This is a genomic window from Aeromicrobium sp. MLTX1, assembly GCF_046452335.1.
GTDB lineage: Bacteria > Actinomycetota > Actinomycetes > Propionibacteriales > Nocardioidaceae > Aeromicrobium.
This window is the reverse complement of the sequence record NZ_JBKFDN010000002.1, coordinates 675,283-731,428: the sequence shown is the minus strand read 5'-3', so window position 1 is coordinate 731,428 and position 56,146 is coordinate 675,283. Positions and strand designations below refer to the sequence as shown.

The following is a 56,146-nucleotide window of genomic DNA, read 5'->3' as shown; positions in this document are numbered from 1 at the left end:
ACAACCCGCCGCACCTGAAGGCCTACAACCGCTACAGCGAGGTCGTCGACGAGGTCATTGTGACGATGTCGTGGCCCAGCGGTGACGCTGTCGCCCCCGTCGTTTTCGCCGTCGATGAGAATGGCGCCCGGATCATCCGCGAGGAAGATGTTGAGGAGGCCGCCGAGGTGCTCTTGTCGAAGTCGCTCACGCACGCCTCACGCTCCCTGCCCATGGGCCGCCGTCTGGCGGCCGTCGCAGCGGCCGCCACGCTCGCCTCCGCCGGTGAGGGTTCGGCCGCCGCGATGAGTGCTGGCGGCGAGTCTGGAGACGGACGCAGCAGCCTCGAGCGTCTGCGCGCCGCCATCACCTCCGACCGCGGCGGCGACGCAGCCCCTCCGCCGGTCGGCTTCGGCAGGTGATCGCTCGTGGCTGATCCAGTCGACCACGAGCCTGCCGACGGTCAGCACCCCGCGGAGTCGCTCGCCTCCTTCGCTCCGGCCCCCACCCTCGGGCCGGAACTGGCTGCTCTGCAGTTGGCCGAGCTCGCTGCGATCTCTGCCGGGGGCCTCGAGATCATTACGGAGTCGACCGAGGCGGGGGCACCGTTCGTGTTCTCGTTGTCCACCGACGGGATCGCGCCTGGCCCTGGAGTGCGGCTTCGTCCCCGCGAGCGGTTCCGTGTCTACGTCGGCGACAGGTTCCCGTTCACACCTCCCAGGGTCTACGCGGATCACCGCCGCTGGGCGGGGAGCCCGCACGTCCAGTGGGGCACTTTTTTGTGCCTGTATGCCGCGGAATCGGTCGAGTGGAACTCAGCGGACGGAATGCGTGGCTTCCTCGAACGGCTCCTTGCCTGGTTGGAGAACGCCGCTGCAGGCACGCTCGATCCCGACGATCGCCCACTGCACCCTCCCTCGACTGCTACTACCCCGACCGCGGGTCGCCTCGTGGTGCGACCCGACCTCGGCGACCGCGTGCCCTGGGACAAGGAGACGCCGGGGCCGGCGGAGATGCCCAGTGCCCACCAGGCGCCGCACGAGGTCGCCTACGGATGGTGCGTCCATGACGGCACCCGTTTTGAGGTGCTCGAGTGGCTCACGCTCCTTGAGACCTACGACAAGGTCCTCCAGGACGGCCTTCGCCCGCTCGACGAGCGCGGAAGGCGGTTCATGGTCATCCCCGTGGTCATGATCGACACTCGCCTCGGGTGGGAGTACCCCAAGCACGCCGCCGACCTGGCGGACAAACTAGCGCAAGCGGGCTACGCGACTCAGGACCTGCTCGATGTCGTCGTCTTCGCAAGTCGGATGAATCGACTGATGAGGATGATCGAACGCGACGCCGCCCTCGCCGAGAGCGGCCAAGGCACCGGCGACAACGACGGCGGCGATCCCGGTACGGGCGACACTGGCGACACCGAGTTCGACGTCGACAGTGACCCCCTGATCGTCGGTCTGGCGACGCCCAGCAGACGCGTCGAGTCCGAGCGCCTCGCCCACATCGTCGCCTGGAAGTTCACCGGCTTGGGAGTCGATGCCGTTGGCTTCTTGCGTCAGATCGGCCGGCTCCAGGAGCCTCCTCGGGAGCTGGTCGAGAAGGTCCATGCGTTCGCCCAGGACTGGATCGACAAGGCGAAGGTTGCCTGGATTCGTGTGCACGAGATGAGGCCCGAGGTCACGCGCCGACGTGATGAGGGATCGCCGGGCCAATGGCTCGCACGCAAGAACGTCGTGCTCCTCGGCGCCGGTGCCATCGGTGCCGTGGTGGCCGAGCAATGCGTCCGATTGGGATGCGAGAACCTCGTCATCGTCGACGACGGTGTCGTCACGCCAGGGATCCTGGTCCGACAGCCCTACTACGACCGAGACGTGGGGCAGGCCAAGGCCAAAGCCTTGGCGTTGCGGCTCAACACGATCGTTCACGACGACGTGGTCACCGCCGTAACGGAGGACTGCCGGGACCTGTTCATCGACGGCCACAGTAGCGGAGCGAACCCGTTCTGGGTCTCGATGGACTCCTGCGACCTGGTGATCGATGCGACTGCTGATGCCGGCACGCGCGCCGTCCTCGAGCGACTACGCGTCTCGCAACGCGCGAGTTGGCCACCGGTGATCACAATGCTCGTGGGACACCAAGCAACTCGTGGACTGGCCATCGTCGCCGGGGCGGGCGCCTCGTCGAGCAGCCACGAGCTCCTGCGGCGTGTGGCGATCAGAGGGCGGGATGTGGCGCGCTCGTCGTGGGGCGACATCGTTGACGACTTCTTTCCCGATCCGCCGCGAACCGAGATGTTCTTCCCCGAGCCGGGTTGCTCAGAGCCGACCTTCACGGGCTCGGCCAGCGACGTGACCGCACTTGCGTCGACCATGTTCGGGTACGCCATCGCGGCGCTCGACGAGATTGACCAGGCGGCACGTACTGGTCGCTACAGCGGTGATGGGACTTCCCCAGAAGCCAGCCGGCTGCCACGCATGCGCGCCGCCGGCTTCCGGGTTGCTCGTCCGGGGTCGTCAGTAGCTAGTCGCGCAGCCGTCGAGGAGATGAGTTGGCACGACGATCTGGTCCAGCTGGACCCCACGAGCGGCTTGGAAGTCAGGATCAGCGCTGAGGCGCTTCTCGAGATGAGGAGCGAGGTGCGCCGAGGTGCGCGCACTCGCGGCCCCGGCGTCGAGACCGGCGGGCTGATGCTCGGCTTCTTTGACGAGGCGTCCCGCACCGTCATCGTCGACGTCGCCACCGGGCCGGCGCCCGACAGTCTGTTATCCGAGGGCTACTTCTTCCACGGCGTGGACGGCACGCAGGACTACATGGACCGCGTTTCGCAGCGCAGCGGCAAACTGACCCGGTTCGTCGGCATCTGGCACTGCCACCCCTATGGCCGCGCCTGGCCGAGCCCCACCGACGAGGCAGGCATCACCGTCCTGACCTCTTTCACGACGGGCGGGCGTCGAGCGCTGATGGTCATTCTCGGCGGTGCGGCACAGCAGTGGGAGTCATGGCGAGATGGACCCGACGGGAACCCGGTGCCCGGCAGCCCCGACCCGCTTCCTCGCGTGTTCGCCCGAGTAGTCGAGAGACCCGCGGGCAGTCCGAACCACGGCGCAGAGCCGTCCGTCACGCCCGGAGCCCAACCCGGCGGCGCGATGGGCGCAGACCCCTACGCTGTGCTGACGGCTTACCAGCGAATGCTTCAAATGCCACCGGTTGGCGTCTACTACGCGGGCGGCTACTCCGAGGGTTCCTTCAAGGTGGATCGAGTCGATCCCTGCGACAGCATGAACGGCGATGAGGTGCATGACGTTGAACGATGACGCTCGGTGTTCCTCGACTGGTCCCGACAAGCCACGAATCGGACTGGCGCTGTCCGGGGGCGGGTTCCGCGCCACCGCCTTCGGGCTCGGCAGCATGCGCGCCTTGCACGACCGTGGGCTACTCAACGAGATCAGCGTCGTGTCTGGAATCAGCGGCGGCAGCCTCCTGGCGGCCATGTGGGCATACGGCCCGGCCACCTTCGAGGAGTTCGACGCCTCGGTCACGGACCTGCTGCGCTCCGGCCTCCAGATGGAACTGGCCCGCCGTGTCTTCGCTCCCAGTTCTGGGGCGAAGAAGATCGGGTCGTTGGTGCGTCGACGTCTCACGAATAAGGGTCGTGCGCACGGCCAGCTCCGCAGCCGTACCGACGCCTTGGCCGAAGCCTTCGCCTCTCGGCCCTTCGGGCAGCGTCTTCTCGACCAGGTCACACACCCTGACCTGGCGACGGTGATCTCGGCGACAGACCTGACCACCACCAACGCCGTACGGTTCGGCAGCCGCGTGAGCAGTTGCTCGCGGTACGGCGACATCGTCAACCCGATCCGCGTGGCAGAGGCGGTCGCAGCCTCGGCGTCCTTCCCGATCCTGCTGCCGGCCCTGGACCGCGTCTACGACTTCCGCAAGCGGGACGGGTCCGTGGCTCCCGAGCGACTGGCGCTCACCGACGGCGGCGTCTACGACAACCTCGGCCTGTCAGTACTCCTGCCCGGCCGAGTCGCCCGCTTCACCTCGCACGTCTACGACCTGGACTACGTGATCGCCATCGACGCCGGTCGTGGCCGGACAAGCAAGGTCACGGGCAACACGTCTCCGTTCCGTCTGGCGCGCAGTTTCGACATCACCTATGCCAAGACCCAGGACGGCGGTCGCGCGCGGCTGCATGCCTCCGCGCAGCACGGTCAACTGCGGGGTTTCGTGCACACCTACCTGGCGACGCAGGACCGCAACCTGCCGCGGCCCGTTGCGGACCTGGTCGGCGGAGACGAGGTCGTGGACTATCCGACCAACTTCGCAGCCATGGGCGCCGATGACGTGCGCCGCCTCACGACTCGAGGAGAGCAGCTAACGCGCTGCCTAGTGGGCTACTACTGCCCAGAACTGGGTTAGCAGAAGCGCAGGCCTGTTCGAGCCGCGCCGAGTAGGCCAGCCCGGCATCGTAGGTGCGGCTCCGTCTCCATCGTGGCGATGACTGGCTTCCATGACTCGACTCGTCCGTCCTGCATTGCCGGGACGCAGTCGACGGTGACCACGTCCCAGTTCTTGAATGGGTCGTCGTGTTGCAGGAGCCGCAAGTTGATCGAGCAGAACCGAATCCAGGAAGCTCGGCCGAGCACGTCGAACTCGATGCAGCGACACACGCGTTTTCGCCATGCCGCTCGGATGGGTTTGGTGCCGTCTTGATGGTGATAACCACCTTGTTGCCGTATCGCTGCTTTGCCTGCGGCTTTCGGCGCGCGCTCGGGAACATGGTCACCGAACGGGTCTTCATCATCGAGCGTCATGGTTCCACCAGGCCAAGCGCGTCCATGATGCACGCTGGCGCCGACCAGAGCGCGAGACGACTTTCCCGACCGCTATCTGGCCCCTTGCCTCATCGAAGACCCGGCGGCCTGTCTTCGGTTCCGGCACGCTGCTTCATCAGCGGGCGCTTCATTGTGGGCGGAATGGGTCACCTTTCATGGTGGTCGCGTGTTAGACCGCAGCTACGGGTCCATCTCCGGCGGGGTTGCGCTGGCGGAGTGCAGCATCAAGTTGAGTCCGGCTGTGCTGTGACGCGGCGTCTAGATGACCATCAGCCCGACCCCGGGCGCGGAAATGCTCGCGAGCAAACGCCACGAGACCGGCTGCGGTAGTCGAACTGACAGGCGTGTATTCAGCTGCCTGGACCTTGACGAGCGCGGTGGACCGACTGTCCATCTGCGGCAGCGGCACGCGTTCGAAGAAGAGTCGTTCGCGTGCCCCTGCTTCGATGATTCGGCCGATGCGGTCGTCGACGTGTCTCGAGAGCACCAGGAGGCGTCGTAGCTGCTGGTCGTCGTGGAGGTCCTCGCGGGCCAAAGCCTTGGCTCGGCTAGCGGCAAGGAACGCATGAGGCACGGCGGATGTGCCATGACCTGCCTGCCCGTAGAGGTCTCTTGTCCAGCGCTGCAGGCAGGCGTATCTCTGCTCGCGGTCACGGAACGCCTCGTAGAAGGGCGTGTCCTTCGTTGTCAGGCCACTGAGCGTCTTCGAGACGATCAGCTGGGACGCGACGATCCGGCGGAGGGCGCGAGCGTCCGGGATCGAGTTCAGAGTGGCAACCAGGTTGTGGTGCGCGTGCAGGATGCCGGCGAGGCCGGAAGGTGCTGGCTCCTCGATCAGCTGGATCCTGGGTCGCCAGCCCAGGCGGTCGACGCTGTGGTCGGTGCCGCGGGACCCCGCGAGTTCGATGCAGCGCTGAGCGGCGTCGTCAACGCGGAGTGCATGACCGAGCCGGTGCCAGCCGGGGATGTTGCCGTAGCGCTGGTCAAGGATGACCAGAGCGCGGGTGACAGTTGCCGCGTCCTTGAGGACGGCCCGCACTTGGTCACCACTCAGAGAGCCGAAGTTGATGGTGGCGCCGAAGTCGTGTTCGCCAAGGCTCGCGGCGCGCGCGGCCGCCTGCCACGCATTGAGGATCGGATAGCGCTGAGGACAATTCAGCTCGTCGATGCTCGGTCGGCGCATCGATCGGTGCGCCCATTCCTCCAAGCGGATGTGCAGTTCGGTCGCGGCTGACCTGTCCCTTCGGTCCGTGAGCGGGACGTGAGGGCGCGGGTCGACAGCGCGTACGGCTTCGAGTGCCCACACTAGGACGGCGTGGCGGTAGCGGCCGAGCTGGAGCCCGAAGAGGCGGCGTTCGGCCGACGTCGTGGTCACCGGCAGGGTCGGAATCCCCGGCCCGCCGATCCGGTGCTGGATGCGGTGTTGGCGCAGCAGGATGGCGAGTTGCTCGCGGATGAGGCGAGCGTTTTCCCCGTACATCAGCCGCCGCCCCTCTGGCGCGCGGCGTCGAGCATGGACAGCACGAGTTCGAGTTCGAGCGCGTCGACGCCGAAGTCGGAGAGTTGGTCTATTGCGGTTTCGGCGATCCCGAGCAGCACGTCGCTGGGGTCGTCGAGCAGTGGCGTGATGCCGGGTGTGATGCCGTTGTGGGTCCAGTCCAGTTGCAGTAGTGCGCGTTCATATTCGACAGCGGCGTCACTGGTGGTGGCGCGGTCGGCGAGGGCGGCGATCGCGGACCGGGCTTGTGCCAGGGCGATGGCGTGAGCGAGGAGCATGTGCATGAACCTTTCGAGGGCTGGTGAGACCACGGTGTGCGTGACGGGCCGGTCGTGGCGGTGTCGGCGTCTGTATCTGTGGAGAACTGGGCCGGCGATGACTGCGCGGTGTCAGGTGCCGGCGCGGATCCGGGCTTGGACGCGGCGTCGCGCGTCGACGTCGTCGAGGACGAATTGGACGAAGTCGGCGTCGCGGTCCTCGATCACCGTCTCGAGGGTGGTGACGGTTGCCGGTTCGCCGGGCCACGCGGTTTGGCGGGTGGGGCGGTCCCGGTCGAGCTTGGTGCCGCAGGTCGAGATCCATTCGCGCAGCCGGTATCTCGCGTCGGCGAAGTCGCGGTGCCACGCGAGCGGTCCGGAGGGTGATCCGTCAGGGTCGTAGGAGTTCAGCCAGTGCTGGTGCAGGGCTGACAGTTCCCAGACGAGTTCGTCATGCCGGTGCCAGAACGGCGGGATGACCGTAGGCGGAAGGCCGTAGGTGGTGCGGAGCCAGTTGACCCAGGCGTTGAGGTCGAGCCATTCGGATTCGGCCTCGTCTGCGGTGAGCAGGTTCCAGTTCAGTGGCCTCAGCAGGTCGTCAGGGAACGCTGTCATCGGTTCGAGCGGCGGTTGGTCGAGCTCGTCGTCGGTGAACAGGGGCTCCTGATGTGCGGTGCTCATGATGGCTGGATTCAGAGGCCCACGGCGGTGGACGTATCGGTGACGCTCATCTGGTCGGCCGGGGGATCGGGCTGGTGGGTGGGGGAGCGGTCGACGCTGTAGCGGGTGCGGGCGCAGTCGTGGCCGATGCGACGGGCGACGAACTGCTCGACGGTTCGCTGGTCGGTGTCTCGTTCGTACCGGTGGACGTAGCCGGAGGCGACGAACTGGTCGCCGACGTGAAAGCGCGAGTAGGCGCGCTCGGCGGTCTTGTTGAACATCACCAGGTCCGCGAATGCGGGGTCGAGTCTGGTGAAGGTCCCGTCGGTCTCCTTGCGGAACTGCTCGATGCCGACGCGGGCGTGGAACCGGGCTGCGCCGGTGCTGGTGAAGCTCAGCTCGGGAGCGGTGGCGATGAACCCGTGCATGCTCATCTGGGTGGGAATGGTCACGGCGTCCTCCTGGTCGTCCTGGGTCGCTCTCGCATTTCAGGTGCGCGCCTCGACCCACGCCTGTATGCGAACGAACGTTCGATTTCGACGTATCCTGACTTCCATGGGCGCGAATCCGGGACGGCGCGACGCGTGGCCGCCATACCGGTCCGTGCGGTTCGTGTTGATCAAGCGCCAGCGATGGCAGGTGCCGGCTCGCGGGCTGGTGACGGGCTGGCGTCGTGCTCGCCGTGGCGGGTGGGAGGCCAAGGTGATCTAAGTGGTCGATGACCCTGAACGGGTCCAGACCTCGCTCGCACTTCACGTCGACTGGATCCATGCGGACCGGCTGGTTCCGGTGTGGATCGATCCCAACGCCTCGCCCGTTCGCGCAACGCATGTCGCCGTCGCAAGCCAGGACTACTGACGACCCCTCAGCGGCGGCGCAGCGTTGCTTCGATGCTCGCGCGTTGCTGGGTGAGTCGATCCGCGTCGGGCCGGCGGGTCCACGGCCGGAGCTCGGTGACCAGTGGGGGCGCGCTACGCAGGAGCAGGAGCGCGGTGCCGAACGGCAGTGTTCTGATGGTCTCCGGTGGTAGGACCGGCACACGCCGGATGGACCGCTGCATGGACCGCGAACCGTAGTCGCCGACCGAGATGGTGTCCGAGTTCTCGTCGCGTTCGCCGATCAGCGAGGAGAGGTCGCGCAGGTCAGCAGCCGAGGAACTGCCGCCGAGGATGACCTTGACGATCGACGCGTCCCAGATCGCGCCCGCGGCGTGGTCGCCCCACTTGTCCCGTGCTTGAGACAGGGACTGCAGCACCGGGATGGTGGTGATGCCGGTGCCGCCGCCTTCGGCCATCAGCACTGGCAGCGAGGGCAGGGGCGACAGGTTGCCGATCTCGTCCAAGGCCAGCAGGAGCGGAGGGTCGAGCCGCGCGCCGGGGGACGCAGCGGCGAGATGTCGAGCGGTCTCGACGAGGTCCTCGATGAACGCCGCCACGAGGGACCAGGACGCGCCGGCGCCGGCGCCGGTGGCCAACAGGTACAGGGTTCCGTCGTGGGTGAGGAAGTCGGTGGGATCGAAGTGCTCACCCGGGCCTGGTGTGACCGCGTCCAAGACGCGAGGATCGGCCAGACAGGACAGTGCGAGGGACACGCCCATCCAGATCGAGTCCCGGGTGCGCGGATCGGCGTGGATCATTGATTCGAGCGAGTCGGCCCATCCGGCTGCGGCGTCCGGGTGGCTGGCGAGGATAGCGACCGCGTCGGACGCCGACGACGGTGACAGCGTCCAGGTGAACAGTTCCCGTGGGGTGCGGTCGTCGAGTGCGGCGGCGTGCAGCAACGCCTGGAGAGCGGTGCGGGTCTTGCCCTCCCAGAAGCCGCCGGACTCCACGCCGCCGGTCGCGAGCCCGGTCGCCGAGGCGAGCCCGGCGGCGCGGATCATCGCGGTCAGCGGGTCCTCGCACCCACGAACCGGAGACCAACGCAGCCCCGCCGGGAGACCTTCGGCGAGGCGTTGTGGATCGAAGATCGCGACCGGTCCCCGTTCCTGACGTGTCATGAGGGTCGCCGCGACGTTGTCGGGCCGGGTGGCGGTCGTGATGACTGCCCCGGGAGCATCCAAGATCGTGTTGATCACCACGTGGAGTCCTTTGCCTGATCGCGGTGGGCCGAGGACCAGGATCGAGTCCTCCACTGAGGCCCACACGTCGTGCCCGCGGGATCGGCCGAGTCGGTAGCCGACGGAGGCGGCCGCTGGCTTGCTCAGGGAAGGGCGCAGAGTGTGGGCTCGTGCCAGTAGGGCCCGGCGGGAGGCGGCCGTGTTGACGTCGCTTGTGGTGGCGACCCCCTCGAGGCGCCGCAGATCGTGCCGTGACCGGTGGCGCCAGGCGTTGACGCGGGTCCACGTCAGCAGTGCGCAGACGGTCACCATGGCGACCATCGCGGCGACCACGGACCAGTACGCCCACGGGGAGAGTCGCTCCGAGCCGAGGACGGTTGCGGGGTGGCGCGGATCGGTCAGCACGCCAGCGGCGCCCGCCCATCCCACCGTGGGGGACTCGGCACCGGTGAGCCACGCGGCCACGCCGCCCGCCAGACGCAGTACGGCACAGATCAGGCCGAGGACGGCGACGGTCATCAGGCCGAGGTTCACGAGCGTGTCGTCGATGCCGCGACCTCGTGTATTCACGCGGCACCCTCGGAGCTGGCCGCCGTCTCGGGTACCACGACGATCTTGTCGCCGTAGGTCGCCACGAGTGACGGGGGAAGGGTCAGTCTCACGGTGCCGGAGTCGTCGGCGGCCTGATGCGCGACGACGACCGCGACAGCCACGGGTTGGTGCGGCGCGAACCCCACCCGGGTGAGCACGCCGGCGGGTGACGTCGGCGCGGGTCGCTTCGCGGCGGCGGCCGACGGATCTGTCGGTGGCGTGATGATGTCGGTGAACACGGTCCCGTCGTGCTCGCGTACGTCGACGCGCACTGCGGAGCCGAGGTCGGCGGCGATGCCGGTGACGACGCGCTGGAGGTCGGCTCGCTGGAGGTTCTCGCCTGCGCGGTGTGGCCCGGCGTCGACCTGGACGCTCAGTCCGCCGTGCTCATCGACGATGACGTTGATCTGGGGCAGGACCACCGGCATATCCAAGTTGTGCCGCGCGGCGCGGCGGTAGGGCGGGGACACGTGGATGCTCATGGTCCGGCCACCTCCACGGCCCGACGGCAGGCGGTCTCGGGGCTGCGCGTCGGCGGAGGCGGCACGGGTGTCCGCCGGTCGAGGCCAGGCGGGGTTCCGTCTGTTATCTGCGAAGTGGGCAGTGCATCGAGGATGGTGATGGCGGCGGTGCGGACCCGTTCGGCGGTGGACTGAAGCACCTCGACCGCGGACTTACCGTCGACGCTGGACGCCCACGAGGCCACGTACGGGACGGTGTAGCTCCGTGTGTCCAGCTCGTGTGCCGCGCCGACCATGAGCGCGACCGATTCAGCCTCCACCTCAGCGACGCCGCGATGCAGCAGGGCGTCCGCGTTGTCGGGTCCGTGCAGCATCACGTGGGAGAGCTCGTGCGCCAGCGTCTTGACCTGGGCGGCATCGTCCATGTCCATCCGCACCGACACCTCCCGGGTGGCGTAGTCCGTCAGCCCGTTCGCACCGCCGATCGCCGCAGCGGTCGACACGAGTCGCAGGCCGAACCCGCGTGCGGTGATCTGGTCGGCGAGACCGTCCCACAGCCCTTCGGGCGCGAGCCCGGTGAGCAGCGTCGCGCGAGGCTGCTCGGGCAGCGGCTCGCCGCTGGTCTGCGACACGTCCCACACGTGCGCCGGCCGTAGCCCGACCATCCGGGACCGAACGGTCTCCCCAGCCAGGGGTCGTTCACCGCGACCGAGACGACGCCACGAGCTGCTGTCGCTCGGTACGGACGACGCGAATCGGGCGGTCACCGGAGCGAGAATCGCATACCCGGACTGGCCCTTGTCGACATGTCGGCCCAGCGAGAGCCATTGCTTGAAACCCGCCACGTAGGTCGGGAAGGGTTCGGGCACCCGCCCCTCGGCATACGCGGCCTGATGCTGCGCGCAGATCAACAGCGTGTTGTTGAATGAGCGGGCACGGAACCGGGCCGCGAACTCCAGCGCGCGTCGCCAGTCATCGCCGGTCACCAGCGCACCGACTGCCTCGGTGAGCTGCTCCTGCAGCGCCTCGAGCTTCGCCTCACGCGCCGCCGCATCGTTCCCCTGCGTCCTCATCGGTCACCATCGCCTCGGGTCGAGTCCTCGCTCCTCAGGTGCTCAGGCTGCTGCGCGTTCATCCGGCCTGCGGTGTCGAACAGCGCGAGCTCGGCCGGATGCAGTTGGTGCTGCACGACGAACGAGCGGTGCTTGATCCGCCACAGCCCTTGCCCGGTCCCCAGGGTCGGCAGCAGCGCCTGCTCGGTGCCGGTCAATCCCAGCGCGGCCGCAGCGGACCCCAGCTGGTCGGACTCCTGGCGGTAGACGATGCGGGTCTCCGCGTTCGCCAACAGACTCGACGCCAGGGCGCGCATCGCCGAGCCCTGGTCACCCACGTTGTCCAGGTCCGACAGCTTGTGGAAGATCAGCATGTTCGCGATTCCGTAGTGCCGCGCGAGACGCCAGTGAGCATCCATCCGCCGCAGCAGCGCGGGGTGCGCCATCAGCCGCCACGCCTCGTCGTAGATGACCCAGCGTTGTCCGCCCTCCGGGTCGAGCAGGGCCGACTCCATCCACGCCGACGCGCAGGTCATCAGCACCGAGATCAGGGTTGCGTTCTCCGACACCCGCGACAGGTCGAGCGACACCATCGGCAGCGTGGGATCGAATCGGACCGTGGATGGCCCATCGAACAACCCGGCCAGGTCCCCGGCGACCAGCCTCCGCAGGGCGTGACCGGCCAAGCGACCGTCCTCGGTTAACCGTCCGGCCGGATCGTTTCGTGCGGTCGGGGACAGCAGCCGGTCGACGACCATCGGCAGCACCGGCACGTCCGATGATCGGACGGTGTCCTCTAGGGCGACGTCGAGGGCGGTGTGCTCCAGCGGCGTGAGACGACGCTCGAGCACGGTCTCCGCGAGCGCTCCGAGCAGGTCACGGCGCCGCGCCGCGAGTTGGGCTTTCCACTGGGCGTCGTCGACGCCTGCGGGACGGTGCCCTTCGTCGAGGGGGTTGAGTCGGGTCGTCATGCCGTGTCCGAGCGCGATCGCTCTGCCGCCGACCGCTTCGGCGACGGCGGTGTGCTCGCCCTTGGGGTCGCCGGGCACGTAGACGCGGCGGCCGAATGGGATGGATCGGGTGTAGAGGCTCTTGGCCAGCGATGACTTTCCGGCGCCGACGATGCCCGCGATCACCACGTTCGGGGCGGTGATTATGCCGCGCGAATACAGGACCCACGGGTCGTAGACGAAGGAGCTGCCGCTGTAGAGGTCCTGGCCGACGAATACGCCCTCGCTGCCCGTCCCGCCTTCAGCCAGGAACGGGTACGCGCCAGCCAAGGTCGCTGACGTGTCCTGGTGACGCGGTAGCCGCAGGCGCCCCGGTGTTCGCAGCGATTCTGGACCGGGCTCACCGGACCGGGGGAGGAATTCGGCTGCGTCCTGTTCGGCCCGCAGGTCTCTCGCGTCGGCACGTGCCCGGGCCTTGCTTGCGGCGTTCGCCCCTGAGAGGAGGCTCTTGGCGGCGGCGCGTCGCGCTTGGCGCTTCTTGCGCCGTTCGTGTCGAGGCGAGACGAGCACGGTGCTGTGGAGGCGTTCGTCCTTGCGTCCGTTCATAGCCCGAGACCTGTCGGGGCCGATTGGGAGCGATGATCTAATCGGGTGAGCTGTGGCTTGTTCGGCGCGTCCTGGCTGGCGGCTTCGTGGGCGTGCTGGAGCAGGTTCGATACCTGATGGAGGATCTCGCCGGCGCGGTGCAGCTCCCACGACATGGGATATTCCGAGGACCCCACATCGGAACATCGGAGCCGTCGGTGGTTCCGGTGCTGTCGTCCTCGGTCGTGAGAGCTGGCGATCTGATGCAGGGACTCACTGAGTGACTGCGTGGCTGAGCTCAGCGACGTGAGGACCGCGCCGATCTCGTGGCGGTCGTCCATTCGCTCGGTTGCTTGGAGCAGGTCGAGGAGTGCGCGCTGGGCTGCCTCGGCGTGAGCGGCTGGTTCGTCGATCATGTGGAACCTCCGGGAGTTGGATCGATGACGAGGTGAGCACCGGCGGCGGTCAGACCTGCCGGCACAGTGGGAGGGCGGCGCTGGCGAACGCTCGCGCTTGTTGCCCCCACAGGCGGCGTGTCTCGCAGGAGGCTTGGATCGCGGCCTGCTCGACGTCGGCGACAGCGGGTTCGAGCTGGTCTGGCTCGGGTGCGCTGACGACGATCAGCCCGGTGAGGCGCAGGACTCCGTGGCCGGCGGTGAGGTCGGCTTCCTGTTGGAGGACGTCTTGGTATTCGGCGTGCTGTTGAGCGTCTTCGATCTGCCCGATCCGCTGACGCTGCGCGGCATCGGAGATGTACTCGGTCTTCTTCCGGCGGATGTCGCGTGCGGCCTGATCGGTACGCATCGGCGTGTAGAGCAGGGTGAAGGTCCGTCGGATGCCCGAGGACAACAGGACCGGCGCGAGGAATCCGGGATAGACCAGAGAGCGGGGCCATTCACTGATCCACAGCACGCAGTGGTGCGCCGAATCGCTGCATAGGCGGGACCAGTCCTCGCTCACCGCGACCGGCCCGGCGGTGGCGAGGTCACGGCCAAGTTCGCCGTGTCGTTCCAGCGCGGCGGCAACGCCGGGGTCGTAGGCCGAGCGCAGGATGACGGCGAGGTCGCCGGGATCGAGCCAGTCCGTCGGAGCAAGGTCGGCGGACCGCAGGGCCGAGGTCAGGGTGGACATCTCCTGTCGGAGCACGGCAGCCGCGCCACGGTTGCCTCCGCCGGCGGCACGGATGGCGCGGGCGGACCTCTTCAGGTCGATGGAGAGGGAGACGGTGCTCGCGTGGCGTTCGCCTGCCGGTCCGGCCCGGTCGATGAGCTCTTCGTAGATCGTTGAGGTCCACGAGCCGTCGCGTCGGCCGTGTTGGGTCCACCAGTCGCTCAGCCCACGTCCGGAGTCTGGCAACGTGCGTTCGCTCACCTGGAGCGCCGCGATGCGTCCGGACCGGCAGGCCGTGGCGAGGACGCGTCCCCAGCTGGCGACGCGCCGATGTTGCTCGGCCGGATCCAGCAGGAGGAATGCGGGATGCGCCACCGCCACGACAGCGGTGAGTGTGCCCGCGTGCGGGTCGTGGACCATCACCGCGCCGCTGTCGAGGTCGACCCACTGCCTTAGTCGTGCTGCGTCACCGGGCAACGACAAGGTGCCTGCAGGCCGTGGTCGCACGACCCGGCGGCGGAACACCAGCTGCCCGCCCACCATGCGCCACACCCAGGCGGAGGCGATCGGCGCCCATTCGATGACCGCGCGGCCGCCAACTCCAACGAACGCGATGAACGCGCACCCCAGGACCACGGGGGCCGCGATCGCCAATGCTGCCGATCCGCCGGAGTAGAGCCCGATCACCAGGACGACCGCACCGACGCCCACAGTGACGAGCTGGCTCAGAGACAGACCGAGCAGGACGCCGCGACGGCTGAGGCGTGAGAATTTCACCGCATGCAGGCCTGGGGTCTCGGTGCTCGTGACGGGGGTAGTCACGGGGTCACCGTGTTCCCGGGGAGTCGATGAGGGGATCCGCGACGCGCGGCACAGGGGGTCCCGCCTGCGGGGGAGCCGCCCCATCGGCCTGCCGAGACGCTGAACTGCCCGCGGCAGTGCCGACTGTGGAGCCAGCCTTGGCCGCCTGCACTCCGGCGACAGCCGCGGCGCCGACGCCGCCAGCGGCGGCCGCCGAACCACCCGCCGCTCCCGGAGCTGAAGGTCTGGGGATGGGAGCAGGCACCCCGTGCTTCGAGCCGGAGTTCGCTCCACCGAGGACGGCCGGAGGGGCCTGCCCGAGACGACGGTTCATCGGGATGGGGATAGGGCGGTTGAGCGCGGACTTGGCTTCTTGTTCGGCGGACATCGCGTGGTGCATGTCGAATCCCATGAACCCGATGGCCTTGTAGGTTAGGTACGGCGCGAACCCGGCCACGAGCATCAGCACGACGCCGGAGATCGGCTCGCTCACCGACCTGAGGTCGCTGTCGATGGGCGCCGAGACCTGCGCTGTCGCGAGCAGGAAGATCACCACCAGTACGACCTTGGACAAGATGAGCGCGAGCACGAACGCAGCCCATTTGGACACCCAGCCGCGGGTCTGGTCCCAGCTCGCTCCAGCGAGCGCGACGGGCGCAAACACGATCGCGATCAGCAGCAGTGCCTTGCGGATCAGCAGGCTGAGCCAGATGATGACCGCTGCGCCGAGCGCCAAGCCGGCGACGAGGATCGTGATGATCGCGCCGGCACCGGGCGCTGCGACCTGCAGCGACCCGATCCCTGTGGCAAGTAAGGCGATCCGTTCGCCCATCGCATCCATGTTGGTGCCCGCGGCGTGGACGATGCCGATGCTGATCCGGTCGGTCACCTCCAGCGCGGTGGCGATCAGGGCGAGCGCGACGAAGGACCCCAGGATCGACTTCGCGAGTCCGAGCGCGGCCCGAGACAGTGCCGCGGGTTCGCGCCTGATCATCCCGCCGATGACCTGCAGCATGAAGAACCCGAGCATCACGAACACCGCGACCCCGAACAAGATGTTGTAGACCCGGGTGAACTGACCGGACGTGACGTCGACCATCGTGGTGGAGTCGAAGACCGACCAGACGGACTCGAACATCCAGGCGGCCGCGTTGCCCATGCTCACGGCGAGCCAGTCGAACGGGGCGGCCACCAAGTTCGCGGCACCCTCGCCCGCGGTCGAGCAGACCGCTGCGATCACCGGGACGTCACACACGTCGGCCATGGCTGGTCAGACTGCCTGGCCGACGTTCCAGAAGAAGTTCACCAGCGCGACCGATGCCCCGGTGACGATCGCCGCGCCCAGCCCGACCAGCACCCCGAGCTTGCCGCGGCCGGCCATGTGCGGGTTGGAGGAGTTGGCGCCGAGCGCCCACACGATCGCGGAGATGACGACCGCGAGCACCGCCAGGATCAGCCCGACGGTCATCGAAGCACCGACGATGGAACTGAGCTGGCGGATCCCCGGGAGCCCGTTGGAGTTCGGGTCGATGTCGACGTTCGCCGGCAGACGGGTCGCAAGTCGGGTCGGGTTGAGGGTGAGCACGGCGGCCTCCTGGCGGTGTTCGGTCCTACCCGACAGGTGTCGAGTTGTCGACGGATCGCGTCCGACCTCGGCTCGCTGGGCGACAGTGGTTATCGAAAGCGTTGGTTCCGGGACCTAGGGTCGGGACTTGAGTACTCGAAGGAGACCGATGTCTGACGCAGAGCGAGTTCTGTTCGCGCCATTGCAATCGAATGCCCACACACTCTTGGCAGGTCGACCCGTTGTGGCACTGACGGCGCGGCTGAAGCAGGCGTCGATCACGTTCGACCGTGTCCTGCTCGAAGGTGGGGCCAAGATGATCACCGCCGGACCCGAGCTTTCTGCAGTCAGCGACATCCCCTCAGACGGACTGGGATTCCAGACGCCCTCGCAGAGGCGGATCGCCGTTGGGCAGTCATTTTCTCTGACTATGGGTCCATCTGGTCAAGGAGCCGAGTCCCCGGTGACATTCGGATCGAAGACATCCATTCGGTGGCAGCCGACTCTTGAGCCGCTTAGACCGCAGCTGGGTGGTGTGGATTGGGTGGAGTTCGTTTACACCGACATGAGCTCCGAAGCGAAGAACACCGCAAGGAAATGGGCACGGTTGGACAGAGCGAACGGTGCGCTTAAGCGCAGGTTTCCGGATGAACTCGTGCGTGGCGTCGTGATCAAGCACGCTACGTCCGACCTCGCTCTGGCGGCGCATGCGGGCGTGGCAGTGATGCAGGACTCGCTCCATCAGGAGGTCGCCAGGCAGAGGATGGCTGCGGAGTCCGGATGGCGTCCCGTCGGCTTCGCAGTGCCAATGATCGTTCCGCAAGTGTCGGCATGGAGTTGGGCCGAGATCGCGGAGCTTCGAAAGACCAAGCACATGAAGAACTTTCAGCGCGTCCTTGCCGAGTTCGAGGCGTGTGCCCTCGATGAGGCACGCAACGGCGACGTGGAGGCGGCAGTGCACCGCGCGAAAGACCGTTATCTGGCGGCGGCGGTGGGAGAGATCGAAGGCTTGGGTACCTTGCCGAAGATGGCAGTCGTGGAATTCGGAGTCGGAACCGTATTGGGGGCGGTGACGTCGGGAGTCAGCGGTCCTATGGGAATCGTGGCCGGCGCAGCACTCGGGACCGTGGTAGCGACCGTTCATGGTGGTCTCCAGGCGACACGAGCTCGGCGGCTCAAGGGTTGGGTCTCGGTGTATAACGAACTGCTAGTTTGACCTGCGTCCGCATTCGACGAGGCATCTCGAAGCAGACGCGCACGACGACGGTCAGAGCGTGGCTCCGAGATCGAGGAGCCAGTTCGCCCACGCGAGCGCGCCACCGGTGAGCACGGCTCCCGCGAGTGCGACGACGATCCCGGTCTTGGCCTTGCTGGCGGCGTGCCAGCTGCCTTGCACTGATGCGAGTGCCCACGTCGCCGCGCAGACGACGACCATCATCACGGCGGTCAGCAGTCCGTAGGCCAGCAGTGCCCCGACGAGGTGGCGAAGCGTCGAGGACGAGCCGACGGCCCCGAAGTCCGGATTCGTGAGCACTGCGGCGAGGGAGAGTTGGTGGGTCACGTCATGCAGGTGCGTGCGCCGGTCAGGAGACGGTGACGTGCACGTGGTCGTAGTGCCCGCCCGTGACTGATCTGGGGTCGAACATGCCGCCGCCGTCATACGGCCGCCATCCCTCTGCGGCGCGACGGACGGACCAGATTCGGCCCTGCCAGATGAGGTACTCGACCCCGAGCCGCTCAGCGTTCGCCTGGAGCCAGTTGGTCGTTCTCCAGCCCGAATCGAGGGCCTGGCCGGTGGCGCGGGTGCCGATGGCGTTGCCGAAGGTGCCGTCGCAAGCCCGGCCGGCCGTGTGGTCGTTGGCGCTTGGGTTGCCAGGTCGCCAACAAGCCCACGACGATCCGGGGAAACGTTGCTTGACCTGCTGGAGAACGTGAGCGGTGCGGGCGGTGATGCGGCCGGAGGTCGTGGGGTCGTCGACGAGTTGACCCGGGCTTGCCCCCTCAAAGCTCGCGGCGTCGTCCGCCTGTGTGGCGCAGCGCGTTCCGGTCCCGGGTGCGTTAGTTGTGAGTTCGGAGGCGCCCCCGGCGGCGAGCCACGGTTCGGGGTCGATGGGTGCGGCGTCGGACCCGCCGGGGCGGACTTCGAAGTGCAGATGGGCGCCGGTGGAGTAGCCGGCAACGCCGACGTCGGCGATGTGGTCCCCGGCCCTCACCCGGTCACCCGCCCTTACATGAATGCCGTCGGCGTACATGTGCGCGTATCCGGTCGTGATGCGTCGACCTACGACGGTGTGCTCGATCAGGATCAGGTTCCCGTAACCGGCCGAAGCGCCGGCGAAGGTCACGCGGCCGTCCGCTGCCGCAAGGATCGCCGTCCCCGCCGGGGCGGCGTAGTCCGCGCCGGTGTGCAGCTTTCGGATGCCGGTGATCGGGTGGCGACGCATCCCGAACCCGCTGGTGCGGAGCCAGGAACCGCGGGGGAGCGGGAACACCACGCGGCTCGACTCCGGTTCGGTTCCTGCGACGGAGTTCGCGGCGGTGAGCGCTGCGATAATGCGGGTCGCGACGGGTTGCCAGTTCGCGTAGCGGTCCGGGTATCTCGAGATCTCGACCGCTTGAGCTGCGGCACCCGTGGACATCGTCCTCCAACCGGGGATGTCGAGGAGCCCGCGCGGTGCTCCGCGATTCGGTCCGGTCGGGCCGCCGAAAAAGGCGCGCGCCTGGTAGGTCGGGTCCATCAGCTCGGGCACTCGTCCCCAGCCCGTGCTGGGGCGCATCTGGAATAGGCCGAGGCTGTCGTGGTCACTGCCGTCGCCGTCGTGGGGGAACGACATCGAGCTGGGGTGAGCCCGCGAGTTCGCGAGCATCCGCAGACCTGTCTCCGTCAGCGCGGCCATCAGGGCGACGGTGATCCCGTCGCGGCCAACCTCGTCCAGGCGGCTCCCAACCCGCGCGATGGTCGCCGCGTGGGCGAGTTGCTGGCGGTCCAGACGGACGGGTGACCCGTCGGCCGTTCTGGCGTCGACATGATCCGGAACCGGGCCAACGCTCAGACCTGACTCGTTTGTCGAACAGAATGCCTGTGCAGCCGGGTTCACCAGCAGCCCCACGCTCAGCAGGACAGCTGCTGGTCCGAACAGGACCGAGACCAGAGCACCAGCGAGCAGGACTCGCATCCGTGCGTCCTACTGGAGCGGGTCGTCGAGTCGCGACAACCGCAGCAGGTGGCAGGTGGGATAGGTCGGGGCGCAGACGACGAAGACCGTGAACGCGACGTCGTGCTCGGACGTGACCAGCCGACGTTCCCACATGCCGCTGCGACGTCGGGTGCCCTCGACGGTGAACGCAGCTGTCCCGGGTGCGAGCTCACCGTCAGCTTGGACGATCGCGGTGGCCCAGAGCTTCGGGGTGATGACCGTCGTGACGTCGAGACGCTGGCGAGTCTCGTAGCGACGCAGGTCCGCCCATGCGTGATGGGTCGGGAGATAGCCGGTCAGGTCTGAGACGAGCCCGGGGGAGGACTCACCGGTCGGATCGGCGACCTTCAAGAACGGCTCGATGAGCTCCTCGGGACCTGACGCGGTCCGAGTGTCCCACGCGAAGATCGCGACGGCGACCTCACGCGCGAACTGCGTCGGGTCGGTAATGCGCGCGACGCTGCCTGTGGGCGAGCCAATCTGGACGTCTCTGGCCGCGGCTGAGACAGCGGGAGGCGAAGAGGCTTTGGGTTGAGCGGCCGGCTCGGACGGTCGCGAACTGACGGCGACCACGACGGCGCCGAGCAGCAACACGACGGACGCGCCAGTCACCGCCAGGACGAGCATCCGGGGTCGATGACTGGTGAGGAATGGACGAAGCATGGTGGAACCTTCGGTCGAGGTGGCACCACTCAGGTGGCCACTCCCGGCCGAAGCGCCTCGACCTCGCGAGCGAACGCAGTCGACTCGTCCAGGACGTTGCGGAACAGTTGCCAGTCGTCATCCTTAATCTCCCGGGCGAGCTGCTCGGCGTCGTACCGACCCGACCATCCCAACATCTCGGCCCACAACAGAGTGAAGGACCGCGGGCTCCGCCTGATCGACGCGAGACTCGCCGCGCGCCTGGCTTTGTTCTGGCGGGCACGTCGCCGGTCCTCTTCCTTCTTCCGTGCCAAAGCTGCGGCGGCCATCTCATCGAAATCGTCGGCGGGTGTGGGTCGTTTCTCCGCCGCTGTCACCACCGCGCGCACCCGCTGGTAGCTCGGATCGACCGCGCCGCCGTTGCGGACCTGTTGGAGTTCGTTCTCGGCGACCTTGCGCACGTCCGCCGGGCGGCTCCGATCGGCCGCTACCCGCTCCATCTGCAGGATTTGCTCCAGCTGGTTGTAGGACGCCCGGTGCGTCACCAACTCCGCGGCTTGCCGCCGCACGTCTCCGTGGCCGCGCTCCGGTGCCGCCGATTCGGCGGCACCGGGCTGACCTGCGCAAACGTCATCTTCGCGACCGAATCGGGAGAGCTGCTGGCGACGAGCGGCGTCCTCACTCAGCAGCGTCTTGACCTCGTCGTAGAGTGCGGCGGCTTCCAGCGCGGTGAGCGGCTTGTGCGTGGTGTTCTCATCGCGCTCGGCCAGCAGGCGAGCCAGGTCATCGGACAGCCCAGGCCGTACCCAGACCCGAAGGGTGCGCCAACCCAGTTGCTTGACTGCCTCCAAGCGGCGATATCCGCAGATCAGCAGACCGTCGGGGGTGATCGTGATCGGTTGCAGCAGGCCCACCCGTCCGATCGACGCCACCAACGCGGATAGGTCGCCGGTGGTCTGACGGTGCCTGACGCCGACCCGGATCGAGTCCGTCCGGCGCTCGAGCTCGATGTGGCCTGCGATCTCAGACATGAGCGTCTCCCGCAGCCGCCGGCGACGATTCCCAGATGATTGCCGTGACCTCGTCGTCGCAGCACAGCTCGGCGAGTTCCTCACCCAAGCAGAGCCGGAGCAGGATGCCGCGTCCCAGGCGGGTGCCCGCGAAGTCTCCGCGCGGATCACCCAGCACCACCCGCAGCAAGCGGATCCACGACCGTTGGTCCAGGTCCAGCTGGCTGCGACCTCTGACGTCGCGTCGGAGGTACTCATAGGCGCGCTGGCGGTCACCGCAGCTACTCAGCTGGGAGCACACGTACTCCAGGACCATCCGGGCCGCGGCCGGCGTCCAGCCGTTCTCGGCGAACAGTTCGACCGCTCGATCCAAGGCGATGAAGGAGTTGGTCGACTCCTCGGCGCGATCGTCGCTGGTGTGGGCAAAGGTCTCGGGGTCATGGACACGGAACGCGGGATGGAAGTCGGCTAGGGCTCGCTCGCGGTCGCTGAACCGCTCTGCGTCATGGCAGTCCGCCAACTCGGGTCGCCGAGCCGTTTGGTTTGAACACAAGAGTCCTTGCGCTCGTGCCTCGTAGATCAATGTCAATTGAACGGCGCGGGTGATGACTGCCCACGTGTCGTCCGCGACTCGAGCCGATCGTGTGCGCATGACGTCGAACGCAGCGGCCGCTGCGTCAGCAGGCTCCAACCCGTACTTGCGGGCGAGTGCGCCGTACTTGGTCGTCAGGAAGTCGACCAGCTCAGTTGCCTCGGCTTCGTCCTGCCACGCGCGTGGCCCGGAGTAGGCGAGCCGCAGCAACAGGAACCGCAGTCCCTCGGTGGACTCGAGATTTGTTCGGGCAGTCATAGCGACCGGCCTTCCGTCTGAACATCCAGGCCGGCCGGAGCGGCTGGTGCGGCCGATGGCCGCGGGCGCGTCATCGTGGAGACTCGCGACGTGATTCTGCTGGGTGCGTGGCGCGCCCGGCGTGCCAGTTCGTTCTGCAGATCGATGCCTCGCCCGACGGCGCGCGACCCCAGCACGGCGTGCAGTTCGCTGACGCGCACCCAGGCGATAGTCCGGCGCGGTCTGTTCATCGAGGGCGATTGGCCAAGCGAGCGCGGCTTCGTCAGATCCCCAGAAATGGCGTCCTCCGAAGGGCCAACCAGGGCCGGCGAGATGCCGTTCTCGCGAGTGGAACGGTCGACGCGACGTTGGTACCGCTGTTGCGTGTTCATCGTCCGACTGCTTCGACGGGGATCGATCGGTTCGCGCTTGGGGCCGCTGCTTGGGCTGCGACCCGGTAGGCCGATCGGATGGTGGTGATCGACTCCCGTTCGGACAAGCCCGCCTCGCAGCCGGCACGGCTCAGCAGGGTCGCCGTGGTGGTGAAGTCGCGACCTTGCTCGACCATCCGGCACGCCGCCCAGAACAGGCCAGCATTTCGTCCACCCTGAGTCCGGCTCGCCACCCACGCCGCGAGTCGTTCCGGTCGAGCGTCGAGAGCTGGTGCGTCGATCGGTCTGGCCATCGGCTTCGGGGGATCCAGGAATGCCCGCAACGCTCGCGCGTCCATGGGAGCGGGTTCGTGATGGGTGGCGACCGCGATGGACCGGTACACGCCACCGCATCCGTCGGAGTCCGCGACCGCCGACGGCGGCACGATGATGTAACCGCCGTCGCCACGAAAGTCGATGTGCTGGCTGGGCACCTGCCACGACCGTTGCTCGCGACCCTGCTCGCTCGGGAAGTAGACGTGAACCCCGCCCGACGGCGTCCTCACCAGCCACGACCAGCCGTCGACCAGACCCTCGGCTCGAGCACCCTTGAAGGCGTCGAACCCGGAACCTGCCGGGTGAACATCGATGTCCACGACGTCGATGCCCGATCGGGCCCCGGTCGGTACGCCGATGTTGGCGTCAGGCCACCGGGTCCACCACGGGCCGACTTGCGCAATGTCGGCGGTCGCGTCGTGGAACCCATGCGCCGTCAGCGGAGTCTTCCCGCCCGGCACGCAGGGAAACACGGGAATGTGCCGGCTCAACAACAGACTCAACGCATCCACCTGGGACGAGGCGAGCGCGAGTGCCTCGTGTAGTTCAGCTCCCCAGCGATCCGCCGGCGCTTGTCGCTCCTGGACTCTCCTCATGCCCTGAATGTGCACCCAGCACCGGCGATTCCCGGTCCGAACGCCCCGGAACGTCCCCGGACTGTTGGGGGCGTTCGCGTTGCGTTTTCGCAGATCAGAGGGCGTTCGCAAATTTGTTCAGAAAGTTCAGGCCCCTCGCCAGGCGAACACCCCCGAACACCCCCTGTTCAGAAACCGATGCGAGCCAGACTCCTATGTGGGACATTCATGAGCGGACCGGGGCCGGTCAGCGACGGCGGATGGCGCGACGCGTCGCGACGCCGCGGGGGCACCCCGGTGGAGGAACGCGGGACAGTCCCCATGCCGGGCCGGTGGGGACCGGAGCATCAGGCCGAGCCGTCACGACGTGCGTCGTAGACCTTCTGCATTCGGATCTCTGTATACGGCACGGTCAGGTTCGGGGCGGGTCGGGTCTGAGTAACCACGACTTGGGAGCCGGTTTCCTGCGCGGCTCGACCGATGAGGTCCAGAGCCCGCTCGACCTCTGCGGGCGGGATGCCCTGTTGGTACGGGTTATCAAGGAGTAGGACGCCGGGGGCGCAGGTCTGCTGATCCGGTAGACCCGCGAGGCGTACGAGCGCGTAACTGTAAGCGAGGAAGAACAGCACTTTGGTCTCGGCGCCGAGCTTCGAGTCCCAGCGGCCTGTACCGACAAAGAACGCCACGTCTTCGGAAGAGACCGTGACCGACAGGCCGATCCAGGTTCCGTCTGTCGGGAGTTGGTTGAGGAACTCGTTCATGAAGTCGGCGAACTGCGCGCAGCGTCTGGCTGCATTGCTGGATGCTGCAGCCTCGCCGTCGGAGATCGACTGCAGTCGGTCCACCTCTGCCTGCGCCTTGGCGACTGCCGCGCTGGTCTCCTCTGTGCGGGCAAGGATGGCTTCCAGTGCTGGCAAGGCGGCCAACTGTTGTCGCAGCCGTCCGATCTCAGCGGCGGAGTCTTCGAGTTGTGCCATGAACGGGGCAAGCGCGATCCGGCGGCGATCCTGAAGCTGCGCAGTCAACCTCCTGCGGGTGTCTTCAGCGATCTCCCGTGCAGCCGAGAGGTTGTCCACCTCAACCGAGGTTCGTTCGATGACCTCGTTCAAATCTTCAAGTTCGGACTGGAGTGCACGGATTTCACGATCGGCTCGCGCTTTGCGCAGGTCGAGTGTGACCTCCTGTCCGCAGACGTAGCAACCAGGATGATCGTGCTCGGCAGGATCCACGGCCTGCTCGCACGCAGGGCAAACCCGAACGGGAAGCTGGTCGAACACGTCGACGGAGTCGCGCAACCGCAGCAGTCGGTGAATCTCGCCCTGAACGTTCTCAACTGATCGACCGTGTTCAGCAAGCACGAAGCGGAGCTGCCCCAGCCGCTGGCCGCCCGCCTCGATCTCCAAGGCGAGCTCTTCGAGACGTTCAGCAGTGTCGGTGCGGGCACCGGCCTCCAGGTCGGCTCGATGCGCTGCGGACTCCGCCGAGCGCGTGATCGCGTCTCGGGTTTCGACCGCGATGCGCAGTTCGCCTTCGAGGAGGTCGCGAGCGCGTGTCAGGCTGCTTGTGTCGATCACCGGCGGCAAGTTCAGCTGGCGGGTCAGACCGCTGACGGTCTTCTGGGTGCTCTCGACGGCCTCGCGGTGCGCTGCTTCGGCCCGCGCCAGTGTCCGCGATGCCTGGCCGAGCTCGAACGTCGCCGACTCGTACCGCTGTGGAGCGAACCCGAGGAACAGGCTGACGACCCCGCGACGCAGAAACTCCTCCTCCTTGCTGGCGAATTCCGCCCAGGACGTCTCACGGCGGTAGATGTGCCGCAGCAAGTCGCGGAACGAGAGCGGGTGTTCCTTGGTTGCTGTCGCCGGGTTCACCCCGAGAGGAATCTGCAGAACAGGCCAGCCGAGCGTGCTCAGAACCCATTCGGACACATCAGCTAGTTCGTAGGGCTCGCCGTCGATGAGGACCTTGGTCTTCAACCCGTGCTTGAACTCCCGGACAAGGCGGTGCCGTGTGCCGTTGGTGGCGATTTCAATGGCAACCGCCTGATAGTCACGCGCGACGGCAACGCCGAGCACGGTTTCGGCCGTCTTGCGGTTGCCGAAACAGAAGTCGACGACTTTCAACGTGGTCGTCTTCGAGCTGTTTCGTTCCCCTGTGATGAAGGTGATGGGCGACTGCCCAAGGTCGAAACTCTCGACCTCGCCTGAGTCGAGGATGAGCTCGATGTGAAGGATGCGGAGGCCGCGGCCCAGGTTGAGGGGCGGCTGGGGCTCCTGCGCCAGCGTCGTCATTGGTTGATCTCATTCCAGTGTCGGAGCTCGCCGACCTCAGTGGGGAATAGGTCATAAACCAGGTCTTTGAGTTCGGTCCCGTTGAGCTGGCAAAGCGAGTCGCGCATTGTGCTGCAGCGCTCGGCGATCGGGGCAAAGGAAGGACGGCGCAGAAGTTCCTCCGCAGCCTTCACCCCGGCCGCCGTCAGGGCCACCTTTTCTATCCTGGCGTTAGTGATCCGAATCAGGTTGCGTGCCCGGAGGAAGGCGAGAAACTGGCGGTAGCGGGGGTCCCACGGCCCGTACCGGTACCGGATCATGGGCGCTTCGACTTCATGGTCGCGGGGCTCCCACATCGCGAGGTTCGGGTCAGTTGCTCGCATCTCTTCGTGGGCGCGAGCGAGGAACAGCGGATACCTGACGAAGAAGTCCAGCTTCGCCAGTTTGGTTCGGCCTTCGATGCTCCCGCGTGCGCCTTCACCGCAAATTCGGAGAAGCACCAAGATGCGGGCGGCATGGAAGTCAAGGCTTTCGTCGGGGTCCCACGCCCGGTGCAATGGCGGAACCACGGAGCGGCCGATGTCACTCATCGCGGTACCTGTTCTGGCAGCGGGCGGTGACGTCGCAGAGAGCTTGGAGCGTCTTAGCGCGCGATGTTCCGAGCCGCGTGGACAACTCTCTCATCGCTTCCATCGTGGCGGCGTAGGCGGCCGCGCCGTCCGCAATCGCACCTGCGCGTCGTTGTGCATTGATCTCGACGGTGACCGCGTGGACCTCGTCGCTGAGGTCATTCAGCTCGGCGAGCTTCATTCCAACAGCGGAACGCTGCTCACGGCGGTATCGCAACCAGGCGTCGTTCTGAGCCTGGATCTCGGGCTCGCTCAGTCCGGCGGCCTCCAGCTTCCTCGACAAAGCCGGTAGGGGTTCAGCTGCGCCGTCGGCCCTACGCCCGGTCACCTGGGTAATGATGCGTTCGACGAGAGCCGCGAAGTCTGCCGCAGTCCATTCCTTCGGCTCAAGCGCGCGAGCATCCCGCGCGACCTCGGCCAGCAGCCGGTCAAGAACCTCTTGAAGGTCGGAGTAGAACTGCACCCCGAAACGTTCGAGAAATCCGGCATTCAGCTTGCCGATCAACTTGCCTTCGACGTCTTCAATGCTTCGACCTTCGACGATGACCTCGAACGCGTCGACGCGCTGCTCGATGGTGCAGCCATTCGGCAGGGTGAGCCCGTCGAGCTTCTCAACGATGACGGCCTTTTCGTCCGCCGACGGCGTTGGGGTTGACTCCCGGTCGCAGCAGAAGGCTTTGAGGTTCGGCTGCGGTTCCTCATTGACCAAGAGCGTGAATCGTTCAGTCAGCGGGGATTCCGGCTTCGCGGTGAACAGCTTGCCGAGGATGCTGGTCTCGATCTTCGCCTTCTTGTCGGGACTAGTGATAGTCGCCGCACTGTGCCGGCCGCCGCCTTCAATTGTCTTGACTTGCCGGTAGATGACGCAGTCACCCGCCAGGCTGACGCAGACGATGTCCTCGGCGTCCTCGAACGACACCTTCGAGTAGAGGGTTCCGAGTTCGAGGCAGTCCAGCAGTGTTACGGCGTCCTGATAGGCAAAGCCGCGTCGGGCACGGCGACCGCCTTCGACTACGGTCACTGTGCCTCCTTCGCGTGGGATGGGACGACGGGCTCATGCGCCACGCTGCCCCCGAGGATTCCATTCGGAGACTCCGGTGTCTCGGAGTAGCAGAAGTTTGCCCCCCGACCCGGAAGGTTCTTGCGACATGAGTAGCGCGAATCGCGACGATTCCAGGAACCAACTTCGCTGTCAGTCCGCGTGATCTACTTCTTTCCGCCGCGTACGCGACTGGTCAGGCGAGGTTCCTTGACGCCGGCGGACGGCTGTCACTGCACTCGGTGTTTGATAACGCAGAGCGGTACGAGCCGAGCCTGGAGGTACGCGGCATGCGGCCGCCCCCGAGGACGGCATCTGGAGTGACCACACGAGTCTTGGTCCGATCTTCGACGCGGATTGGTCGTCATTTCCCCCGGTGCCTCGCCGAAATGTCCGCCGTACGCGTCAAGATCCACTGCGTGGATGCATTCGACCTCACCGGCTACTCCGGATTGCTACCTCGTCGCTTTGCGAGGGTCATCTTTTCCTGCCTCGTTATAGGTCTCGCGATCTTCCCTCCCGTGCGCGAGTGGTACGTGGATCAGGCCGTGCGCCACGGGAAGCACGTCGCTGACGAAATCGTTGGTCACTTCGATTTCGCGCCGACCACGGAGCAGTCCAAGCCAGCTTCCAAGGCGCATCGCGAGATGCCCTAGGTCGGACGTTCGCATCATCGCGCTGGCTGCGACTCGTCGGGTTTGGCGCCGGGCTAACCTCTCGAGCCCACGCGCTCAGCGCGTTTGCGGCGGGCGGGCTGAGACAAGTCAGTCGCCGCGCGGAGCCTTCCATGTCCGAGTCGACCGTCTTCCCATTCCAACCCACCAAAATTACGACTGCTCAACTCGCTGCAGTCTCATACTTGGCACGCTATTCGGGCCGCACGCACAGCCTGTACGCCTACCAACTTCGGCGCTGGTTCATCTGGTGCGAGAGCAACGGAGTAGACCCCTCCTCGGGATCCAACGCGCTCACGTCGAGCTGTACATGCACCAGCTCGGTGACAGCGGACTGATGGACTCCTCGATCGTGACGATGATGCGCGGGGTCCGCGGATTCTTCCGATTCGCACACATCGATGGGCTGATCGCGGCCGACCCAGCGGTCTACGCACGACTGCCCAAGGTCCAACACGTCGAGTCCCGCACCCAAGGACTTGATCGCCTCGAACCAATCCGCCTTCTCCAAGTTGCTCAGACCCTCACGGTCCACCACGGTGCCCTGGCGTTCCTTCTGGGTATCAACGCGCTGCGCGGATCCGAAGCCGCAGCAGTTGGAATCGAGGACTACGCCGAGACCTTACGCGGGCAACGGGTCCTGCATTTGGTCGGCAAAGGCAATAAGCCAGCCACCATGCCGATCACCGTCCCCATCCTCCGCGTCCTCGAAGCATGCCGAGGTGAGCGCACCGCCGGGCCACTCGTCCTGCGACCGACCAGGAGCAACCCGATCGACCGACGCGACGCCTACCGCATGGTTGCCCGGATCGCGAAGGTCGCCGGCATCCCGCGGCACATCAGCCCGCACTCACTGCGCCCCGCCGCAATCACCAACGCTCTCGATGCCGGAGTCCCGCTCCGCGACGCGCAGATCCTGGCCCGCCACGCGGACCCACGCACCACCGAGCACTACGACCGTGCCCGCGGCAGCCTCGACCGTCACGGCGTCCACTTCCTCACCGCCTACGTCGCAGGCGTATGAACGTCGGCGTCCTTTGCGCCCACTTAAACTCAGCTGCACTACGGGAACCGCCGCGAGCGCCGTCTCTTTACATCCCGCCAAGTCCGTCGTCCGCCGCGCCTCCGCTTCGATCTTGGATGGCGGCTGAGATCACGCAGTCTTGGAGTTCCCGCGCGTCTGTCGCGAGTGCATCCCACTGCTCAGTCGGACTGACCTCCCAAATGTCGCGAAGCGAGTCACGGAACCGGCCAAACTGCGCTCTCACGTCGGAAGAACAGTGGACCCCTACGCGATGTTGAAGGATCGGGAGTCGCGCCTTGATGTCGAGTAGGTCACTATTGGTAATCGGTGACTGGTCGTCCGGAAGAACATCGGCGCCGCCCCATGAAGCGAGGTGAATTGCGTCCTCAGCGAGTTCCAGCACATTCTCGTAGATGTCACTTCGCTGCCTAAGCGTCTCTCGCTGCAGCTCAGCTCTAAGCTCAAACTCCAAGCGCGCACGCTGCTGGGCGGCCTGCCCCTCGAGCATTGCCTGATTTGTGACTGTGTTGTGGCGATTGGTCAGCCAGACGCCGAGGACGGTGATACCGGCACCGAGGGGAGCCCCCGCGAGGGCCAGCCAAACTTCGCTCCATGCAGTCGGGTCAGAGGCCATGGCGGCAGACTAGTCAGTGAAGGGCAGCAATGCTCGATCGCGTGGGCGTCTCCGCCGGGAGACAAACCACCTCAGTCTAGAAGCTCTAGCCGGCACGTGATTTCACGGAGACCAGGCCTCTACTTCTTGCGGCCACGCCGTCACAAGAGGATGCTCGGGCGCACGGACGCAGGACATGGATTCAGAGAAGCGGCGCAAGTGCTTAGTGGACGCTACGTCCGAAGCGCAAGGTATGTTCATCCGATGATCACCCTTGCAAGTACGAACGAGCAGCGCGCTGAGGTTCAGGAGCTGTTCGAGCGTGTTTTCGTGGGTATCGAGGACAACGCTGTTCCCGTCATTGAACACGACTACCTCTACGCCGCACTTGTCCCGCAGATTCACGACGAGACTGGCCGCCTGCTCGCGGCGGCGATGTCATGTCGGACTCAAATCGCGGCAGGAGCAATTATGGCGAGCCGTGCGGGCTTGCCAGATGCACATGGAGTACTCCCGCTTATCGATAAACATAGCGAGCTCGATCTGGTCACGGTCGATCCAACTCACCGGAACCAAGGTCTCGGCTCCAAGCTTCTCAGGTACTTGGAGGCGGAATTAGCCAGCCGTGGGGTCCGAGCGTGGTTCGGCAACGTCACCGCAAATCTCGAAGTCGATCGACTCAGGAACTTCTACAAGTCGCACGGCTTCAATGTGCTCCCCGACTTCGAACCTCTGCCGCCACTACTGGGGCGCAATTGGACGATGCCGAACTCGGCTAAGCCGCAGTTCTTCTTCTACAAGCGTCCCCGCATCTGGATCGACCAGAAGCGGCTGGCACCGGCGTAGCCGTAGCGAGCTTGCGTCCTTCCGCGATTCAGTCTGCTTCGCCCACGATGACGCATCCACAGGACCGCGGAGACACGGAGGGCGACGCCGAGGTGCCGGCGCCCCGCTTCAATCGCCCTTCGCGGGCCGGTGCGCCGGTCTGGGGCGCGGAGGTGCAGGGCTCTCGCGCACGTCCGGGACGACTGGGTTCGGGAGAGGCGCCGGGCGCGGCGGAGGCGCCGGCTTCTTATCGTTTCCCACGCCATGTATCAAAGCACGAGCTTCGTGGCCAAGGCCGCGGTTTCGATCACAAGGCCTACGACCGCGACGGTGATGCCGCGATGAAGTTTGGTCACCCTCGATCGGTTGTAGGCGTAGTTCGCATCGTGGGCCAGGGCGGCGCTCCGAACCATGTGGTCCACTCCGGTGTTGTCTGGGTGGTCGAACCAAGCATCGATCTCAGCGGTTTGAAGGTCTTGACGGAAGCGCCGGGGGTAGAGCACGTATACGACGGCCAACCCCACGATAAGGAATCCACCGATCGCGGCCCAGCCGGTGGCAGTGAGTTCGCCATCTCGCGCGCTGAAGCCAAGCGCCGCCGCAACAATTGACGCGTAGCCGAGAAGGTTTCCGGCACGCTGCCGCGCTTCACGCACGCTCAGCATCTGTCGGTCGACCGATCGCCGGGACTCTTCCAGCATCAAGTCGAAGGCAGGGCGCCAGTCGTACTGGTTAGCCGCTCGGTTCCGGAACCATCGCACGTCGATCATTGTTCCAGCCCGCTTTGAGGCACCCGAAACGTTGGGCCGCGTTGCGACAAGAACTTCATACTTGCAGCAAATCGTCATTGGCACGGCGAGAACGGACGAGGCCGCAAGTGCGGGTTCCGCGCTGTGATCAACAAGTCAGACCCGAATGCCGGCATCGGCAATACGCTCGGGGCATGGTGGCTCCCGATCGGCAGTATCACTCCTTAGAGGACTTTCTCGCTTCGACGATGTCTCACATTGACGGTGTCCTCGACGACGGCTTCGGCTTTGGGTTTCCGGCCAAGGGCCGAGAGATCGACGCCGTCGTTCTCTTTGCTGACATCAGCGGCTTCTCTACCCGGACGCTCGAGATGTCGCCGGCCGAGACGTTGATCTACGTCCAGAACTTCTTTGCATGGGTCACGCAGGAGGCGTTGCACGGCCGTCCGGGCATTGTGGATAAATACATCGGCGACGAAGTGATGGTCGTCTACTCAAAGGAGTTCGGCTCCGAAGATCCGTTTGTCGACGCGGTACAGGCAGCGGCTGCCATGAGTCGCCGAGACGTGCACGCTTACCAACCTCACATGGGTATTGCGTCCGGGCCCGTGATTGTCGGATACGCCGGCACCCCGATGCGCTACAACGTTTCGGTGTTTGGTGCGCCAGTCGCACTGGCAGCGCGCTGCGCGGGAGTCCGCCAGCCGGAGGACTCGGAGCAGGTCATCTCGTCGACGATTGCGTTTCCGGCAGCCGACTGGGCGGACCGAGAGCTCGACCTCGTACTGCCGCCAGGTGCTGCGGGCAGCCCGCAGCCAGAATCGCGCATTTTCGAGCTTCAGGAAGCACGCGAGGTCCCGATGAAGGGTCTTGACATGGTCGAGATTCGTGAGATCTACAACACCGGCATGTGGATGCCGATGCAAGGCGCCGAGGAACGCGCCAAAGAATCCTTGGCGTACCTCGCCGAGCACGGCAGATACTGGCCTCGGTGGGACAACCCCCTGGGCTGAGCCGGATGATCTGGCGTGGAGGGGTGGTCCAGCCTTCACGCGGGACCTTCGCCCAACGGTCGAGCCGCACCGAACTCGGTCGGCGGGAGCCGGACCTTGACCAAGATGGACCGAGAAGCACGCCTTGCCCTTAGGTTCGATTTCGACTGATCCGCTTGCGTCATACCACCGCGTGACGGGCCTTCGTGTTTAGGGTTCCGTATGGACCAGACCGAGGCGGACTTGCGTTTCGGCAGGTTGCTCGCGAATCTCTCCGCAACCGTCCGTCTTCTCAGCGACGAGGGCCAAGACCATTGGTCATCTTGGATGGCAGAGGCACGCGCGGAGATCGCCGCCCACGACAGCCATGGCCTGACTCGGCTCCTCAGCGCGTACGGCGGGGCAGGCAGCTTCAACGACGTCTGGCTGCGTCCGAGGCTCCCGGACCAACGTCTCGAACAGGTCGACGCGCACTTCAGTCAATTGCGTTCAGCCTTGTACGACGACGCGTCTTCACTGCTTCGGGATCTCGAGCGACGCGACTAGTCACGCGGACTCCAGCCGACTTTCCCGGAACCGCTGGAGTCTGTCGCCGCTGGTGCGTCCTTCCGCCGCATATGCCCCACGGCTGCATTTACGCGGACCGAGCCGGCATGGCGGAGCGAGTCGCTTAGGACGTGCGGCGCTTCTTCCAATCCGGCGTGCTGGTGAGGGTCCTGGTTCGATCCGGCGGTTCGACCGTGCCGATGTACTCATCCGTGCGGTTGAGCACGTCGCGGTCCAGCATCTCGGTTGCGGCCTGGGTGTGTCCCTCAGCGAACGCGACCTTCAAGAGGTCCAGCTGGCATACCTCGTCGAAAGGGATCGCGGAGCACGCGATCTGCGCTGCGGCCCTGGCTGTCTCGAGGTCGCCTTCAGCCATGGTTCGCGCAACGACGAGGTGAGCGACGTCGGCTATTGCGGTCGCAGCGGTCTCGTGGATTCGGTTGTCGTCGTAGAGCCAACTCCATCCGTGGCCGCTCGGGAGGGCAAACGGTGGGCCGGTGACGAGATGGAGAGCGGCGAGCAAGTCGTCGAGTCCTTCGGCGCCGCGGGCGTGCCCGCGTGCTCTGAGGCGGCGAAACAACTCGAGGTCGACGAGGAGGTCGTCGACTTGGTAACCAGGGGTGCCGGTTTCTTGGTAGAGGCGGGACGCGTCGCCTGCGGGCAGGTGGGGGAGGCCAGTGATAGGGCTCGACCCGAGCCAGGCACGGAGATCCCTGACGTCATTGCGCATGCGCGATTCACTACGGCGAAACACCTCTGCGAGTTCTCGGGACACCACTCCTTCGGGGTGCAGGGCGATGTACGCGGCGAGTTCGAGCAGCACCGGCCGGCGCCGGTCGGAGGGAGCGGTCGGTCCGTGGGCAGACAGGGCCACCGGACCAAGGACGACGAGTTTGGGGAGACGGGACTCAGGGTCGCGCCACGCGGCGAGGTCGCGGTCGAGATCGGGGTCTGCCTCAAGCAGCTCGTCGGCCACCGGCTTCGGAATGATTGGCGCGAGCTCGGCGACGTCCTCGGCGGTAGTGGCGGCAGCGTCCACGTAGTCGCCGGTCTGCTGGGGTAGGAGAGAGCGAGCGCCGGCGGGCCCCGCGGGACGTGGCTGGACGAGGTGCTCGCGGACGGCTCCTGTCTGGTCGATGAGGGTCTGCAGGTCGTCGGTGGGGCGTTCGAAGACCGGGCTGGACACGGTCGGGGTCTGGCGGGCTGCGTCGACGATGGCAGCGCACGTTGTCGCCTCGGACGTCGTCAGTCCTGCCGCCTGCAGTCTCAGGTCCGACCCATCGATGCGGAGTCGATGCGCCGAGTCGACCTGCAGGGTCACTGCGGCGGACCCTGCGGACGTGACCAGTGCGACCACGGCGACGCCGAGCCGTTGCGCAGGGGCAGCGACGAGATCACGCAACTCACCGACGTCGATGCCGCTGGCGGCGATGATGACCCGGAAGGGGTCTGGATCTCCTGAATCGGCGGCGTGCGATACGCGGATCTGATCGACTAGCGCTCCGATGTCGACAGCCTCGGCGTGGTGGTGCAGGCGGAGGTCATCGAGCCCTTGTAGTTCCGCAGCGATGCCGACGGTGTGGACCTCCACGAGGACGGACCAGGGACTGAGCGCGAGCTCCGCAGCGAGGTGGCGGGCGAGGGCGTCCACCGGCTCCGTGTCACCGGTCAGGTCGACGGTGCCGAAATGCTCGAGGTTGAGCAGCTCGAGTGCGCCCGTGTCGCTCTGGCCGATGCTCACGAGCAGCGGGTACGGAGGTAGAGCGTCGATGTCCGGGACGTCGGCGTCGGTGATGAGCGTCCACCGCTTTTCGTTGCCGGACCACGGCGCCGGGAGGATGGCGGGCTCAGCCAGGTGGACGTCCAGCGTGTCGGCCGTCAGGGAGACGCGCTCGATCTTCGGGTGAGGTTCGGCGCGGCCGTCGAACTCAGCGGCCAGATGCCGCAGCGCGCGGTCGAGGAACTCCAGAGTGCCTGCGACGCCGACACTGACTTCGACGGCGGTCTTCTCGGTCGGCTGCATGTCGGTCGGCGTCGGCGCCAAGACCTGTCCCGGACGGCGGTAGCGCAGCTGGGCGCGCCGAAGTGCACGCAGCGCCAGGAACAGGCACCCCGCCAGCACCGTTCCGCCTGCCGCCAACCCGGGGACCAACCACCCCGACGAACCGGCCTCATCGGCCTCGGAGGCGGAAGAAGTGGATGACGGTGACGCGTCGACGACGCCCTCGATCGTCTGCTCGACCGATTGTGGGGAGCGGGTCGATGCCGCCTCATGGTGGGAGCCATCGGGGTGGGAGGGAACGGCGCGCTCCTGCGTTGGCGGCTTGCTTGCCGCGGGCTGACCCGTGGCCGGGAGGGCGAGCGTCCAGCCGGGGATGATCAGGTCGGGGTCGGTCAGGCGGCCGCCGTCGGGCTGCGCGATGTGTGTGGAGGCGTCGAGGATTTCGCGGTAGCGCGCCGGGTCGCCGAGTTCGCGGTCGGCGATGTCCCAGAGGGTGTCGCCTTCCTTGACCACGTAGCTGCGTGTTGACCGGTCGGCCTGGGTGTCGTCGAGTGTGGGGACGCGCAGTGTGAGCCCGATGGGGAGGAAGTCGGGCCGGCCGCCGAGGACGTCACGGTTGAGATCGACCAGCTCGGTGTAGCGGGTGCCGTCGCCGAGCACCCGCTGTGCGATCTTCCACAGGCTGTCGCCCCGTCTGGTCGTGTAGACGGTCGTGGGCGGAGGCGGCTTGACGTGTTCTGCTGCAGGCGGGTCGACTTCGCGCGGCGCCGACACGACAGGCGCGGCCGCGGGAGGGTCGCTGTCGGGCCGCGGGACCGGTACGGCGGCGTGAGTGGCCGGGACCGGCAGGGCGGGAACGGCCCCGGGTGTGGCGATGAAGGCCAAGGCGGCGACCGTCACGAGTTGACGGGCAGCGCGCTGCGGGAGGGCGAGCCCGGGCACCGCTGGGATTCGGAGGCCGCGGACCTGGGCGACGATCTCGGCCACCAGGCTGGCAGCGACGACAGCCCAAGCGATCCACACCGCGATGGTGAGCAGCAGCAGGGCCAGGGTGCCGTCGTCGCGGCGCGTGAGGATGCTGGGCAAGCCGGTGATGTCGCCGCCCGATGGGGTGGCTCCGATCGCGAGCAGGAGGACGGGGACGCCGGCAACGAAGGCGACGATGGCGAGGGTCGCGGCAATACCGTGGAGGCGTTGGCGGGTCATTGTTCGTTCCCTCTCATGGTGCGGACGAGTCGAGCTGACGCGTGGCCGGTCACGGGGAGGTCACCGATGCCGACGAGGCTCAGGAACTTGGGCCGGTACGTGTCGGCGACGCGGACGGTGATGGTGTCGCCGCCGTGAATCGACACCGACCCGCTCACCCCGGCAGCGGAGAGGAACCCTCGGGCTGCCGTTCGACCGCGGGAGGTGTCCACGGCGAGGTAGTGGCCTTCGGCGGCTGGTGCGGCGGATACGTGTTGCCCCCCGGCTCGGGCTGCCTGGGCGGCGAGGTTGTGGGCGCGTTGCTTGGCGTGGACTTGCCCGCCGAGGTCGACGGCCAGCCCGACCAGGATCGTCATCACGATGCTGGTGGCGACGAGCCACAGGCTGATCGAGCCGCGTTCGCGCCGGCGGTGGGTCATGAGCGTTCCGTCCAGGTGTCGATCGGGCTGGAGGTGTGTGCCCGGATGGTCCGGGCTCCGGGGACGCCGGGGACGGCCAGGTCCGAGAGGTCGACGCGGCAGGTGACGGTCACGTCGACGGAGCCGGGGTCGCCGACGCGTGTGGCGAAGCCGGAGACGTCGACCTCGACCGTGATCCGGGTGCAGTCGATCTGCTGGCTGGCCAGGCTGGCGCGGGCAGCGGCGTGCGCGTCGGTGCGGGCTTGGTCACCCGTGCGGGCGATCGACGCGGAGCGGGCGGCGTCCGCGGCGGCGGACTCGACGGCTCCATGGGCGGCGGCGGTGCGGCCGCCGAAGATGATCAGCCCGACGAACAGGATGAATGCCGGCAGCCCGATGACGGCCTCGATGGTGGCCGAGCCGTGCTCTGGACGCGCGGTCATGGCGCGGTCAGCCGTTCGACGGGCAGCGATGCCGACTGGCTGACGGTGGGCGACCAGCCGGGGATGACGCTGAGGCTCCGCCCTCGGACGGTCACCGAGACGGTGGTGGCCGAGCGGGTGGCGGTCGCCCGCGACGAAGTGAGGACGTCGCGACCGCCGGCGTCGGCGATGAATGCGGTGGCGGCGGTGACGCCGTCAGATGCGCGGCCGGTCTCGCTGGCGGCGGCGTGGGCGCCTTCTTGGGCAGCGGCGATCGCCACGGCGCGGGCGTGGTGGAACAGGGCGGCCTGCATGCCCAGGAACATCGCCGCGAACAGGGCGGGCAGCAGGATGATCAGCTCGACCGTGACCGAGCCGCGCTCGGCTTGCCGGTCAGCTGATCTGACCGGCTTGTGACTGGACATAGGCCCGGATGGCGGCGACGGCGATGGCGACGATCGCGATCACGGCGACCGCCCAGAGGACGTGCTCGGTGGTCACCGATCCGCGGTTGCGCCGGTGGTAGCGGTCCAGGCCGAGTTGAAGCATGAGCAGCACGCTGGTGAGTCGACTCATGGTGGGTGTTCCTTCCGTTGAGGGTCAGGTGTTGGTGAACATCCGCAGCAGGGCTGGGGTGACGAGCAGGGCCATGAAGATGACGCCGAGCAGGGAGCCGGGGATGGTCATGCGCTCGCCGATGGCGTTGGCTTCGGCGATCTCGTCGCCGAGCATGGCGGTGCGCATGGCGGCGGAGCGGGCGCGCAGGTTCGTGTAGACGGAGGCTCCTTCTTCGCCGGACAGGCGCATGATGTCGGCGAAGTCGTCCAGTTCGGGGAGCCCGAGTTCGTCGGCCAGCGCGTGGAGGGCGTCCCACGGGGGCTGGCCGGACCACCGCGATCGGGTGAGTTCTTCGCTGAGGCGGCGGAACACCCACGAGTCGCCAACGTTCGCGGCCGCTTCCATGGCTTGGCGCACCCCGGCGCCGTTGTTGCGCTCGAGGGCGACCAGGTCGATGTATGCGCCGAGCGCGCGGGAGAATTCGATGCGGGCCTTGCGGGCGTCGTCGACGGCGTTGTAGTTCGGCAGGAAGAACATCACGGCCGCCAGGACCAAGGACCCGAGCGCGGGGATCACGAACGGCAGGCCGAGCCCGAGCAGGTCGAACAGGAATGCCAGCAGCGGTGAGATGAGTAGGCCGAGGCCGGCGAAGGCGAGTTTGTCGCCGTAGAACCGGGCGACTGGAATCCGCAGCAACGCGAGCTCGCGCGTTGGAGTCCTGATCCACAGCGCTGGGGGGAGGTGCTTGATCGCCCACACGCCGATGCGTTCCTTGCCGCGAGGTGCGCCGCCGGCGTCGTCGCCGGCGCTGATCCGTCGCTGCGGTGAGAGCCGGTTGAGCGCGTCGACCAGGTCAGGCTCGGCGGGCAGCAACCGCGCAGTCAGCAGCACCAGTCCGAGGCTGATCAGCATGCCGGCGGCGAGCATGAGCTGCAGTCCGGTGGTCACGGCGCGACCCCGTCGGAGGTGGTGAGGAAGCGGGGCATCGGTCGGCCGATCGCCATCCGTTTCATCCACACGAGGGTGGCGACGTAGGCGGCGAGGAGCAGGACAAGGATGACCTGTCCGAGCGGGGATCGGTACGGCTCGACGTAGGTGCCCGAGATTGCCAGGACGACGAGCACGCCGACGCTGATCAGGGTGACCCAGCGGGCGGTGGCGCGGGGTTTGGCGCGGTCGGCTTCGATCTGGCGGCGTGCTCTTACGTCGGCGGCGACGGACTCGGCGAGTCCTTCCAGCACGCTGGCCAGTCCGGCGCCGCGGCGTTGCGCCCCGAGGATGAGGTTCGCGGCGACGAGGTCGCCGGTGGCGTCGTCGAGCTCGTCGGCGAAAGCGCGCAGGGCGTCCTCGGTCTTCCACCGGGCCCGCAACCGCGACACCAGACGGGTGACCTCTGGCTCGATGGCTGCCGGGGTCGAGCGCAGTGACGTGACCAGTGCTTGCTCGAGTCCGACGCCCACGGTGAGCACGCCGGCGAGGGTGCGGGTCCATTCCTCCATCGCCTCGAGCCGCACGATCCGCTGGTGCGCCGAAGACGACGAGAGCAGGACCGGGAGACCGACGAACGCGACCGGCGTCGCGACCAGCGCCAACACCCACCCGGTGATCGCGAACGCGAGCACGCCGGCGGCAACACCAGCGAGCAGCAGTCGCCGTGTCTGCTTGGACAGCCGCGGGGTCCGACGCGGTCGGGCCGGCCGGTCACCGTCCTCGCTCGGTCGTAGGCCGATGACCAGGCCGATCACGCCAGCGACGACGAGGGCGCCCGCGAGAGCGGGGATGAGCACGATCATGGCCGCACCTCCTGCTGCCCCAGGTAAGTCGCGAGATCGAACCCGTGGGCAGCCAGTGCCCGGTATCGGTCGGGCAGGACGGATGGGACGGCGACACCGTCCGGGCCGGGGGCGAAGACGTGGGTGGCGGCGTAGCCGGTTTCGCGTTCGCCCGGGTCGACCGCGATGATCTCGGCCACCTGCCGCCGTCGCCTGGGGCTGCCCTCGACGGTCTCGGTCGTCATGTCCAGATGGACGACGAGGTCGATGGTGGCGGCGAGTTTGCTGGTGGCCAGCTCGTGAGTGACGTGTGAGCCGGCTTCCATCGCGCAGGTGACGAGCTTGCGCAGCGCAGCGATGGCATCGGAGGCGTGGGTGGTGGAGATCGAGCCGGTGCCGGACTCCATCGCCTTGATCATGGCCCAGATCTCGCGGCCGCGGACCTCGCCGACGATCTGGCGCTGCAGGTTGAACCGGAACGAATCCACCAAGGCCTCGTCGAGAGTGAACTCGCCAGCTTGTCGCCCGTCCAAGCCTCGCTCGCCGGACCCGGGTCGGGCTTCCCAGGGGTGCACGATGCGGTGCCGGTCGGGGAGCTCGTGCAGGTGCAGCTCGTACTCGGTCTCGAAGGTGCCGATGGCTTCCAGCGGGTCGATCTCGGCGCACAGCGCGCGGACCAGGGTGGTCTTGCCGGCGCCTTGGCCGCCGGAGACGACGATGCTCTTGCGTGCCCGGACCGCGGCCCGCAGGAATGACGCCGCCACGGGGGTGAGCATGTCCCGGTCGACCAGGTCGTCCAAGGTGACCTGCATCAGCCGGTGCCGGCGGATGACTACCGAGGGTCGCGGTGTCACCCACGCTGCGGCGGCGAGTCGTGAGCCGCCGTCGAGGCGCAGGTGCAGACGCGGCTGGGCTTCGGAGAACCCGCGTGCGTTGACCTCGCTACGAGACGCGAGGAACACGAGGAAATCGATCAGCTCCTCATCGGAGTCCGCCACGGGTGGACCCTCGAGGAGACTGCCATCGATGAGTTCGAGCAGGACCCGGTCGTGACCGGTGATGACGATGTTCTCGACCCGGTCGTCGTCCACCAGCGGCTGCAGCCGGCCGAGTCTGAACAGGGAGTCGAACACGGCGCGGGCTGTCGCGTCCTGCTCGATCGGGGTCATCGTCGCCGTGCCGTCGTTGACCCGATCGGTCAGCGTCGATTCGATCAGGTCCAGCACGATAGCCCGGCCGAGTTCCTGCTGCGCTGCCTGAGGCAGCCGGCCGCGGTCGGACGCCACGGCCTGGCTGAGTCGATCGGATGCCTGGGCCCGCAACGTCGCGACGAGTGGCCAGTCGACGGGGACGGCGCTCGCCGCGCCGGAGGTGTGCAGTGGCAGGGTCTGATGGCCGTTTCGCCCGGCGGGCACACTCAGCAGGGGCAGTGGGGTGGCGAACAGCGGCAAGTCGAGAAGCTCGGCGGCCAGACCGTCGGTGGGTTCAGTCGTCATCGCGCTGCTCCTTCGACGAGGTCGAGACGCTGGGCGCGGACGACCGCATGGACCGCGGCGACCGCTGCGTTCAAGCTGCGCACCAAGGGAGCGGAGTCGAACTTGGGCGATGGCGGTGCCCCTCGGTGGAGGACCGCCGCGGCCTCCGGGTCGTCGGCGAGCGTCGCGAGGACCGGGAGTTTCACTGCCGCCGTGACCTCGCGCGCGCGGTACGGGTCGCCCTCGCCGACGAGGAGCAGTCGCGGTTCGCGCCAGTGGACGAGCGACCGGGCGACGGCATCGCCCCACGACCGGGTGGCCGACAGCGCAGGCAGTGAAGTCCTAGTCGCGATCAGGACGAGGTCGGCGCTGTCCAGCAGGGGAGTGGGGGAGCCGGTCAGTCCGAGCCGTCCGACGTCGATGATGACGTCTTGACCTGTCGACTCGAGATCTCCGAGGACGACCGACAGCGGCTCCCAGAGGTCCCGCAACGCGGCGGCTTGGGTGTGAGATCTGGTGCCGGCGACGAACGAGACGGGCGTGTCGTCGATCGGCTCGGCAACCTCGGCGAGGCTGCCGGCAAGATCCGTGCCGGTGAGTGCCAACTCGACGACGCCCGCGCGGTATTCGCGGGTGCCCCGGAAATAGCCGGCCAGCAGACCGGACCCACCGGTCGGGTCGGCCTCCACCAGCAACACCGGACGCGGCCAGCACAACGCCAACCCCAGGCAAGTCGTCGTCACGCCGGGCGACCCCGACGCGGAAGCGAGCGCGAGGACCGCCATCTCACCGCTCCCGACTGTCCAGAACGATGGCGACATTGCCGGTCGCCGCTCGCGCAGCCAGCGTGGCCGCCTCACCTTCGGCGACCTGCACATCCACGACCAGCTGGCCAGTCTCCTCGGAGTAACGGGTACCCACGACCTCGGCCGTACTGAAGGCAGGGCTCTGAGCGGGCGCCGCCTCCCCGGCCGCGGGTGTGACGACGACGCGAACGTTGTCGCCGACCTGCAGCGGTTCCGACGGCGCCTGGGCCGGCGTGACCGCGACACCAACGACCGACGCACCGTCAGCCGGGACGACGGTCACAGCCATCGCGCTTCGGGTGACCAGGCCGCCTTCGGCGATGTCGAGTGCGGCGCGTTTGCCGACCACCGAGTCCAGGGCCGCGCCCGGGAGCGGGTCCAGCGCCGGGTCGGTACTGATCTGCACCCGGGCCAGGTCGTCGGCCTCGATCACCGAACCACGGGCGATGTCGGCTCGGGCCACCAGCACCTCGGTGCTGTTCGTGGTCGCGGTCCAGGCCCACGCTCCGAGGAGCCCGCCCAGGCCGATCAGGATGACGGCGGTTGCGACCAGCCCCGGTCGGCGCCTCAGCTTTGGTGGGGGAGCGAGCGGGGGCCCGGCCGGACCGCCCGGCCCGTGGTCGACGGTCCTGTCGTCTCGAACGGCTGTACTCATGTTCACTGCCCTTCACCCCGGAGGCTCGCTACTGCACGAGCACCTGCGCTTCGCCGACGGCCACGCGGACCGACCTCTCCAAGCCGTCCAGGCGGATCACTCCGCTCTGGCCGGCGCCCTCCCACGACACGACCCACACCGACATCGCGGTGACCGTGAACCTGTCATCGGGCAGACCACCACTCGACGTCTCGTAGGTGTGACCGCACGTCGGCGACTTCGACTTCCCGAACGCCGCCTTGTAGACCGTGCCCTTGTTCCGGCACGTGATCTTCGTTCCGTCGCCCATGTCCCAGCGGATGCTCTCCACCCGCGCGGTCGCCGTGACCGTGATGCCGCCCGCCGATGCGGTCGCCGTGATCGGGCCCCAGCTGTTCTCGGTCGGGTCGGCCACCCACATCCACACCGGCATCCCCACGATCCCGATCCGGTCCGGCCCAGGCTCGGGCACGATCCCGATATCGATCGCCCGCAGTCCCATTCGGTCCACGGCGATCTGGGCGACCTCTCTCGGCGTCGGACCCGCGCCCGAGTTCACCGGCGGAGTCGCCGACCAGACCTGGATCTGCAGATCAGTCTGCGGCTGCCAGCACTCATAGACGTTGCCCTCGCCCGGCTCGTGACCCTGCCACGCCGGATCGCCGGCGACCGGTTGCGGATCGGCGAGACGGACATAGCAGTTCAGGCCGTTCGACCAGTACCCAAAGTCGGTGCTACACGGCACCGGCCCAGGAGGAGGCTTCGAGATTCCGCTCTTGGTCCCATCCCAGTAGCAACTGGCGCCCGAACCTGAGTCCTTCGGACCTTCTCCAGTGTCACCGGGGTCGCTCGGTTCAGACGGTACCTCGACCGTCACCAAGCACTCACCGCTCTCGGGGTCGACCACTTGGCATTCCGGTGCAGCGACTGAAGCCGAGAAGCCGAGCGCACAAACGCAAGAGGCAGTCAGGAGGCAGAGGACGATGTCGATCAGAGCGCGGCGCATGGCGTTCGCTCGATGTCCTGGCCCGAGGCAACTCGCCACGCACCATCGGGATCTGACTCCCACTCGTAGTTCGCAACCGTGTACCTGATCCAACCCGTCTCGGGCCGATCGGCACTCACGACGGACTGGCCGTCTTCGTTGACCAGGTCTACATCGCTGACGTCGTAACAGACATCGATCTGCACGACGGGAACCTTGCCGGCCTGTGGATCAGAGTTGTCGAGGTTGATGTTCCGAACCTTCAACTCGGCGATCCTCGTCTCACCGGTCTGATGGACGCGGTCGCGACGGGCCTTCTCGAAGAGCCGTTGCTGGGCAGTGAGTTCCGTACTGACGGCGATCCTCTTCAAGGCCCCGAATGACTGGCTCGGGTCCTGACGGAGGCGATTGCGGACTGCGAAGTACTCGCGGAGCTTCGCCTCCGCCACTGACGCGGCCTGCTGAGACTCGGTTGGTGGCGTCGTGGCGGACGAAGGGGACGTCGTCGAGGTCGAGTCGCTCGTCGCGGGGTCGCCATTGTCGTCCGAGCACGCTGCGAGAGCGACGAACAGCAGTGCTGCCGTCGCCAGAATTCGCATGCGTTGTGCGATCGTCATGGCCCCCGATGCCTGCCTTCCCCCTCCGTCGATGCGCGGGGGATGCAGATGACGTGGTCGCCGACGGCCGGTGAGAACGCCATCACGATCTATTGAGTCACTGGTGGAGGACCAGATGCAACTGTCTTCCATCGTCCATTCCGCCTCCCGAAGTCGATGTCCTGCTGCCTAGGTGTGCCGCAGTTTCCGAACGCCCCCTGCCGCTGGGGTGTTCGCGACGGGTGTTTGGAGGGTTACACGTCTGGCAACTGAGGTGATCTCAGTGCGGGTCGATCTGTGGATAACTCGGTCTGTACAGGGTCTGTGGATCATCGGACGCACCTTGATCGAGCGGGAGGTGCGTTCACGGTGACGGTGTCGATGAAGGTCATGTCGGCCGGTGACGGCTACAAGTACCTGCTCAAGTCCGTCGTCTCAGGGGACGGGAATCGGGACCTTTCGACTCCGATGACGCGCTACTACACCGAGGCCGGCACGCCGCCAGGACGATGGCTGGGATCCGGGCTGCGCGCGCTCGGTGGCGGAGAGCTGAGCGTCGGTGATCCGGTTGCTGCGGACCAGCTGGCGTTGCTGATGGGTGCTGGACGCGACCCGATCACCGGTGAGCCTCTCGGGCGTCCGTTCCGAAGCTTCACATCCGTCGGGGAGCGGGTGATGTCGCGGGTCGCTGCACTCAGCACCGGATTGTCGGAGGCTCAACGTGTCGAGACGATCGCCCGCATCGAGGTCGAGGAGCAGACCCTGGGGGAGCGCCGCGCGGTCGCTGGCTTCGACTTGACGTTCAGCGTTCCCAAGTCGGTCTCGGTCTTGTGGGGCGTGGCTGACGAGGGAACTCAGGCGCTTCTCGTTCAGGCGCATCACGCGGCCGTGGACGAGGTGATGGACCTGCTCGAGCGAGAGATCGCGGGCACGCGCGTGGGCCGTAACGCCGGGCAGGGGGCCGTCGCACAGGCCGACATCGTCGGGGTCGTCGCGGCTTCGTTCGATCACTGGGATTCTCGGCTCGGCGACCCGCAGCTGCACACCCATGTCGTGATCTCGAACAAGGTCAAGACCGCCATCGATGGCAAGTGGCGCAGTCTCGACAGTCGGGCCTTGCACGCGGGAGTGGTCGCGTTGTCGGAGCAGTACAACGCCGTACTGGCCGACCGAGTGACCCGCCTATTCGGGATCGAATGGGAGCAGCGTGTACGGGGCAAGGACCGCAACCCGTCCTGGGAGCTCGCATTCGTGCCCGAGCGGTTGATCCTTGCGTTCTCTAACCGGGCCCGTGCGATCGAGATCGAGAAGGACCGGCTCATCGACGACTACGTCGCCGCGCATGGACAGCGCCCGTCGCGCAGGACCGTCATCCGCCTGCGAGCCCAAGCCACCCTCTCGACCAGGCCCGAGAAGCAGGTTCGCTCGCTGGCCGACCTCACCGACGAGTGGCGCAGCAGGGCCGACGAGATCCTCGACCAGAGCTCGCTGGACTGGGCACGACGCGTCGCTGGCGGTCGATCGCCGTCTCGGACGCTCCGTGCTGATGACATGGGCCTCGACGTGGCCAACATGCTGGGCGAGATCGTAATCGGGGCGGTCAGTGAGAAGCGTGCGACATGGCGGCGCTGGAACTTGTGGGCCGAGGCGTCCCGTCAGACGATGGGCTGGCGGTTCGCCAGCGCCGTCGATCGCGAGGCGGTCGTCGGGATGATCGTCGACGCGGCCGAACTGTGCTCGCTCAGGGTCACCCCGTCCGAGCTGGCGGCGAGTCCGGCGATGTTCACCCGGCACGACGGCACCTCGCGGTTCCGACCACGGCACTCGATCATCTACACGTCGACCGAGCTCCTCGCCGCCGAAGACCGACTCCTCGCTCGCTCCCGCGACACGACCGCCCCAATCGTCGGTCTGGACGTGATCGATCGACTCGCTCGCCAGAGGTATAGCGGCGCGCGGCTGAGCGAAGAGCAGGCGCAGGCCCTGGCGCGGATCGTCGGCTCCGGCCGACGACTGGACCTACTCATCGGCCCGGCCGGTGCTGGCAAGACGACCGCCATGCATGCCCTTCGACGGGCCTGGCAGACCGAGCGCGGCAAGGACAGCGTGGTCGGATTGGCGCCCAGCGCCGTCGCCTCCCAGGTCCTCGCCGACGACTTGGGCATTGCGTGCGAGAACACGGTCAAGTGGCTCCACGAGTACGACCACGACCGGACCGAATTCCACGCGGGCCAGCTCGTCATCATCGACGAGGCCACCCTCGCCGGCACCCTCACACTCGACCGCATCACCGGACTGGCCGAAGCGGCCGGCGCGAAGGTTCTGCTCGTTGGCGACTGGGCCCAGCTCCAATCGGTCGACGCTGGGGGTGCGTTCAGTCTGCTCGCTGGCTCGTGCGCCGACGCTCCCGAACTCACCGAGATCCACCGCTTCACCCACGACTGGGAGAAGGCGGCCTCCCGCGAGTTGCGCTTTGGCCATCCGACCGTGCTCGACACCTACATCCGCCACCGCCGGATCCACGAAGGCTCCACCGATTCGATGATTGACACTGCCTACATCGCTTGGCGCGCCGACGTCCGTGCCGGCCGCGAGAGCATCCTCGTCACGGAGTCCACCAGCTCGATGATCGACTTGAACACCCGCGCCCGAGCCGAACGGATCCTCGACGGCGACACCGACTCGAGCCATGAAGTGCGGCTCGGCGATGGGACCCGCGCCTCGGCCGGTGACCTGATCATCACCCGCGCCAATGACCGGCGCCTGACATCAACACGTGGTGGTTGGGTCCGCAACGGCGACCGCTGGCGTGTGCTGGCCGTCGGTCGCGACGGCTCATTGCAGGTCGAACGGGACGACGCCCGGCGTGGCGGGTCGATCACATTGCCAGCCGCATATGTCGCCGAGAACGTTGACCTCGGCTATGCCGTCACCGCCCACCGCGCCCAGGGCCTCACCGTCGACACTGCGCACGTCGTGGTCACCAACTCGACCACCCGCGAGAACCTCTACGTCTCCATGACCCGCGGCCGTGACACCAACACCGCCTACGTCGGCCTCGACCGACCCGACGACAGCCACACCCCACTCGCGGACTCGGAGGTTTCCGGTAGGTCCGTGCTCCATGGCGTGCTGCTGCACAGCGGCGCCGAGCTCTCCGCGCACCAGATGATCGAGGCCGAGCAAGAGCAATGGACATCGATCGCCCAGATGGCCGCCGAATACGAAACCATCGCCGTCGTCGCCCAACGTGACCGCTGGATCGGTCTCTTCGCTTGTGCGGGCCTCACCTGCGAGCAGGTCGACCGTCTGCTTGGCTCGGACTCCTTTGGTCCGCTATCCGCCGAACTGCGCCGGGCAGAAGCCAACGACCTGAACCTCGAGACCGAACTCCCCAGACTCATCGCTCAACGACCACTGGACGATGCGCTCGACGTCGGCGCCGTGCTCATTACTCGTCTGCAGGCTGCGACCGACGCCACGACTCGGCGGCATCGGCCAGATCACTCGCGTCGCCTTGTGGCCGGGTTTATCCCTCAGGCGAACGGCCCGATGGCACCGGACATGGCCGAAGCCCTCACCCAGCGCCAAGACCTCATCGAGACTCGCGCCACCGCGCTCGCCGCGGCTGCGCTCGCCCGCCAGGACCGTTGGCTGCGACGGCTCGGCACGCCGCCCACAGAGGGCACGCGGCGCGACCGGTGGCTACATGAGGTGGCCACCGTCGCCGCATACCGCGATCGGTATGGGATAGCCGGGGAATCAGTCCGGGGTGACGTCCTTACCGACGCTCAGGCCCATGACTTTGTCAGTACCGAAGGAGCCATGAGGCGAGCGCGCTGGATTGCTGCCGGAGCCGATGAATCAGCAGCCGCCCGAGACGTCCATGAGACCGGTGTCCAGCGGGTCTGAAAGGACGTGTCCCACGCTGGGCCGTAGATACTCGAGCGCCCGCACCTCATCACGTCCAGACCTTGCCCTCGAGGTCGACTGAAGCTCAGAACAGTCCGTTCTCATTGGCTGAATTGTCTGGGATCACCTGCAGGACATCCCAGTGCTCCACGACCTTGCCGTTGGTGTCGAGGCGGAAGATGTCGATCCCCGCGTAGTCGTCACTGCCTGGCCAGGTCTGGTGGCAGTGCAGGACCACGTAGTCGCCTTCGGCGATCACGCGAACGAACTCGACGTGCTTGCCAGGGTACTGCAGCCATGCGCTCGAAGTACCGGACGAACGCCTCCTTGCCGTCCCCGACGTGCGGGTTGTGCTGGATGTAGACGTCGCCCGCGTAGATCTGGATTGCCTCGGCCGGCTTGCACTGGTTGAACATGAGGTCGTAGAACGCCTGCACGCTTTGCTTGTTAGTTTCGAGTCGCGCCCTGACGTCCATGATCAGAAAATGACGACCGGCTTGATGGTGGTGCCGTCGGCCGAGTCCGCGAAACCTTGGTTGATGTCGTCGAGCGAGTACTCCGTGATCAACGTGTCGATCGGGAAGCGCCCCTCGCGCCATAGCTGGATCAGCTGGGGGAGGAAGGACTGCGGCACGGAGCTGCCCTGCACGATGGTCTTGAACGTCCAGCCTTTCACCAGCGACGCGCCGATCTCGAAGCTGACCTCGGTGCCGGGGCGGGCGGCCCCCACGAGGGCGACGGTGCCCCGGACGGCGATGCTGTCGGCGGCGGCCCGAAGCAGCTCGGGTCGACCCGTCGTGTCCACGACGTAGTCCACTCCTGTGCCGCTCGTGATCGAGGCCAGTGCCTCGCCGAGGTCCTCTGTGCGGGAATTGATGACATGCGTGGCGCCGAGCTCACGAGCCAGGTCCAGCCGGCTGTCGTGGATGTCGACCGCGATGATGGTCGCGCAGTCCCGGACCTTCGCTGCCATGATGGCTGCCGCTCCCACGGCGCCCGCGCCGAAGACGGCCAAGGTGGAGCCGATCTCGGGCCGGAGCTCATTCAGGACGGTGCCGGCACCGGTGTTGAAGCCACACCCCAGCGGGCCGAGGTGTTCCAGTGGGACGTCGGCGGGAACCCTGACGACCGACTCCTCGACGACGTTCGAATGGGTGGAGAAGGACGACTGGCCGAAGAAGTGTGAAGAGATCGCCTCTCCGTCGGCGCTCAGCGAGGTGCTGCCATCCAACCGACGACCTCCGAAGTCGGCCGCCATGAGGTTCTCGCAGTAGGCCATCTCGCCGCGACGGCAGCGCATACAGTGCCCGCAGTAGGCCGCTGCCAAGATGACATGGTCGCCGGGCACGACGCTGGTGACACCGTCGCCGATGGCCTCGACGACCCCGGAGCCCTCGTGCCCCAGGACCGCGGGGAGCGGTGTGGGGTAGACGCCGTCGCGCACGATGGCGTCGGTGTGGCAGATGCCCACACCGACCATACGAACGCGAACTTCGCCGTGCCGTAGGTCGTCGAGCTCGAGCTCTTCGACGGTGAGGGGTGCGCCTTGCGTACGGGCAACTGCGGCGGTGACCTTCATGTGCGTGCTCCTTCGTGGGGGAGTCCCGTCGCTTCCGTCAGCGGCGAGGAGTGACTGTTCGACTCGAGTCGTGCCCGTCGGAACCGGCCGAAGATCGCCAGTTCCAGCCGCAGCAGCTGAGGCACGGTCACGTAGACCGTCACGGGTACCACGATCGCCGTCAGGACCAGGGCTCGCAACGGGGCCGGCCACTCCGGTGCCGCCCGGCCGAGGACGATCATGCCGACGGCGACGAGCGGATAGATCGCGACCCACGTGACCGCGGCCCTGGTGTGGACGGAGGCGATCCCCGGAGGGCGGTGATGATCGTGGTCCACCTCGTCGGCGGCGAGGGCTTGGCCCTCGTGATGGTGCTTCACACGAGACTCCAACAAGATGGTTGGTTGACTGATGGGGCCCACTCTACGCCTCTCCCAACCGTTCTGTTGGTTAGGCTGGTCCGATGGCTCGTAATGCGGCACGTACTCGGCAACGTCTCCTGGATGCGGCGGTGGTGGAGTTCAGCACGTACGGCTACGCAGGCGCGCGGATCGAGAGGATCAGCGAGGCGGCCGGGGTCAACCGCGAACGCCTCTACTCCTACTTCGGGAACAAGCGAGGTCTGCTCGAGGCAGTCCTCGTCGAGCGTCTTGCCACGGCACTGGATGCGGCGCCCATTCGTGGGTCGGGTTCGGCCGCGGCCGCCGCATTCGCAGCCGACTTCTTCGACGCCTGCGTGACCGCTCCAGATCTGGCGCGGCTGGTGGCGTGGGAAGGACTGGAGCTCCTCGAGCCGGTCGATCTCGATCGACGCCGCGAGCGGGCGCGCCGCAAGCTCGATGACCTGCACGCGGTACTGCCCGAGATGGCTCGCGAGCAGGTCGAGGAGCTGTTGCTGACGGTGGTGACGCTTTGCTACGGATGGGTCGTCCAACCCCACCTGAGCGAGACCATCACCGACGACTCGGTCGATCACGCGCGGCGCCGGAGCGCGATTGCCCAGACGGCCGTCGCCATGGTGCACGCCTGCCGGGTGAGCTTCCCCCGAGACGCCTGAGCGGGCGGATCACGCCACAATGGAGCGAACAGCCGCGCAGCCCCGTCGAAACGAAGGAGCCCGACATGAGCGAGTCACGAGACGTCGACCTGGTGGTGGTGGGCCTCGGACCCGGCGGCGAGGCATTGGCCACCGGGGCAGCGAAGGCGGGGCTGACGGTCGTGGCGGTCGACAAGCATCTAGTGGGTGGGGAGTGTCCGTACTACGGGTGCATCCCCACGAAGATGATGGTGCGGGCAGCAGACGCGCTCGGTGAGGCGCGGCGAGCCGATGAGCTGGCCGGCGACGTGCACGTCGTCCCGTCGTGGACACCCGTGGCCAAGCGGATCGCGAGCGACGCCACGGACGACTGGGACGACCGCGTGGCCGTCGAGCGACTCGAAGCCGCTGGCGCGAGGGTGGTGCACGGCACGGCCCGTCTCGCGGGAGAGCGCCAGGTCATCGTCGATCTCGCCGACGGCACCGACGGCACGCTGGAGCTACGGGCTGGCCGGGGCGTCGTTCTCAACCCGGGCACCAGGCCGGCGGAGCCGGCGGTGCCGGGGTTGGCGGGTACGCCGTTCTGGACGAACAGGGACGCCGTGCAGACGACAGAGGTGCCGGAGTCGCTCCTGATCATCGGCGGCGGGCCCATCGGCTGCGAGCTGGCCCAGGTCTTCGCCCGGTTCGGGGCCGACGTGACCGTGGTGCAGCACGGCGAGCGGCTCCTCCCGGCCGACGAGCCCGAGGCGTCCGCCGCGCTCGAGGAGGTGTTCAAGGCCGAGAGCATCCGGGTGCTGACCCACGCCGAGGCTGCCCGGGTGGAGTACGCCGACGGCGCGTTCTCCGTCACGCTCTCGGGCGGCGAGGTGGTGGGCGCCCGCCAGTTGCTCGTGGCCGCCGGGCGGCATTCCAACCTCGAAGGGATCGGCCTGGAGTCCGTGGGGCTCGACCCCTCCGATCTGCAGGTGGACGAGCGGCTGCGAGCGATGGACGGGCTCTGGGTTCTCGGGGACGTCACCGGCCATGGGGCGTTCACCCACGTGTCGATGTACCAGGCGGCGATCGCTCTGCGGGACGTCCTGGAACAGGACGGTCCTCCCGCCACGTACGAGGCGGTGCCACATACGACGTTCACGGACCCGGAAGTGGCCGGCGTCGGTCTCACGGAGGCCGCCGCCCGTGAGGCCGGTCTGAGCGTCCGGGTCGGACAGACCGACCTGGGCGGCTCATCGCGGGGCTTCACGCATGGGCCGGGCGGCGCCGGACTGGTCAAGCTGGTCGAGGACGTCGACAGGGGAGTGTTGGTCGGAGGCACGGTGGTCGGTCCTGCTGCCGGCGAGATCCTGTCCATGGTGACCTTGGCCGTGCACGCATCCGTGCCGACGTCGACCCTGCGGTCGATGATCTACGCTTATCCCACCTTCCACCGCGCCATCGAGTCAGCCCTCGCCGACCTCGAGGCCTGAGGTCGGCGAGGACGACGTCAGACCAGTCGCACGAGCTTCTTGTTCGCGAACTCGTCCAGGCCGAAACGGCCGAGCTCTCGCCCGATGCCGGACGCCTTCACGCCGCCGAACGGCATGTCCGGCGCGCTCTTGACCGTCGTGTTGACCCCGACCATCCCGACGTCCAGACGATCCACGACGTGCTGGGCAGCCCCGGTGTCCTGAGTGAACACGGCGCTCCCAAGGCCGAAGGGCGTGTCATTCGCCAGGTCGATGGCCGCCTCGACGGACGGGACGCGGTACAGCACCGCCACGGGTCCGAACAGCTCCTCGTGATAGGCGCGCATCTCCGGGACGACGTCGCTGATCACCGTGGCGGGGTAGTAGGCACCAGCGCCGTCGGGCACCATGGCACCGACGTGGACGGTGGCGCCCTTGGCGATCGCATCCTCCACCTGTGCGGCGAGCTCGTCGCGTGCGGCGACCGAGGCCATGGGGCCCAGTCGCGTCGACTCCTCGGTCGGGTCGCCGCCGACCCACTGGGAAGCCTGGGCGACGAATTGGTCGAGGAAGTCGTTCCAGAGAGACTCTTCCACGATGATGCGCTTGGAGGACGTGCACGCCTGGCCGGCGTTGCCGAACCGGCCCGCCACGGCGGCGGGGACCGCTGTGGCCAGGTCGGCGCCGGGCAGCACGATGAACGGGTCGGAGCCGCCCAACTCGAGGACACACTTCTTCAAGTGCTGACCCGCCAGGCCGCCGATGGTCCGGCCGGCGCGTTCGGAGCCGGTGAGGGACACGCCCTGCAGCTCGTCACTGGCGATGAGACTCGCCACCTGCTCGTTCGAGGCGAAGATGTTCTGATACACGCCATGTGGCGCGCCGGCCTCGCTGATCAGCTCCTCGAGCCGCAGTGCCTGTTGCGGGCAGCTGCCTGCGTGCTTCAACAGGATCGTGTTGCCCAGCAGCAGATTCGGAGCCACGAAGCGCGCCACCTGGTAGTAGGGGAAGTTCCAGGGCATGACGCCCAGTAGTGCCCCGATCGGCGCGGTCCGGACCACCGCACGGCCGGAACCTGCGATGTCGAGCTTCTCGTCGGCCATCAGCTCGGGACCCTGGGTGGCGTAGTACTCGTAGATGGATGCAGCGAGCTCCACCTCGGCCCGCGCCTGGCCGACCGGCTTTCCCATCTCCAGCGTCATGAGACGTGCCAGCTCGTCTGCGTGGGCGCGGTGGAGGTCCGCGATGCGCTGGATCGCGGCGGTGCGGTCCTTCACCGGTGCCCGGCGCCACGTCGCGAACGCCGTGTGGGCTCGCTCGAGTGCGGCTCGCGCCTGCTCGTCGGTCATGGTGTCGAACTCGCGGACGACCTCTCCAGAGGTGGGGTCGACGGTCGCGTACTTGGTCATGAGGTTCTCCATGGGAAGGCGGCCGGCCGGACGTTGGTCCGGCCGGCCGTGGGTGTCGTTCAGGCGGTGGCGAGCTCGGGGACGTGCAGCGCGAAGCCGGGGAAGCCCTGTTCGGTCTCGGTCGCGAGAATCGTGCGGTACTCCTTGAGGCCGCCCAGGTAGAACATGACCGTGCGGCGCTTGCCCGGGATGTTCGCGCCGAAGATCCACGACGCCGCCTTGGGGAACAGGGTGGCGTCGGCGATGTCGGCACACGTCTCGGTCCAGGCGTGCTCCGTGGCCTCCTGCACCTCGAGCCAGGCCCCGGGCTGCGCGGCCAGATGCCCGATGGTGGCGCTGATCCACTCGACCTGGACCTCGATCGACGGCGGCAGGTTCGTGAACGGACCGTTGGGGCCGAGGATCATGAACATGTTGGGGAAGCCGCTGGTGGCCATGCCGAGGTAGCTCGTCGGGCCGTCGGCCCAGTGGTCGGCCAGGAGCTCACCGTCGCGGCCGCGAATCTCGGTGCGTCGGTAATTGCCGTCCACGGCATCGAAGCCGGTGGCCAGGATGATGACGTCGACCTCGTGGAGCACGCCGTCGGCCGTGCGGATCCCCTCGGGGACGATGCACTCGATCGGGTTCTCGTCGATCCGCTCGATCGAGACGTTGTCGCGGTTGAACGTCTCGTAGAGGCCCGAGTCGCACAGCGGGCGCTTCGCGTAGAGGTCGGTCGGGGTGAGGCGACGTGCGGTCTCGGGGTCCTTCACGATCTGGGCGATCTTGCGACGGATGAACGCCGCGGCAGCCTCGTTGGCCTCCGGGTCGGTGGCGATGTCTCCGAACGTCTCGAACATGAACCGGAAGCCACCACCGTTGTTCCAGGCGGCCTCGAAGACGGCCTCACGCTCCTCCTCCGAGACGGAGAAGGTCTCCGCGGTGCTCTCCACGAAGCCCATAGCGAGACTCGACTCGCGCACCTGGGTCCAGTTCGCCTCGAAGTTGTCCACCAGCTGCTGCAGCTCCTGCGGGGTGTGCTCACGGTTGCCGGCGGGAACGCTGTACTGCGGGGTGCGCATGAACGAGGTGAGGTGCTTCACGATCGGCGCGATGGCCGGGATGACCTGGCCGCCGGTCGATCCGTTGCCGATCACCGCCACTCGCTTGTCAGTGAGATCGAGGTCCTCCGGCCACGCGCCGGTGTGGGCCAGCCGGCCGGCGAAGGTGTCGATGCCGGTGATGTCCGGAACGTTCGTGGCCGACAGCAGGCCCAGGCCGGTCACCAGGAAGCGGACCGAGTAGGTGACCCCACGGTCGGTCTCGACCGTCCAACGCCCGGTCGTGTCGTCGAAGTCGGCGTGGGTCATGGCGGTCTCGAGTCGCGTGTGAGGCCGCAGGTCGTAGCGGTCGACGACGCCGTTGAGGTACTCGAGGATCTCCGGCTGGGTGACGAACTTGGTCTTCCAGGGCGTCTGCGCGTACAGGTCGCGATCGAACGAGTACTGGTAGACGAAGCTCTCGGAGTCCGAGAGGGCGCCGGGGTAGCGGTTCCAGTACCAGGTGCCGCCGACGCCGCCGGCCTTGTCGATCGCAACGGCTTCGAGACCGAGCTCGTTGCGCAGCTTGTGGAGGGAGTAGATGCCTCCGAAGCCGAGTCCCACCACGAGCGCGTCGAGGCTCTGGATCGAGTCGCTGTTTGCGTCAGCCATGACGTAGTTCTCCTTCATGTCGGTGACCGCCGGTGTGGCGTGGTTCACGTTCCCCCCCATCGTGAGACGTCCGTCACGCCGTCCGGTGTTCCAATGTGGAACACCGGGATTCGTCGACCGCTGCGAGGATTGATACCCGGTCGGTCATGGTGCGATCCCGGACCGGCATTGGAAATCACTGCGGATGAGGGGCATGGTGGGTGTCAGACAGGAGGGTGCCGTGAGCGACCCCGTTCGTGATGCGCGAGACCAGTTGAAGCGGGCCGGCCTCAACGGATCCGACCCGGACGCCGACCTCGTCCCGGACGTCATCACGCGAAGCTGGCGCCGCTCCATCAGCAGCCGGGTCTCCGAGGACGGTCCGGCGCAGCAGACGCGCGAGATCGACCCCGAGTCGATCCTGCTGCGCGCCGCCGAGCCGGTGCTCGACCGATGGCAGCACCAGTTGACAGACACGGGGACGACCTTGTTCGTCAGCGACCGCGCCGGGAGCATCGTCGCGCGCCGCGCCAGCGACCGCAGCGCCGAGAAGAGCCTGGACCGCGCGAACGCTGCGGAGGGATTCGACTACTCCGAGGATGTCGTCGGCACCAACGGGCTGGGGACGGCCATCGTGGAGAAGGGTCCCGTCCTGATCCAGGGCGCTCATCACTACAACGAGCTGCTCTCCGACATCACCTGCGCGGCCGCCCCTCTCTTCACGCCCACCGGCTCAGTGATCGGCGCGGTCTCACTCGGCGGCCTGACCCGCGTCACCAATCCGCTGATGATGTCGGTCACGCGTGAGATTGGCCAGCAGATCGAGGAGCGGCTCAGGGCCTCGTCGCGCCCGCAGGACCTGGCGCTCGCGATGTCCTTCATGCGATACACCAACGCCCGTCGTCCCACGATCGTCCTGGACAAGGACTCCCTGCTCGCGAACACGCCCGGCCTTCCCTACGTGAGCGTGAGCTCGCACGTGATGCTGTGGGAACTCCTGAACAGCCGAACGTGGACGGACGGCCACCCTGTCCGGCTGCAACTCGCCGAGGCGCGAGTGGAGGTCGTCGCACGCCGAGTCGTCGAGGGCGCCCACACCCACTTCGTCGCGCACTTCGCCGACCTCGCCCCCGACGAGGTGTCGGTGCTGGACGTGCCCGTCGTCACCAGGAGTCACCGTCCTGACGGGACGGCCGTGGTCGTGGTCGATGGGCCACGCGGCTCCGGCCGTGCGACGGTGGCCCATGACCGTCACGGCGCCCTTCGCCCCAGGCGCGCGCTGCTCGAGATCTCGGCACTCCCCGGCGTCGCGTGGGACCAGTTGCGCCGCCAGCTGGACGCTGGCGACGACGTCCTGCTGCGCCGGGTCGAGGAACTGAGTGACGTGGAGGCCGGCCGTCTCGGGGCGGTCGTGCGGGAGCACCGCGCGGCTGTCGATGCGGGCGAGCGCTCGTCGGTGCTGTTCGCGACGATCTACAGCAGTGATGCCGCGGGCGCCGTCAGGGACGCCCTCGCCCAAGTCGACGCCGCGGAGCG

General features: G+C 67.3%; 55 protein-coding genes (2 of these 55 running past the window's edge). 14 read left to right on the top strand and 41 right to left on the bottom strand.

Annotated features, from left to right (window positions below):
- The 3 genes in view from ACK99Q_RS14035 to ACK99Q_RS14025 are tightly spaced (at most 6 nt apart) and all read left to right on the top strand, a layout consistent with a single transcriptional unit that may run on beyond the window.
- Positions 1-401 carry the 3' end of a hypothetical protein gene (locus ACK99Q_RS14035; protein WP_410186737.1) on the top strand. The gene continues 982 nt to the left of window position 1, outside the view, so only the last 401 of its 1,383 coding nucleotides appear in the window; its start codon lies off the left edge, out of view; it ends in the stop codon at positions 399-401.
- 6 nt (positions 402-407) lie between these two features.
- Positions 408-3,293 (top strand): ThiF family adenylyltransferase, encoded by a 2,886-nt coding sequence (locus ACK99Q_RS14030; protein WP_410186736.1) that lies wholly within the window; start codon positions 408-410, stop codon positions 3,291-3,293.
- Complete coding sequence (locus tag ACK99Q_RS14025) at positions 3,277-4,401, top strand: patatin-like phospholipase family protein (RefSeq protein WP_410186735.1); 1,125 nt, start codon at positions 3,277-3,279, stop codon at positions 4,399-4,401. Before ACK99Q_RS14030 ends, ACK99Q_RS14025 begins: the two co-directional genes overlap by 17 nt.
- Here ACK99Q_RS14025 and ACK99Q_RS14020 read toward each other — a convergent pair.
- The 5 genes from ACK99Q_RS14020 to ACK99Q_RS14000 form a co-directional block, all read right to left on the bottom strand.
- Positions 4,398-4,796, bottom strand: a complete 399-nt coding sequence (locus tag ACK99Q_RS14020) for a hypothetical protein (protein WP_410186734.1) — start codon at positions 4,794-4,796, stop codon at positions 4,398-4,400. The genes ACK99Q_RS14025 and ACK99Q_RS14020 overlap by 4 nt on opposite strands.
- Before the next feature lie 190 nt (positions 4,797-4,986).
- Positions 4,987-6,297, bottom strand: coding sequence for a hypothetical protein (locus ACK99Q_RS14015; RefSeq protein WP_410186733.1), 1,311 nt, complete (start codon positions 6,295-6,297; stop codon positions 4,987-4,989).
- The gene (locus tag ACK99Q_RS14010) at positions 6,297-6,593 is read right to left on the bottom strand and encodes a hypothetical protein (protein ID WP_410186732.1); all 297 of its coding nucleotides are present in this window, start codon (positions 6,591-6,593) and stop codon (positions 6,297-6,299) included. Before ACK99Q_RS14010 ends, ACK99Q_RS14015 begins: the two co-directional genes overlap by 1 nt.
- 111 nt (positions 6,594-6,704) lie before the next feature.
- A complete protein-coding gene (locus ACK99Q_RS14005) occupies positions 6,705-7,253 on the bottom strand; it encodes a hypothetical protein (RefSeq protein ID WP_410186731.1) in 549 nt (182 codons plus the stop codon).
- Between the two features lie 11 nt (positions 7,254-7,264).
- Positions 7,265-7,684, bottom strand: a complete 420-nt coding sequence (locus ACK99Q_RS14000) for a single-stranded DNA-binding protein (RefSeq protein ID WP_410186730.1) — start codon at positions 7,682-7,684, stop codon at positions 7,265-7,267.
- A gap of 259 nt (positions 7,685-7,943) precedes the next feature.
- Between ACK99Q_RS14000 and ACK99Q_RS13995 the strand changes: the two genes are divergently transcribed.
- A complete protein-coding gene (locus tag ACK99Q_RS13995; protein WP_410186729.1) occupies positions 7,944-8,090 on the top strand; it encodes a hypothetical protein in 147 nt (48 codons plus the stop codon).
- A gap of 7 nt (positions 8,091-8,097) precedes the next feature.
- Here the strand turns inward: ACK99Q_RS13995 and ACK99Q_RS13990 are convergent, their stop codons facing one another.
- Genes ACK99Q_RS13990 through ACK99Q_RS13955 form a run of 8 tightly spaced genes read right to left on the bottom strand, consistent with a single transcriptional unit; the run spans position 8,098 to position 16,426 of the window.
- Complete coding sequence (locus tag ACK99Q_RS13990; protein ID WP_410186728.1) at positions 8,098-9,825, bottom strand: type IV secretory system conjugative DNA transfer family protein; 1,728 nt, start codon at positions 9,823-9,825, stop codon at positions 8,098-8,100.
- Between the two features lie 32 nt (positions 9,826-9,857).
- Positions 9,858-10,364 (bottom strand): hypothetical protein, encoded by a 507-nt coding sequence (locus ACK99Q_RS13985; RefSeq protein WP_410186727.1) that lies wholly within the window; start codon positions 10,362-10,364, stop codon positions 9,858-9,860.
- On the bottom strand, positions 10,361-11,416 hold the full coding sequence (locus ACK99Q_RS13980; RefSeq protein ID WP_410186726.1) for an ArdC-like ssDNA-binding domain-containing protein: 1,056 nt from the start codon (positions 11,414-11,416) through the stop codon (positions 10,361-10,363). The genes ACK99Q_RS13985 and ACK99Q_RS13980 overlap by 4 nt, the downstream gene beginning before the upstream one ends.
- Positions 11,413-12,951: a VirB4 family type IV secretion system protein gene (locus ACK99Q_RS13975; protein WP_410186725.1), complete on the bottom strand. Its 1,539-nt coding sequence runs from the start codon at positions 12,949-12,951 to the stop codon at positions 11,413-11,415. The genes ACK99Q_RS13980 and ACK99Q_RS13975 overlap by 4 nt, the downstream gene beginning before the upstream one ends.
- Complete coding sequence (locus ACK99Q_RS13970) at positions 12,948-13,346, bottom strand: hypothetical protein (RefSeq protein ID WP_410186724.1); 399 nt, start codon at positions 13,344-13,346, stop codon at positions 12,948-12,950. The genes ACK99Q_RS13975 and ACK99Q_RS13970 overlap by 4 nt, the downstream gene beginning before the upstream one ends.
- A gap of 49 nt (positions 13,347-13,395) precedes the next feature.
- A complete protein-coding gene (locus ACK99Q_RS13965) occupies positions 13,396-14,862 on the bottom strand; it encodes an SCO6880 family protein (protein WP_410186723.1) in 1,467 nt (488 codons plus the stop codon).
- A gap of 4 nt (positions 14,863-14,866) precedes the next feature.
- Complete coding sequence (locus tag ACK99Q_RS13960) at positions 14,867-16,105, bottom strand: conjugal transfer protein TrbL (protein WP_410186722.1); 1,239 nt, start codon at positions 16,103-16,105, stop codon at positions 14,867-14,869.
- Positions 16,106-16,111: 6 nt separating this feature from the next.
- The gene (locus tag ACK99Q_RS13955; RefSeq protein ID WP_410186721.1) at positions 16,112-16,426 is read right to left on the bottom strand and encodes a DUF6112 family protein; all 315 of its coding nucleotides are present in this window, start codon (positions 16,424-16,426) and stop codon (positions 16,112-16,114) included.
- Between the two features lie 148 nt (positions 16,427-16,574).
- On the opposite strand from ACK99Q_RS13955, the gene ACK99Q_RS13950 reads away from it, so the two are divergent.
- Entirely contained in the window at positions 16,575-17,621 is a 1,047-nt protein-coding gene (locus tag ACK99Q_RS13950; protein WP_410186720.1) for a hypothetical protein, read from the top strand.
- 51 nt (positions 17,622-17,672) lie between these two features.
- Here ACK99Q_RS13950 and ACK99Q_RS13945 read toward each other — a convergent pair whose 3' ends face one another.
- The 9 genes from ACK99Q_RS13945 to ACK99Q_RS13905 form a co-directional block, all read right to left on the bottom strand.
- Positions 17,673-17,966, bottom strand: a complete 294-nt coding sequence (locus tag ACK99Q_RS13945; RefSeq protein WP_410186719.1) for a DUF6112 family protein — start codon at positions 17,964-17,966, stop codon at positions 17,673-17,675.
- Positions 17,967-17,988: 22 nt separating this feature from the next.
- A complete protein-coding gene (locus tag ACK99Q_RS13940) occupies positions 17,989-19,581 on the bottom strand; it encodes a M23 family metallopeptidase (RefSeq protein ID WP_410186718.1) in 1,593 nt (530 codons plus the stop codon).
- A 9-nt stretch (positions 19,582-19,590) separates the two neighbouring features.
- The gene (locus ACK99Q_RS13935; RefSeq protein ID WP_410186717.1) at positions 19,591-20,229 is read right to left on the bottom strand and encodes a hypothetical protein; all 639 of its coding nucleotides are present in this window, start codon (positions 20,227-20,229) and stop codon (positions 19,591-19,593) included.
- 65 nt (positions 20,230-20,294) lie between these two features.
- A complete protein-coding gene (locus tag ACK99Q_RS13930; protein WP_410186716.1) occupies positions 20,295-21,275 on the bottom strand; it encodes a ParB N-terminal domain-containing protein in 981 nt (326 codons plus the stop codon).
- Positions 21,268-22,104 carry a serine/arginine repetitive matrix protein 2 gene (locus ACK99Q_RS13925; RefSeq protein ID WP_410186715.1) on the bottom strand — a complete coding sequence of 279 codons (837 nt, stop codon included), beginning with the start codon at positions 22,102-22,104 and terminating at the stop codon, positions 21,268-21,270. Before ACK99Q_RS13925 ends, ACK99Q_RS13930 begins: the two co-directional genes overlap by 8 nt.
- 367 nt (positions 22,105-22,471) lie before the next feature.
- On the bottom strand, positions 22,472-23,386 hold the full coding sequence (locus ACK99Q_RS13920) for a bifunctional DNA primase/polymerase (RefSeq protein WP_410186714.1): 915 nt from the start codon (positions 23,384-23,386) through the stop codon (positions 22,472-22,474).
- 326 nt (positions 23,387-23,712) lie between these two features.
- Positions 23,713-25,653, bottom strand: a complete 1,941-nt coding sequence (locus ACK99Q_RS13915; protein ID WP_410186713.1) for a hypothetical protein — start codon at positions 25,651-25,653, stop codon at positions 23,713-23,715.
- Positions 25,650-26,222 carry a hypothetical protein gene (locus ACK99Q_RS13910; protein WP_410186712.1) on the bottom strand — a complete coding sequence of 191 codons (573 nt, stop codon included), beginning with the start codon at positions 26,220-26,222 and terminating at the stop codon, positions 25,650-25,652. Before ACK99Q_RS13910 ends, ACK99Q_RS13915 begins: the two co-directional genes overlap by 4 nt.
- Complete coding sequence (locus tag ACK99Q_RS13905) at positions 26,215-27,282, bottom strand: dsDNA nuclease domain-containing protein (RefSeq protein WP_410186711.1); 1,068 nt, start codon at positions 27,280-27,282, stop codon at positions 26,215-26,217. Before ACK99Q_RS13905 ends, ACK99Q_RS13910 begins: the two co-directional genes overlap by 8 nt.
- A gap of 437 nt (positions 27,283-27,719) precedes the next feature.
- On the opposite strand from ACK99Q_RS13905, the gene ACK99Q_RS13900 reads away from it, so the two are divergent.
- A complete protein-coding gene (locus tag ACK99Q_RS13900) occupies positions 27,720-27,956 on the top strand; it encodes a hypothetical protein (protein ID WP_410186710.1) in 237 nt (78 codons plus the stop codon).
- A 328-nt stretch (positions 27,957-28,284) separates the two neighbouring features.
- Positions 28,285-28,998 carry a tyrosine-type recombinase/integrase gene (locus ACK99Q_RS13895; RefSeq protein WP_410186709.1) on the top strand — a complete coding sequence of 238 codons (714 nt, stop codon included), beginning with the start codon at positions 28,285-28,287 and terminating at the stop codon, positions 28,996-28,998.
- Positions 28,999-29,065: 67 nt separating this feature from the next.
- Here the strand turns inward: ACK99Q_RS13895 and ACK99Q_RS13890 are convergent, their stop codons facing one another.
- Positions 29,066-29,632: a hypothetical protein gene (locus ACK99Q_RS13890; RefSeq protein ID WP_410186708.1), complete on the bottom strand. Its 567-nt coding sequence runs from the start codon at positions 29,630-29,632 to the stop codon at positions 29,066-29,068.
- Between the two features lie 243 nt (positions 29,633-29,875).
- Here ACK99Q_RS13890 and ACK99Q_RS13885 point away from each other — a divergent pair, with 243 nt between their 5' ends.
- Positions 29,876-30,457, top strand: coding sequence for a GNAT family N-acetyltransferase (locus ACK99Q_RS13885; protein WP_410186707.1), 582 nt, complete (start codon positions 29,876-29,878; stop codon positions 30,455-30,457).
- Between the two features lie 248 nt (positions 30,458-30,705).
- On the opposite strand, the gene ACK99Q_RS13880 is transcribed toward ACK99Q_RS13885, so the two are convergent.
- A complete protein-coding gene (locus ACK99Q_RS13880) occupies positions 30,706-31,206 on the bottom strand; it encodes a hypothetical protein (protein ID WP_410186706.1) in 501 nt (166 codons plus the stop codon).
- A 173-nt stretch (positions 31,207-31,379) separates the two neighbouring features.
- Between ACK99Q_RS13880 and ACK99Q_RS13875 the strand changes: the two genes are divergently transcribed.
- Both ACK99Q_RS13875 and ACK99Q_RS13870 read left to right on the top strand, forming a co-directional pair.
- Complete coding sequence (locus ACK99Q_RS13875; RefSeq protein ID WP_410186705.1) at positions 31,380-32,198, top strand: adenylate/guanylate cyclase domain-containing protein; 819 nt, start codon at positions 31,380-31,382, stop codon at positions 32,196-32,198.
- A gap of 201 nt (positions 32,199-32,399) precedes the next feature.
- Positions 32,400-32,723, top strand: coding sequence for a DUF6966 domain-containing protein (locus tag ACK99Q_RS13870; RefSeq protein ID WP_410186704.1), 324 nt, complete (start codon positions 32,400-32,402; stop codon positions 32,721-32,723).
- Between the two features lie 124 nt (positions 32,724-32,847).
- Here ACK99Q_RS13870 and ACK99Q_RS13865 read toward each other — a convergent pair whose 3' ends face one another.
- Genes ACK99Q_RS13865 through ACK99Q_RS13810 form a run of 12 tightly spaced genes read right to left on the bottom strand, consistent with a single transcriptional unit; the run spans position 32,848 to position 43,598 of the window.
- Positions 32,848-35,931 (bottom strand): LysM peptidoglycan-binding domain-containing protein, encoded by a 3,084-nt coding sequence (locus tag ACK99Q_RS13865; RefSeq protein ID WP_410186703.1) that lies wholly within the window; start codon positions 35,929-35,931, stop codon positions 32,848-32,850.
- Positions 35,928-36,350 carry a pilus assembly protein TadG-related protein gene (locus tag ACK99Q_RS13860; protein ID WP_410186702.1) on the bottom strand — a complete coding sequence of 141 codons (423 nt, stop codon included), beginning with the start codon at positions 36,348-36,350 and terminating at the stop codon, positions 35,928-35,930. Before ACK99Q_RS13860 ends, ACK99Q_RS13865 begins: the two co-directional genes overlap by 4 nt.
- Complete coding sequence (locus ACK99Q_RS13855) at positions 36,347-36,772, bottom strand: TadE family protein (RefSeq protein ID WP_410186701.1); 426 nt, start codon at positions 36,770-36,772, stop codon at positions 36,347-36,349. The genes ACK99Q_RS13860 and ACK99Q_RS13855 overlap by 4 nt, the downstream gene beginning before the upstream one ends.
- Positions 36,769-37,176 (bottom strand): TadE/TadG family type IV pilus assembly protein, encoded by a 408-nt coding sequence (locus ACK99Q_RS13850; RefSeq protein ID WP_410186700.1) that lies wholly within the window; start codon positions 37,174-37,176, stop codon positions 36,769-36,771. The genes ACK99Q_RS13855 and ACK99Q_RS13850 overlap by 4 nt, the downstream gene beginning before the upstream one ends.
- On the bottom strand, positions 37,145-37,327 hold the full coding sequence (locus tag ACK99Q_RS13845; RefSeq protein ID WP_410186699.1) for a hypothetical protein: 183 nt from the start codon (positions 37,325-37,327) through the stop codon (positions 37,145-37,147). Before ACK99Q_RS13845 ends, ACK99Q_RS13850 begins: the two co-directional genes overlap by 32 nt.
- A gap of 24 nt (positions 37,328-37,351) precedes the next feature.
- Positions 37,352-38,257 (bottom strand): type II secretion system F family protein, encoded by a 906-nt coding sequence (locus ACK99Q_RS13840; RefSeq protein WP_410186698.1) that lies wholly within the window; start codon positions 38,255-38,257, stop codon positions 37,352-37,354.
- A complete protein-coding gene (locus ACK99Q_RS13835) occupies positions 38,254-39,102 on the bottom strand; it encodes a type II secretion system F family protein (RefSeq protein WP_410186697.1) in 849 nt (282 codons plus the stop codon). The genes ACK99Q_RS13840 and ACK99Q_RS13835 overlap by 4 nt, the downstream gene beginning before the upstream one ends.
- Positions 39,099-40,577 carry a CpaF family protein gene (locus ACK99Q_RS13830; RefSeq protein ID WP_410186696.1) on the bottom strand — a complete coding sequence of 493 codons (1,479 nt, stop codon included), beginning with the start codon at positions 40,575-40,577 and terminating at the stop codon, positions 39,099-39,101. The genes ACK99Q_RS13835 and ACK99Q_RS13830 overlap by 4 nt, the downstream gene beginning before the upstream one ends.
- Entirely contained in the window at positions 40,574-41,341 is a 768-nt protein-coding gene (locus tag ACK99Q_RS13825) for a hypothetical protein (RefSeq protein WP_410186695.1), read from the bottom strand. The genes ACK99Q_RS13830 and ACK99Q_RS13825 overlap by 4 nt, the downstream gene beginning before the upstream one ends.
- Position 41,342: 1 nt before the next feature.
- Positions 41,343-42,017 carry an SAF domain-containing protein gene (locus ACK99Q_RS13820; protein WP_410186694.1) on the bottom strand — a complete coding sequence of 225 codons (675 nt, stop codon included), beginning with the start codon at positions 42,015-42,017 and terminating at the stop codon, positions 41,343-41,345.
- A gap of 28 nt (positions 42,018-42,045) precedes the next feature.
- On the bottom strand, positions 42,046-43,002 hold the full coding sequence (locus tag ACK99Q_RS13815; RefSeq protein WP_410186693.1) for a hypothetical protein: 957 nt from the start codon (positions 43,000-43,002) through the stop codon (positions 42,046-42,048).
- Entirely contained in the window at positions 42,987-43,598 is a 612-nt protein-coding gene (locus tag ACK99Q_RS13810) for a hypothetical protein (RefSeq protein ID WP_410186692.1), read from the bottom strand. The genes ACK99Q_RS13815 and ACK99Q_RS13810 overlap by 16 nt, the downstream gene beginning before the upstream one ends.
- A gap of 348 nt (positions 43,599-43,946) precedes the next feature.
- On the opposite strand from ACK99Q_RS13810, the gene mobF reads away from it, so the two are divergent.
- Complete coding sequence (gene mobF, locus ACK99Q_RS13805) at positions 43,947-47,489, top strand: MobF family relaxase (protein ID WP_410186691.1); 3,543 nt, start codon at positions 43,947-43,949, stop codon at positions 47,487-47,489.
- An 85-nt stretch (positions 47,490-47,574) separates the two neighbouring features.
- Here the strand turns inward: mobF and ACK99Q_RS13800 are convergent, their stop codons facing one another.
- From ACK99Q_RS13800 to ACK99Q_RS13790, 3 genes are all read right to left on the bottom strand, one after another.
- Positions 47,575-47,784, bottom strand: coding sequence for a nuclear transport factor 2 family protein (locus tag ACK99Q_RS13800; RefSeq protein ID WP_410186995.1), 210 nt, complete (start codon positions 47,782-47,784; stop codon positions 47,575-47,577).
- Between the two features lie 183 nt (positions 47,785-47,967).
- A complete protein-coding gene (locus ACK99Q_RS13795; protein WP_410186690.1) occupies positions 47,968-49,068 on the bottom strand; it encodes an NAD(P)-dependent alcohol dehydrogenase in 1,101 nt (366 codons plus the stop codon).
- Positions 49,065-49,427 (bottom strand): hypothetical protein, encoded by a 363-nt coding sequence (locus ACK99Q_RS13790; RefSeq protein ID WP_410186689.1) that lies wholly within the window; start codon positions 49,425-49,427, stop codon positions 49,065-49,067. The genes ACK99Q_RS13795 and ACK99Q_RS13790 overlap by 4 nt, the downstream gene beginning before the upstream one ends.
- A gap of 83 nt (positions 49,428-49,510) precedes the next feature.
- Between ACK99Q_RS13790 and ACK99Q_RS13785 the strand changes: the two genes are divergently transcribed.
- Complete coding sequence (locus ACK99Q_RS13785) at positions 49,511-50,104, top strand: TetR family transcriptional regulator (RefSeq protein WP_410186688.1); 594 nt, start codon at positions 49,511-49,513, stop codon at positions 50,102-50,104.
- A gap of 65 nt (positions 50,105-50,169) precedes the next feature.
- Positions 50,170-51,552, top strand: a complete 1,383-nt coding sequence (locus tag ACK99Q_RS13780) for a dihydrolipoyl dehydrogenase family protein (RefSeq protein WP_410186687.1) — start codon at positions 50,170-50,172, stop codon at positions 51,550-51,552.
- A gap of 17 nt (positions 51,553-51,569) precedes the next feature.
- Here the strand turns inward: ACK99Q_RS13780 and ACK99Q_RS13775 are convergent, their stop codons facing one another.
- A complete protein-coding gene (locus tag ACK99Q_RS13775; protein ID WP_410186686.1) occupies positions 51,570-52,940 on the bottom strand; it encodes an NAD-dependent succinate-semialdehyde dehydrogenase in 1,371 nt (456 codons plus the stop codon).
- Positions 52,941-52,999: 59 nt separating this feature from the next.
- Positions 53,000-54,631, bottom strand: a complete 1,632-nt coding sequence (locus ACK99Q_RS13770) for a flavin-containing monooxygenase (RefSeq protein WP_410186685.1) — start codon at positions 54,629-54,631, stop codon at positions 53,000-53,002.
- 220 nt (positions 54,632-54,851) lie between these two features.
- Between ACK99Q_RS13770 and ACK99Q_RS13765 the strand changes: the two genes are divergently transcribed.
- On the top strand, positions 54,852-56,146 hold the 5' portion of the coding sequence (locus ACK99Q_RS13765) for a helix-turn-helix domain-containing protein (RefSeq protein WP_410186684.1). 412 nt of this gene lie beyond the right edge of the window; 1,295 of the gene's 1,707 nt are visible here — the first part of the coding sequence; the start codon lies at positions 54,852-54,854; its stop codon lies beyond the right edge, outside the window.

Bases quoted from the DNA above. Each gene is read 5' to 3' on its own strand.
- ACK99Q_RS13920 (WP_410186714.1), bottom strand. From the start codon at position 23,386: ATGAGGAGAGTCCAGGAGCGACAAGCGCCGGCGGATCGCTGGGGAGCT.
- ACK99Q_RS13845 (WP_410186699.1), bottom strand. From the start codon at position 37,327: ATGAGTCGACTCACCAGCGTGCTGCTCATGCTTCAACTCGGCCTGGAC.
- ACK99Q_RS13890 (WP_410186708.1), bottom strand. From the start codon at position 29,632: ATGGCCTCTGACCCGACTGCATGGAGCGAAGTTTGGCTGGCCCTCGCG.
- ACK99Q_RS13970 (WP_410186724.1), bottom strand. From the start codon at position 13,346: ATGATCGACGAACCAGCCGCTCACGCCGAGGCAGCCCAGCGCGCACTC.
- ACK99Q_RS14010 (WP_410186732.1), bottom strand. From the start codon at position 6,593: ATGCTCCTCGCTCACGCCATCGCCCTGGCACAAGCCCGGTCCGCGATC.
- ACK99Q_RS13855 (WP_410186701.1), bottom strand. From the start codon at position 36,772: ATGACCGCGCGTCCAGAGCACGGCTCGGCCACCATCGAGGCCGTCATC.
- ACK99Q_RS13910 (WP_410186712.1), bottom strand. From the start codon at position 26,222: ATGAGTGACATCGGCCGCTCCGTGGTTCCGCCATTGCACCGGGCGTGG.
- ACK99Q_RS14020 (WP_410186734.1), bottom strand. From the start codon at position 4,796: ATGACGCTCGATGATGAAGACCCGTTCGGTGACCATGTTCCCGAGCGC.
- ACK99Q_RS13770 (WP_410186685.1), bottom strand. From the start codon at position 54,631: ATGGCTGACGCAAACAGCGACTCGATCCAGAGCCTCGACGCGCTCGTG.
- ACK99Q_RS13915 (WP_410186713.1), bottom strand. From the start codon at position 25,653: ATGACGACGCTGGCGCAGGAGCCCCAGCCGCCCCTCAACCTGGGCCGC.
- ACK99Q_RS13925 (WP_410186715.1), bottom strand. From the start codon at position 22,104: ATGACTGCCCGAACAAATCTCGAGTCCACCGAGGGACTGCGGTTCCTG.
- ACK99Q_RS13830 (WP_410186696.1), bottom strand. From the start codon at position 40,577: ATGACGACTGAACCCACCGACGGTCTGGCCGCCGAGCTTCTCGACTTG.
- ACK99Q_RS13815 (WP_410186693.1), bottom strand. From the start codon at position 43,002: ATGCGCCGCGCTCTGATCGACATCGTCCTCTGCCTCCTGACTGCCTCT.
- ACK99Q_RS14015 (WP_410186733.1), bottom strand. From the start codon at position 6,297: ATGTACGGGGAAAACGCTCGCCTCATCCGCGAGCAACTCGCCATCCTG.
- ACK99Q_RS13950 (WP_410186720.1), top strand. From the start codon at position 16,575: ATGTCTGACGCAGAGCGAGTTCTGTTCGCGCCATTGCAATCGAATGCC.
- ACK99Q_RS13880 (WP_410186706.1), bottom strand. From the start codon at position 31,206: ATGATCGACGTGCGATGGTTCCGGAACCGAGCGGCTAACCAGTACGAC.
- ACK99Q_RS13885 (WP_410186707.1), top strand. From the start codon at position 29,876: ATGATCACCCTTGCAAGTACGAACGAGCAGCGCGCTGAGGTTCAGGAG.
- ACK99Q_RS13875 (WP_410186705.1), top strand. From the start codon at position 31,380: ATGGTGGCTCCCGATCGGCAGTATCACTCCTTAGAGGACTTTCTCGCT.
- ACK99Q_RS13860 (WP_410186702.1), bottom strand. From the start codon at position 36,350: ATGACCCACCGCCGGCGCGAACGCGGCTCGATCAGCCTGTGGCTCGTC.
- ACK99Q_RS14025 (WP_410186735.1), top strand. From the start codon at position 3,277: ATGACGTTGAACGATGACGCTCGGTGTTCCTCGACTGGTCCCGACAAG.
- ACK99Q_RS13870 (WP_410186704.1), top strand. From the start codon at position 32,400: ATGGACCAGACCGAGGCGGACTTGCGTTTCGGCAGGTTGCTCGCGAAT.
- ACK99Q_RS13865 (WP_410186703.1), bottom strand. From the start codon at position 35,931: ATGACCCGCCAACGCCTCCACGGTATTGCCGCGACCCTCGCCATCGTC.
- ACK99Q_RS13895 (WP_410186709.1), top strand. From the start codon at position 28,285: ATGCACCAGCTCGGTGACAGCGGACTGATGGACTCCTCGATCGTGACG.
- ACK99Q_RS13960 (WP_410186722.1), bottom strand. From the start codon at position 16,105: ATGGCCGACGTGTGTGACGTCCCGGTGATCGCAGCGGTCTGCTCGACC.
- ACK99Q_RS13940 (WP_410186718.1), bottom strand. From the start codon at position 19,581: ATGCGAGTCCTGCTCGCTGGTGCTCTGGTCTCGGTCCTGTTCGGACCA.
- ACK99Q_RS13930 (WP_410186716.1), bottom strand. From the start codon at position 21,275: ATGTCTGAGATCGCAGGCCACATCGAGCTCGAGCGCCGGACGGACTCG.
- ACK99Q_RS13810 (WP_410186692.1), bottom strand. From the start codon at position 43,598: ATGACGATCGCACAACGCATGCGAATTCTGGCGACGGCAGCACTGCTG.
- ACK99Q_RS13980 (WP_410186726.1), bottom strand. From the start codon at position 11,416: ATGAGGACGCAGGGGAACGATGCGGCGGCGCGTGAGGCGAAGCTCGAG.
- ACK99Q_RS13985 (WP_410186727.1), bottom strand. From the start codon at position 10,364: ATGAGCATCCACGTGTCCCCGCCCTACCGCCGCGCCGCGCGGCACAAC.
- ACK99Q_RS13795 (WP_410186690.1), bottom strand. From the start codon at position 49,068: ATGAAGGTCACCGCCGCAGTTGCCCGTACGCAAGGCGCACCCCTCACC.
- ACK99Q_RS13975 (WP_410186725.1), bottom strand. From the start codon at position 12,951: ATGAACGGACGCAAGGACGAACGCCTCCACAGCACCGTGCTCGTCTCG.
- ACK99Q_RS13820 (WP_410186694.1), bottom strand. From the start codon at position 42,017: ATGAGTACAGCCGTTCGAGACGACAGGACCGTCGACCACGGGCCGGGC.
- ACK99Q_RS13850 (WP_410186700.1), bottom strand. From the start codon at position 37,176: ATGTCCAGTCACAAGCCGGTCAGATCAGCTGACCGGCAAGCCGAGCGC.
- ACK99Q_RS13775 (WP_410186686.1), bottom strand. From the start codon at position 52,940: ATGACCAAGTACGCGACCGTCGACCCCACCTCTGGAGAGGTCGTCCGC.
- ACK99Q_RS13780 (WP_410186687.1), top strand. From the start codon at position 50,170: ATGAGCGAGTCACGAGACGTCGACCTGGTGGTGGTGGGCCTCGGACCC.
- ACK99Q_RS13825 (WP_410186695.1), bottom strand. From the start codon at position 41,341: ATGGCGGTCCTCGCGCTCGCTTCCGCGTCGGGGTCGCCCGGCGTGACG.
- ACK99Q_RS14005 (WP_410186731.1), bottom strand. From the start codon at position 7,253: ATGAGCACCGCACATCAGGAGCCCCTGTTCACCGACGACGAGCTCGAC.
- ACK99Q_RS13835 (WP_410186697.1), bottom strand. From the start codon at position 39,102: ATGATCGTGCTCATCCCCGCTCTCGCGGGCGCCCTCGTCGTCGCTGGC.
- ACK99Q_RS13935 (WP_410186717.1), bottom strand. From the start codon at position 20,229: ATGCTCGTCCTGGCGGTGACTGGCGCGTCCGTCGTGTTGCTGCTCGGC.
- ACK99Q_RS13785 (WP_410186688.1), top strand. From the start codon at position 49,511: ATGGCTCGTAATGCGGCACGTACTCGGCAACGTCTCCTGGATGCGGCG.